52 protein-coding genes and 1 pseudogene (2 of these 53 cut by a window edge) are annotated in these 55,355 nt (G+C 70.0%); 24 read left to right on the top strand and 29 right to left on the bottom strand.

Annotated features, from left to right (window positions below; all coding sequences use genetic code 11):
• A protein-coding gene (locus CAL24_RS03670; RefSeq protein WP_094805751.1) for a hydantoinase B/oxoprolinase family protein crosses the window boundary here: on the bottom strand, positions 1-1,393 show its 5' portion. The gene continues 626 nt to the left of window position 1, outside the view; only the first 1,393 of its 2,019 coding nucleotides appear in the window; it begins with the start codon at positions 1,391-1,393; the stop codon falls past the left edge of the window.
• A complete protein-coding gene (locus CAL24_RS03675) occupies positions 1,390-3,441 on the bottom strand; it encodes a hydantoinase/oxoprolinase family protein (RefSeq protein WP_094805752.1) in 2,052 nt (683 codons plus the stop codon). The genes CAL24_RS03670 and CAL24_RS03675 overlap by 4 nt, the downstream gene beginning before the upstream one ends.
• A 105-nt stretch (positions 3,442-3,546) precedes the next feature.
• On the opposite strand from CAL24_RS03675, the gene CAL24_RS03680 reads away from it, so the two are divergent.
• Positions 3,547-4,194, top strand: a complete 648-nt coding sequence (locus CAL24_RS03680; RefSeq protein ID WP_028356774.1) for an IclR family transcriptional regulator — start codon at positions 3,547-3,549, stop codon at positions 4,192-4,194.
• An 80-nt stretch (positions 4,195-4,274) separates the two neighbouring features.
• Here CAL24_RS03680 and CAL24_RS03685 read toward each other — a convergent pair whose 3' ends face one another.
• Positions 4,275-5,495, bottom strand: coding sequence for an MFS transporter (locus tag CAL24_RS03685; protein WP_028356773.1), 1,221 nt, complete (start codon positions 5,493-5,495; stop codon positions 4,275-4,277).
• A gap of 97 nt (positions 5,496-5,592) precedes the next feature.
• Here CAL24_RS03685 and CAL24_RS03690 point away from each other — a divergent pair, with 97 nt between their 5' ends.
• Entirely contained in the window at positions 5,593-6,513 is a 921-nt protein-coding gene (locus CAL24_RS03690) for a LysR family transcriptional regulator (protein WP_094805753.1), read from the top strand.
• Here the strand turns inward: CAL24_RS03690 and CAL24_RS03695 are convergent.
• Both CAL24_RS03695 and CAL24_RS03700 read right to left on the bottom strand, forming a co-directional pair.
• Positions 6,505-6,972, bottom strand: a complete 468-nt coding sequence (locus CAL24_RS03695) for an MEKHLA domain-containing protein (protein ID WP_094805754.1) — start codon at positions 6,970-6,972, stop codon at positions 6,505-6,507. The two genes, CAL24_RS03690 and CAL24_RS03695, sit on opposite strands and share 9 nt — an antisense overlap.
• Positions 6,973-7,013: 41 nt before the next feature.
• Complete coding sequence (locus CAL24_RS03700; RefSeq protein ID WP_028356770.1) at positions 7,014-7,196, bottom strand: hypothetical protein; 183 nt, start codon at positions 7,194-7,196, stop codon at positions 7,014-7,016.
• A gap of 278 nt (positions 7,197-7,474) precedes the next feature.
• On the opposite strand from CAL24_RS03700, the gene CAL24_RS03705 reads away from it, so the two are divergent.
• Genes CAL24_RS03705 through CAL24_RS03715 form a run of 3 tightly spaced genes read left to right on the top strand, consistent with a single transcriptional unit; the run spans position 7,475 to position 10,436 of the window.
• Positions 7,475-8,434 carry a tripartite tricarboxylate transporter substrate binding protein gene (locus CAL24_RS03705; RefSeq protein WP_094805755.1) on the top strand — a complete coding sequence of 320 codons (960 nt, stop codon included), beginning with the start codon at positions 7,475-7,477 and terminating at the stop codon, positions 8,432-8,434.
• 24 nt (positions 8,435-8,458) lie between these two features.
• Positions 8,459-8,947 carry a tripartite tricarboxylate transporter TctB family protein gene (locus CAL24_RS03710; protein ID WP_028356768.1) on the top strand — a complete coding sequence of 163 codons (489 nt, stop codon included), beginning with the start codon at positions 8,459-8,461 and terminating at the stop codon, positions 8,945-8,947.
• Position 8,948: 1 nt separating this feature from the next.
• Positions 8,949-10,436: a tripartite tricarboxylate transporter permease gene (locus CAL24_RS03715; RefSeq protein ID WP_028356767.1), complete on the top strand. Its 1,488-nt coding sequence runs from the start codon at positions 8,949-8,951 to the stop codon at positions 10,434-10,436.
• A gap of 9 nt (positions 10,437-10,445) precedes the next feature.
• Here CAL24_RS03715 and CAL24_RS03720 read toward each other — a convergent pair whose 3' ends face one another.
• Positions 10,446-11,048, bottom strand: a complete 603-nt coding sequence (locus tag CAL24_RS03720) for a helix-turn-helix domain-containing protein (RefSeq protein ID WP_028356766.1) — start codon at positions 11,046-11,048, stop codon at positions 10,446-10,448.
• Between the two features lie 198 nt (positions 11,049-11,246).
• Between CAL24_RS03720 and CAL24_RS03725 the strand changes: the two genes are divergently transcribed.
• From CAL24_RS03725 to CAL24_RS03745, 5 genes are all read left to right on the top strand, one after another.
• Positions 11,247-12,506 carry an ABC transporter substrate-binding protein gene (locus CAL24_RS03725; RefSeq protein WP_249278471.1) on the top strand — a complete coding sequence of 420 codons (1,260 nt, stop codon included), beginning with the start codon at positions 11,247-11,249 and terminating at the stop codon, positions 12,504-12,506.
• Between the two features lie 22 nt (positions 12,507-12,528).
• Entirely contained in the window at positions 12,529-12,966 is a 438-nt protein-coding gene (locus CAL24_RS03730; RefSeq protein WP_028356764.1) for a cupin domain-containing protein, read from the top strand.
• Between the two features lie 4 nt (positions 12,967-12,970).
• Positions 12,971-14,110, top strand: a complete 1,140-nt coding sequence (locus CAL24_RS03735) for an iron-containing alcohol dehydrogenase (RefSeq protein WP_028356763.1) — start codon at positions 12,971-12,973, stop codon at positions 14,108-14,110.
• Positions 14,111-14,207: 97 nt separating this feature from the next.
• Positions 14,208-14,855: an OmpA family protein gene (locus tag CAL24_RS03740; RefSeq protein WP_028356762.1), complete on the top strand. Its 648-nt coding sequence runs from the start codon at positions 14,208-14,210 to the stop codon at positions 14,853-14,855.
• 59 nt (positions 14,856-14,914) lie between these two features.
• The gene (locus CAL24_RS03745; RefSeq protein ID WP_038854109.1) at positions 14,915-15,229 is read left to right on the top strand and encodes a 4a-hydroxytetrahydrobiopterin dehydratase; all 315 of its coding nucleotides are present in this window, start codon (positions 14,915-14,917) and stop codon (positions 15,227-15,229) included.
• A gap of 7 nt (positions 15,230-15,236) precedes the next feature.
• On the opposite strand, the gene CAL24_RS03750 is transcribed toward CAL24_RS03745, so the two are convergent.
• From CAL24_RS03750 to CAL24_RS03760, 3 genes are all read right to left on the bottom strand, one after another.
• A complete protein-coding gene (locus tag CAL24_RS03750) occupies positions 15,237-15,935 on the bottom strand; it encodes a DUF6776 family protein (protein WP_170947046.1) in 699 nt (232 codons plus the stop codon).
• A 141-nt stretch (positions 15,936-16,076) separates the two neighbouring features.
• Positions 16,077-16,775 (bottom strand): N-acetylmuramate alpha-1-phosphate uridylyltransferase MurU, encoded by a 699-nt coding sequence (gene murU, locus CAL24_RS03755; protein ID WP_094805758.1) that lies wholly within the window; start codon positions 16,773-16,775, stop codon positions 16,077-16,079.
• On the bottom strand, positions 16,775-17,815 hold the full coding sequence (locus tag CAL24_RS03760; RefSeq protein WP_094805759.1) for an aminoglycoside phosphotransferase family protein: 1,041 nt from the start codon (positions 17,813-17,815) through the stop codon (positions 16,775-16,777). Before CAL24_RS03760 ends, murU begins: the two co-directional genes overlap by 1 nt.
• Before the next feature lie 187 nt (positions 17,816-18,002).
• Here CAL24_RS03760 and CAL24_RS03765 point away from each other — a divergent pair, with 187 nt between their 5' ends.
• Genes CAL24_RS03765 through rsmA form a run of 3 tightly spaced genes read left to right on the top strand, consistent with a single transcriptional unit; the run spans position 18,003 to position 22,705 of the window.
• Positions 18,003-20,348 (top strand): LPS-assembly protein LptD, encoded by a 2,346-nt coding sequence (locus tag CAL24_RS03765; protein ID WP_028356757.1) that lies wholly within the window; start codon positions 18,003-18,005, stop codon positions 20,346-20,348.
• A complete protein-coding gene (locus CAL24_RS03770; protein WP_094805760.1) occupies positions 20,345-21,901 on the top strand; it encodes a peptidylprolyl isomerase in 1,557 nt (518 codons plus the stop codon). The genes CAL24_RS03765 and CAL24_RS03770 overlap by 4 nt, the downstream gene beginning before the upstream one ends.
• A 15-nt stretch (positions 21,902-21,916) precedes the next feature.
• Positions 21,917-22,705, top strand: a complete 789-nt coding sequence (rsmA, locus tag CAL24_RS03775; protein WP_094805761.1) for a 16S rRNA (adenine(1518)-N(6)/adenine(1519)-N(6))-dimethyltransferase RsmA — start codon at positions 21,917-21,919, stop codon at positions 22,703-22,705.
• A gap of 24 nt (positions 22,706-22,729) precedes the next feature.
• On the opposite strand, the gene CAL24_RS03780 is transcribed toward rsmA, so the two are convergent.
• On the bottom strand, positions 22,730-23,872 hold the full coding sequence (locus tag CAL24_RS03780) for a glycerate kinase (RefSeq protein WP_094805762.1): 1,143 nt from the start codon (positions 23,870-23,872) through the stop codon (positions 22,730-22,732).
• 111 nt (positions 23,873-23,983) lie between these two features.
• On the opposite strand from CAL24_RS03780, the gene pyk reads away from it, so the two are divergent.
• Complete coding sequence (gene pyk / locus CAL24_RS03785) at positions 23,984-25,426, top strand: pyruvate kinase (RefSeq protein ID WP_028356753.1); 1,443 nt, start codon at positions 23,984-23,986, stop codon at positions 25,424-25,426.
• 160 nt (positions 25,427-25,586) lie between these two features.
• Here the strand turns inward: pyk and CAL24_RS03790 are convergent, their stop codons facing one another.
• Positions 25,587-26,816, bottom strand: a complete 1,230-nt coding sequence (locus CAL24_RS03790; RefSeq protein WP_028356752.1) for a nucleoside recognition domain-containing protein — start codon at positions 26,814-26,816, stop codon at positions 25,587-25,589.
• A gap of 135 nt (positions 26,817-26,951) precedes the next feature.
• On the opposite strand from CAL24_RS03790, the pseudogene CAL24_RS03795 reads away from it, so the two are divergent.
• A pseudogene (locus CAL24_RS03795) lies at positions 26,952-29,172 on the top strand (acyl-CoA dehydrogenase).
• 199 nt (positions 29,173-29,371) lie between these two features.
• Here the strand turns inward: CAL24_RS03795 and def are convergent.
• The 15 genes from def to hisD form a co-directional block, all read right to left on the bottom strand.
• Positions 29,372-29,905, bottom strand: a complete 534-nt coding sequence (gene def, locus CAL24_RS03800) for a peptide deformylase (protein WP_094805763.1) — start codon at positions 29,903-29,905, stop codon at positions 29,372-29,374.
• A gap of 10 nt (positions 29,906-29,915) precedes the next feature.
• Positions 29,916-30,311, bottom strand: a complete 396-nt coding sequence (gloA, locus tag CAL24_RS03805; RefSeq protein WP_028356749.1) for a lactoylglutathione lyase — start codon at positions 30,309-30,311, stop codon at positions 29,916-29,918.
• An 83-nt stretch (positions 30,312-30,394) separates the two neighbouring features.
• The gene (locus tag CAL24_RS03810) at positions 30,395-31,372 is read right to left on the bottom strand and encodes a Bug family tripartite tricarboxylate transporter substrate binding protein (RefSeq protein ID WP_094805764.1); all 978 of its coding nucleotides are present in this window, start codon (positions 31,370-31,372) and stop codon (positions 30,395-30,397) included.
• A 62-nt stretch (positions 31,373-31,434) separates the two neighbouring features.
• Entirely contained in the window at positions 31,435-32,637 is a 1,203-nt protein-coding gene (gene tcuB / locus CAL24_RS03815; RefSeq protein WP_094805765.1) for a tricarballylate utilization 4Fe-4S protein TcuB, read from the bottom strand.
• A complete protein-coding gene (gene tcuA / locus CAL24_RS03820) occupies positions 32,624-34,039 on the bottom strand; it encodes an FAD-dependent tricarballylate dehydrogenase TcuA (protein ID WP_094805766.1) in 1,416 nt (471 codons plus the stop codon). Before tcuA ends, tcuB begins: the two co-directional genes overlap by 14 nt.
• An 84-nt stretch (positions 34,040-34,123) precedes the next feature.
• Positions 34,124-35,050, bottom strand: a complete 927-nt coding sequence (locus tag CAL24_RS03825) for a LysR family transcriptional regulator (protein WP_028356745.1) — start codon at positions 35,048-35,050, stop codon at positions 34,124-34,126.
• A 12-nt stretch (positions 35,051-35,062) separates the two neighbouring features.
• Entirely contained in the window at positions 35,063-35,953 is an 891-nt protein-coding gene (locus CAL24_RS03830) for a M48 family metallopeptidase (RefSeq protein WP_028356744.1), read from the bottom strand.
• The gene (locus CAL24_RS03835; RefSeq protein ID WP_028356743.1) at positions 35,931-36,668 is read right to left on the bottom strand and encodes a lysophospholipid acyltransferase family protein; all 738 of its coding nucleotides are present in this window, start codon (positions 36,666-36,668) and stop codon (positions 35,931-35,933) included. The genes CAL24_RS03830 and CAL24_RS03835 overlap by 23 nt, the downstream gene beginning before the upstream one ends.
• A 3-nt stretch (positions 36,669-36,671) precedes the next feature.
• On the bottom strand, positions 36,672-37,211 hold the full coding sequence (gene gmhB, locus CAL24_RS03840) for a D-glycero-beta-D-manno-heptose 1,7-bisphosphate 7-phosphatase (protein ID WP_094805767.1): 540 nt from the start codon (positions 37,209-37,211) through the stop codon (positions 36,672-36,674).
• Positions 37,208-39,346: a glycine--tRNA ligase subunit beta gene (gene glyS, locus CAL24_RS03845; RefSeq protein ID WP_094805768.1), complete on the bottom strand. Its 2,139-nt coding sequence runs from the start codon at positions 39,344-39,346 to the stop codon at positions 37,208-37,210. The genes gmhB and glyS overlap by 4 nt, the downstream gene beginning before the upstream one ends.
• Positions 39,347-40,255, bottom strand: a complete 909-nt coding sequence (gene glyQ, locus CAL24_RS03850; protein ID WP_028356740.1) for a glycine--tRNA ligase subunit alpha — start codon at positions 40,253-40,255, stop codon at positions 39,347-39,349.
• A gap of 150 nt (positions 40,256-40,405) precedes the next feature.
• Positions 40,406-40,954: a cupin domain-containing protein gene (locus CAL24_RS03855; RefSeq protein ID WP_028356739.1), complete on the bottom strand. Its 549-nt coding sequence runs from the start codon at positions 40,952-40,954 to the stop codon at positions 40,406-40,408.
• Between the two features lie 59 nt (positions 40,955-41,013).
• Entirely contained in the window at positions 41,014-42,516 is a 1,503-nt protein-coding gene (locus CAL24_RS03860) for a M81 family metallopeptidase (protein WP_094805769.1), read from the bottom strand.
• A 26-nt stretch (positions 42,517-42,542) separates the two neighbouring features.
• Complete coding sequence (locus CAL24_RS03865) at positions 42,543-43,517, bottom strand: Bug family tripartite tricarboxylate transporter substrate binding protein (protein ID WP_094805770.1); 975 nt, start codon at positions 43,515-43,517, stop codon at positions 42,543-42,545.
• A gap of 68 nt (positions 43,518-43,585) precedes the next feature.
• On the bottom strand, positions 43,586-44,851 hold the full coding sequence (hisD, locus tag CAL24_RS03870) for a histidinol dehydrogenase (protein ID WP_094805771.1): 1,266 nt from the start codon (positions 44,849-44,851) through the stop codon (positions 43,586-43,588).
• A gap of 131 nt (positions 44,852-44,982) precedes the next feature.
• Between hisD and gcvA the strand changes: the two genes are divergently transcribed.
• From gcvA to CAL24_RS03900, 6 genes are all read left to right on the top strand, one after another.
• Positions 44,983-45,891 carry a transcriptional regulator GcvA gene (gene gcvA / locus CAL24_RS03875; RefSeq protein WP_094806486.1) on the top strand — a complete coding sequence of 303 codons (909 nt, stop codon included), beginning with the start codon at positions 44,983-44,985 and terminating at the stop codon, positions 45,889-45,891.
• Positions 45,892-46,002: 111 nt separating this feature from the next.
• Positions 46,003-46,473, top strand: a complete 471-nt coding sequence (locus CAL24_RS03880) for a RidA family protein (protein ID WP_028356736.1) — start codon at positions 46,003-46,005, stop codon at positions 46,471-46,473.
• A gap of 17 nt (positions 46,474-46,490) precedes the next feature.
• The gene (locus tag CAL24_RS03885) at positions 46,491-47,690 is read left to right on the top strand and encodes an aminotransferase class V-fold PLP-dependent enzyme (RefSeq protein ID WP_028356735.1); all 1,200 of its coding nucleotides are present in this window, start codon (positions 46,491-46,493) and stop codon (positions 47,688-47,690) included.
• A gap of 151 nt (positions 47,691-47,841) precedes the next feature.
• Positions 47,842-48,609: a crotonase/enoyl-CoA hydratase family protein gene (locus CAL24_RS03890; protein ID WP_028356734.1), complete on the top strand. Its 768-nt coding sequence runs from the start codon at positions 47,842-47,844 to the stop codon at positions 48,607-48,609.
• Between the two features lie 142 nt (positions 48,610-48,751).
• A complete protein-coding gene (locus CAL24_RS03895; RefSeq protein ID WP_028356733.1) occupies positions 48,752-50,275 on the top strand; it encodes a fumarate hydratase in 1,524 nt (507 codons plus the stop codon).
• Between the two features lie 112 nt (positions 50,276-50,387).
• Positions 50,388-51,098 carry a class I SAM-dependent methyltransferase gene (locus tag CAL24_RS03900; protein WP_249278472.1) on the top strand — a complete coding sequence of 237 codons (711 nt, stop codon included), beginning with the start codon at positions 50,388-50,390 and terminating at the stop codon, positions 51,096-51,098.
• Positions 51,099-51,101: 3 nt separating this feature from the next.
• On the opposite strand, the gene CAL24_RS03905 is transcribed toward CAL24_RS03900, so the two are convergent.
• Complete coding sequence (locus tag CAL24_RS03905) at positions 51,102-51,608, bottom strand: GNAT family N-acetyltransferase (RefSeq protein WP_094806488.1); 507 nt, start codon at positions 51,606-51,608, stop codon at positions 51,102-51,104.
• A 58-nt stretch (positions 51,609-51,666) separates the two neighbouring features.
• Between CAL24_RS03905 and CAL24_RS03910 the strand changes: the two genes are divergently transcribed.
• The 3 genes from CAL24_RS03910 to mnmH all read left to right on the top strand — a co-directional run bounded on the left by CAL24_RS03910 (position 51,667) and on the right by mnmH (position 54,683).
• Positions 51,667-52,464 (top strand): AadA family aminoglycoside 3''-O-nucleotidyltransferase, encoded by a 798-nt coding sequence (locus CAL24_RS03910; protein WP_094805772.1) that lies wholly within the window; start codon positions 51,667-51,669, stop codon positions 52,462-52,464.
• Between the two features lie 72 nt (positions 52,465-52,536).
• Complete coding sequence (selD, locus tag CAL24_RS03915; RefSeq protein WP_028356729.1) at positions 52,537-53,571, top strand: selenide, water dikinase SelD; 1,035 nt, start codon at positions 52,537-52,539, stop codon at positions 53,569-53,571.
• A gap of 14 nt (positions 53,572-53,585) precedes the next feature.
• The gene (gene mnmH, locus CAL24_RS03920; RefSeq protein WP_028356728.1) at positions 53,586-54,683 is read left to right on the top strand and encodes a tRNA 2-selenouridine(34) synthase MnmH; all 1,098 of its coding nucleotides are present in this window, start codon (positions 53,586-53,588) and stop codon (positions 54,681-54,683) included.
• A gap of 24 nt (positions 54,684-54,707) precedes the next feature.
• On the opposite strand, the gene dksA is transcribed toward mnmH, so the two are convergent.
• Entirely contained in the window at positions 54,708-55,175 is a 468-nt protein-coding gene (gene dksA / locus CAL24_RS03925; protein ID WP_170947021.1) for an RNA polymerase-binding protein DksA, read from the bottom strand.
• Between the two features lie 52 nt (positions 55,176-55,227).
• On the bottom strand, positions 55,228-55,355 hold the 3' end of the coding sequence (locus tag CAL24_RS03930) for a hypothetical protein (protein WP_141218044.1). 355 nt of this gene lie beyond the right edge of the window; only the last 128 of its 483 coding nucleotides appear in the window; its start codon lies off the right edge, out of view; the stop codon is at positions 55,228-55,230.

The raw sequence follows: 55,355 nt of genomic DNA on the forward strand, positions 1-55,355 counted from the left end.
CGCCGTTGGGCGCCAGCAGCCTGAACTCCATGGTGGCGGCATTGCCGCCGCGCAGCCGGCCGGCGCCGCCCGTATCCGGGACCAGGCCGTAGCGGATGATCTCGATGGGGACTTCGGCTTCGTTGATTTCCACCGGGGTGTTCTTCAGGAACGCGTTGTTGGCGCCGCAACCTTCCACTCCGTCATGCTCCGGCCCGCCGCCGGCGCCCCCGCCGCACGGTCCGATGGACGACAGCACCTGGCGGCCTTCGCGGGTGGCCGTCTTGACGTTCAGCAGGGTCGATCCGCCTGCGGGGCAGGCCGGCAGGCGGTCGGGCAAGGCCCGGCTGAAGACGCCGAAGGTGCAGGCCTGGATGACGGCCGCCATCAGGCTGCGCATGCCTACCGCGGCGGGGGCGTGCGGGTTCACCACCGAACCTTCGGGCAGGATTGCGTGCATGGGGCGCACCGATCCGGCGTTCAGGACATTGCGCGGCGCCAGGGTATGCATGACATAGATCAGCCCCACCGTGATGACCGAATGGTGGCCATCCCCGCCGGTCGGCACGTTCAGGGACGAGGCCACCTGGGGATCGCTGCCGGTGAAGTCCAGCTCCAGTTCGTCGCCGCGCACCCGCAGGGTGATATGTATGCGGCAGGGATAGCCGCCCACCGAATCTTCGTCGGCATACTCCGAGAACTCGTACTCGCCGTCGGGGATGCCGCGAACCAGGGCGCGCGTCTGCTGTTCGGCGTAATCCAGGATCGCTTCCGCGCCCTGCATGAATTCTTCGACGCCGAAGCGGTCGATGATCTCGTGCACTTTGCGCTCGCCCACGTTCAGCGCGGCGATCTGCGCATTGAGGTCGCCCTGGTTCTGTTCGGGCATGCGCACATTCACCTGCATGATGCGCAGCAGTTTTTCGTCGATGACGCCGTCGCGCATCAGCAGCATGGGCGGTATACGCAGTCCTTCCTGGTGTACTTCGGTCAGGGTGCGCGACAGCGAGGCCGGCACGGCGCCGCCCATGTCGGTATTGTGGATGTGGGTGCCCACGAAGCAGACCAGCGTGCCGCCGCGGAAAACCGGCTTCCATACGTGCATGTCCGGCGTGTGCGTCGACACATAGCCGCTGTAGGGGTCGTTGGTCAGGTAGATGTCGCCTTCGCGGTAGTCGTCGAACATCGCGATGACGCGGCCGTAGTCCAGCCCGGTGTACCAGGTGGCGCCGAAGGTCTTGGGCGAGGCGAAAGTCTTGCCCGCCGGCGTCATCAGTTGCGCCGAGAAGTCCTCGGTTTCCTTGACGAAGGTGGAGTAGGCCGTGCGCATCAGCGTATAGCCCATGGCCTCGGCGGCGGCCGTGCAGTGGTTGGCCAGGACTTGCAGGCGGAAATTGTCCAGGGTCGTGCTCACGACGCGGCTCCTTCGGAAGTGATGCGCAGGTTGGCGAACTCGTCGACATGGCAGGCGTGGTCGCACGGGATCACCGTGGTGCAGTCGTCTTGCGTAACGATGGCCGGCCCGCTGAAGCGTTGCCCGGCGTGCAGGGCGGTGCGGGCATACAGGTCGACCTCGCGGAAGCCGCCGTCCAGCCAGACACGCAGCGAGCGTTCCGGACGCGGGGCGCCCGGGCGCGACGGGTGGCGCGGGAAACGCGGCTTGTCGTTGTTGCCGGCAATGACGACGCGCAGGCTGACGATCTGCACCGGAGCGCGCTCGTCGGCATGTCCGTACAGCTGGCGGTGCATGGCGTGGAAGGCCTGCCCTATGGCCTGCAGATTGCCGGCTTGCAGGTCGGCCGGGTCCAGTACGGTGTCGATTTCGTACGATTGGCCGCGGTAGCGCATTTCCGCGGAATAAACCAGTTCGGCCTGGTCGACATGGCCCTGTTCTTGCATCAGCCACTGCTCCGCGCGTTGGCGCAGCGTGGCGAACTCGTCGCGCACGGTGGGCAGGTTGGCCGGCGTCAGGTCTGTGTACACCGTCTTCAGGAAGTCGCTTTTCAGGTCGGCGATCAGGCCGCCCAGGGCGCTCAGCGTGCCGGGCGAGGGCGGCACGACGACTTCCTTGACCTTGATCTCGCGCGCCAGGAAGCAGCCCAGCATGGGGCCGGCGCCGCCGAAGGCCAGCACGGCGTATTCGCGCGGGTCGATGCCGTAGCGCGACACCAGCCCGCTGACTTCCGCGCACATGCCCGACACCGCGATCTGGATAATGGCTTCGGCGGTCTCTTCGATACCGCGGCCCAGCTGGCCGGCCAGTTCGCCCACGGCTTCGCGCGCCGCCTCGACGTCCACTTCCACCGCCTGGTAACCCAGGTCGGAATGCCCCACCAGGCCGCAGCACACGAAGGCATCGGTAATGGTGGCGCGGGTGCCGCCGCGCCGGTAGCAGGCCGGCCCGGGGCGCGAGCCGGCGCTTTCCGGGCCGACCTTCAGCACGCCCAGCGGGTCGACCCAGGCGATGGAGCCGCCGCCTTCGCCGACCGACGACACCGACACTGACGGGATGTGGATCTGGAAGTCGCCGATCAGTTCGCCGACCCCGTACATCGGCTTGCCATCCATGATGACCGCGATGTCGGCGCTGGTGCCGCCGATGTCGAGGCTCAGGCAGCGGGGAATGCCGGCGGTGGCCGCCACATGGCTGGCCCCGATGACGCCGGCCGCGGTGCCCGAGAGAATCATCTGCACGCAGTCGCGCTTGCCTTGTTCGGCGGTCATGACGCCGCCGTTGGACTTGGTCAGCCGGGGTTCCGGCCGCACGCCGGCGTTCTTCAAGGCGCTTTGCAGCGACCCCAGGTAATGCGCGACGCGCGGTTGCACGTAGCCGCCGATGACCGCGGTGATGGTGCGCTCGTATTCGCGGATGATGGGCCAGGTCTCGCTGGAGCACGACACGGGCAGGTCGGGCGCGAGCGACTCGATGATCTGCTTGGCGCGCAGTTCGTGGGCCGGGTTGCGGTAGGAGTGCAGCAGCGAAATGACGATGCCTTCGGCGCCGGCCGCCCGCGCCGCCTGGACGGCGCGCTGCACGCTGGCTTCGTCCAGCGGCTTGCGCACCGAGCCGTCCGGCGCCATGCGTTCGGCGATGCCGAACACCATGCTGCGCTTGACCAGCGGCTCGGGGCGCCGCGACAGCAGGTGGTACATGTCGGGCGTCTTCAGGCGCGCGAGTTCCAGCACGTCGCAGAAGTTCTCTGTGGTGAAGAGCGCCAGCTTCAGGCCCTTGCGCTGGATGACGGTGTTGATGCCCACCGTCGTGCCGTGGGTGAAGTAGCTGATCTGCCCGGGCTGGATGCCGTAGCGCTCGCCCAGCATGCGCACCCCGGCGATGACTTCCTGCCCCGGCTCGTCCGGGCGGGAAAACACTTTCAGGCTCTTGATCTCGCCGCTGTCTTCGTCAAACACCGCGAAATCCGTGAACGACCCGCCGATGTCGACGCCTACTCTGTACCCCATGAATGCCCCCAAAACGATGTCGCGGAGTGAGCGAACCGCTTGCAGGCGCCCCTGAAGCGGGTTATGATGTTCACTAGATGAACAATAATTTCATACAGTGGTCAAATGAATGATAATAGGTCGGTCCAGAGGTGTCTAGCCATCCTGCGCGCTTTCCGTAGCGGGCCGGGGCAATCCCTGACGGCTCTGTCCAAGGCGGTGGAACTGCCGCATTCCACGGTGCTGCGCCTGCTCAACACGCTGCAAAGCGAGGGCTATGTGCGCAAGGAAGGCACGCTGTGGTCGCTGACGCCGCAGTTGCTGGAAATCGGCTTTGCCGCCCTGGCCAATACGGGCGTCAACGATGTCATCCAGGCGGCGCTGCAGGCGCTGGCCGAACGCTGTTCGGGCACCGTGAACATCGGCGAAAAAAGCAAGGACGAAGTCATCATCATTGCGCGCGCCAGTTCCGAGTCCGAACGCCGCAAGATCCTGGTCGTCAATCTGCGGGTGGGCAATTCCCTGCCGCCGGGCAGCGCCCTGTGCGCCGCGCTGGACCTCCCCGAAGACCAGTGGTCAATCGCCGTCTACCCCGATCGCAAGGTCACCACGGTGGGCATATCGCTGTTCAGCGGGCCCGCGCGCAGCCTGTCGCTCGGGCTGTCCGTGAATGACGAGGACTATTCCCGGCAGCGCATAGAAAGCGAACTGCTGCCGATGTTGCGGGCGGCGCGCGACGAGATTCGGCGGTTGATGCGGTTGGGCGAGGTATGAAGGCGCCCGTCCGCCGCCTGGCCGGATAGACTCCGGCCAGGCAGGAAGCGGACAGGGCGCTGCGCGGTTCTTTGCGTGTGTCAGCGCCGCGCGTCCCCCAGCCTGCGACGCAGGCCGGCGGCCGCGGCCACGGCCAGCAGCGCGGCCAAGCCGACGATCAGCGCGGCCGCGCGCCAGCCATAGGCGTCGATGGCGCGGCCCACCGCGACCGGCCCGACGATCTGGCCGAGGTTGTTGCCCTGCATGATCAGGCCGATGACCATCGGCGTCAGCGCGGCCGCCGGCGCCGCGAGCGGCGCGCTGGACAACAGGGTGGCGGGGATCAGGCCGCCCACCGCGGAGAACAGCATGCAGAGCAGGAAGGTCGGCGTCGCGGGCAGCACTGCCAGGAAGACCAGCAGGCCGGTCGCGCCCATCGCCAGGCTGGCTCCCGCCAGCAGCAGGGGCCGTGGCACGCCGCGCGACAGCAAGTAGCCGGCGGCCAGGTTGCCAAGAATGTTCACCGCCGAGGCCAGCGCGCTCAATGCGCCGGCCGCGCCGTGGGCGACGGCCATGCGCTCCATGAGCAGGACCGGCAGGAAGCTGAACAGCGCGAAGAACATCAGGCTGTACAGCCCGAAGGCGCCGGCCAGTATGGCGGGGCTGCCGGCGCGCCATACGCCGGCGGCGTCGCGCGGCAGGTCGCGCCACGCCACTGCGCGCCGCGCGCGCGCCGCCGGCACGCACATCATGACGCCGAGCGCGGCCAGCAGGGCCAGGCCCGCGCCGGCCCACCACAGCGCTTGCCAGCTGCTTGCCAGCGGTCCCAGCAGCATGGCCGCCGCCATGCCGGCGGGCATGAAGCAGCTCCACAGCGCGAAGGCCTGGTCGCGGTGACGGGCCGCGACTACGTCGGGACGTCCCAGTATGGCGGGCGCCGCCACGGTGACGAACAGAAAGCCCGCGCCTTCGAGGACGCGCGAGCCGAGCAGCACGGCGTAGGAACTGGTGGCGGCGCCCAGCGCCGCTCCGGCGGCGATGCCCAGCAGCCCGGCCGCCAGCACGCGCTTGTCGCCCGCGCTGCTGACCACCGCGCCGGCCGGAATGCCGCCGACCACGCCGAGAATGGCGAAGATGCCCGTCAGCCAGCCGATCGCGCCGAGGTTCAGGCCGAGGTCGGCCTGCAGCATGGGCACGGCGATGGCGGCCTTGCCGACCTGCACGGCGGCGACCACGCCGCTGGCCACCACCATTGCCACGGTGGCCCATTGTGTCGCGCCGGCCGGCGCGCGGAGTGGCGCATCTTGGGTGAGGGTGGACATGGATGATCTCTTCAATGCAAAACAGGCAAATGCTAGCGAGCCAGGTCGAACAGCAGAAGTGACATAATTACGATAGTTTTGATCAGAAAAACAGATCATGCTGGACGCCCTGACCCTGGACCAGATCCGCACTTTCGTGGCCGTGGCCGACTGCGGCAGTTTTCGCGCCGGCGCCGGCAAATTGCGGCGTGTGCAGTCGGGCGTCAGCGCCAGCATCGCCAACCTCGAGACCCAGCTCGGCATCCAGCTGTTCGACCGGTCCGGCCATCGTCCGGTACTCACGCCCCAGGGCCAGGCGCTGCTGGCCAATGCGCGCGACATCCTGCTGCGCGTCGACGCCATGCGGGCCCGCGCGCGCGGTTTCGGCGACGGGGTGGAAGCGGAGCTGGCACTGGTGGTCGACACGCTGTTCCCCTTGCACCAGATCGGGCAGGCCATCGCCGCCCTGCGGCCGGCTTATCCGTGGGTGTCGGTGCGGCTCGCCATCGAGCCGCTGGGCGGCCCGCTGCAGGCCCTGCTGGACCAGCGCTGCACCCTGGCCGTCACGGTCGGCGAGAACTTCCGCGATCCGCGCATCGCGCTGGAGGCGCTGTCGTCCGTTGAGCAAGTGGCGGTGGTGGCGGCCGCGCATCCGCTGGCCGCCACCGACACGCGCGCGCTGGATGCCGCGGACCTGGCCGACCATGTGCAGATCGTGCTGGCCGACCCGACTCCGCTGTCCAGGGGGCGCGATTTCGGCGTCATGTCGCCGCAGACCTGCCGGGTCAGCACCCAGGACGCCAAGCACGCGCTGATCCTGGCGGGAGCAGGGTGGGGGCGCCTGCCCTTGTGGCTGGTGCAGCGCGACCTGGACGAAGGCCGGCTGGCCCGGGTGCGCACCAGGGCGCTGGGCCGCAATGGCGCGGTGGCCTCGGAAGTCTACCTGGCGCATCGCGTCGACGCGCCGCTGGGGCCGGCGGCGCGCCATCTGGCCGACGCGCTCAGGCGCTGCGCCCGCCAGGGCTTTCGGTCAGCGTGAGCAGCCGCCAGGCTCCACGGCGGGGATCATGGCCGCCTGGCCGTGCAGGGCGCCATCGGCATCGCGCAATTGCCAGACCGTGGCGCCGGCGATCCAGAAGTGGCGCTGGTGCTTGGTGATGCGTTCGCCGCGGTAGTCGTCCACATAGCCGTCGCGCCGCACCCGCTGCAGGAAGCGTTCGCGCTCGTCGCGCTGCGGCGCGGCGGCCGACAGGCGCGACGGCAGGGCGGTGAGCTCGTGCCAGTCGTATTCGAACAGCGCCTGTGCGCGTCGATTGCCATAAACGAATACCGGGTCGGCGGCGGTGTTGTGCGCCAGCAGCCCGAATGGGGCCTCTTCATACAGCCAGCGGGCGGCCGCGTGGGCGGGCAGGTCCGCCGGCAGCAGCGGCCGGCCGGTCAGGCGGCGGTAGCTGCCGGCCAGCAGTTCGGCGAAAGCGAGGTCGGTGCGCAGGTCCATGCGGGCATTGTAATGAGGCGGCTTCGACCTGCCGCGCCCGGTCAGCGCGGCTTCACGTTTTGCGCGCGCGGCTTGTCGTGGGGCAGGGCGCTTGCTTCGTCGGCGAAGATCTCCCGCTTGAGCTTGCGCAGCAGCCGCGCGGCGTCCCGGTTCGAGTCGCCGATGGCTTCGGCCAGCTTGGCGAGGGTGTAGGCGATCTGCTCGCGGCGGTAGGGATCGATCATGATGGAGCGCCCGGATGGGGCAGGGTCTTCGAGGGGGGGCGAACATGCGCAATGCGGCGACCGTCAATGTTTCACCAAACAGCCGGCGCCCATGCGTGCGAATAAGCCAGGGAAAATGGCCTTGAACGCGGCTTTGGCCTGCCGCCCAGTAAGCCGGCCCGGCCGGCATGGCGTCAAGCAACAAAATTGTCTAGTATCAAGGGCAGTTGCAATATTTGAATAACCAGGCAACGGCCCCGCATGCGCTCCCGCGCCGGACGGCCGAGGAGACATCGTTCATGCAACGCATCATGAAAGTACTGGCTGTTTCCATTGTGACCGCCATCACCATGCCGCTGGCCGCGCTGGCGGCGCCGGCCAAAGTGATGGCGCCGGGCGGCCCGGGCGGCGGCTATGATGCCGCGGCGCGGGTCCCGCTGCAGGTCATGCAGGAGGCCGGCATTTTCACCGACGGCTTTCAGGTCACCAACAAGGGCGGGGCCGGCGGCACCATCGGCCTGGCCGAGTTCATCAACACCAGCAAGAACGACGACAACGCCATCATGTCGATGGGCGCGATCCTGGTGGGCGGCATCATCCTCAACAAGTCGCCCGTATCGCTGGACGGCACCACGCCGCTGGTGCGCCTGACCGACGACGCCGACGTGCTGGCCGTGCCGGTCGATTCCCCCCTCAAGACGGTCGACGATGTGATCGCCGCGCTGCGCAAGAACCCCGGCGCGCTGGCCATCGGCGGCGGCTCGGTGGGCGGCGTGGATCACGTGGCGGCGGGCCTGATCGCCAAGGCCGCCGGCGTTGCGCCCGGCAAGCTGAACTACATCCCCTATCCGAGCGGTGCCGAACTGGTGCCGCTGCTGGTCAGCGGCCAGCTCAAGCTGGCGCTGTCGGGCCTGTCGGAATTCAAGCCCTATGCGGACCAGAAGCGCCTGCGCATCATCGCGGTCACGTCCGAACAGCGCCTTCCCGGCGTCGACGCCCCCACGTTGAAGGAATCGGGCGTGGACGTGGTCATCGGCAACTGGCGCGGCATCATCGGCGCGCCGGGCATGAGCGACAAGGGCCGCGCCATGTGGCTGGAGCGCTTCGAGAAAATGCACGCCTCGCCGCAATGGAAGAAGACGCTGGCCGATCACGGCTGGGCCGATGCCTACCTGGCCGGCGACGAGTTCGCCAAGTTCCTGGAAGCGGAGAAGGTCCGCCAGGAGCAAGTGCTGAAGGACCTGGGCCTGATCAAGTAACACGCCGGGCCACGGGAGGCCGCGATGTCAGCAACGCCGCAACGCCGCCGGCCATGGTGGCTCGGGCTGGCCGTGATCGCCATCGGGGCGGTCTGGGTGCAGCAGGGATACGGGTTGCCCAAGATGGGCGGCTACGCCGGGGTCGGCCCGGGCGATTTCGTCATGATCGTCGGCCTGGCGCTGATCGCGCTGGGCCTGGCCCTGCTGGCGCAGATCGCGCGCGGCGCCTCGTTCGAGCCGCAGGAAGCCGAGAGCGCCGAGGCGGGCGCGCCGCCGTCGCGCAAGGCGCTGGCCTGCGCCGCCGCCGGCGCCGCCATTCCGTTGCTGACCATGCGGCCGCTGGGCTTCCCGCTGACCGCCATGCTGGCGTTCGTCCTGGTCACGCATGCCTTCGGCTCGCGCCGTCTGCTGCTGGACTGCGTCATCGGGCTGGCGCTGGGGCTGCTCTGCTGGTTCGGCTTTTCCAGGCTGGGCGTGACCCTGGGCGGCGCGCTGCCGCTGGCGGGGTGGTGACATGGACGCTTTCGATTCCCTGATGGCCGGCTTCGGCGTGGCCTTGCAGCCGGCCCACCTGATGTGGGCGTTTTTCGGGTCGCTGCTGGGCACGGCGGTCGGCGTGCTGCCTGGCATCGGCCCGGCGCTGACCATCGCGCTGCTGCTGCCGGTGACGGTGAAAGTGGCGCCCACGGCCGCCTTCATCATGTTCGCCGGCGTGCTGTATGGCGCCATGTATGGCGGCTCGACCACCTCCATCCTGCTCAACACGCCGGGCGAGAGCGGCTCGATGATGACCGCGCTCGAAGGCAACAAGATGGCCCGCGCGGGGCGCGGCGCCGCGGCGCTGGCGACCGCCGCGATCGGCTCGTTCGTGGCCGGCACGCTGGCCACGCTGGCGCTGACGTTCCTGGCGCCGGCGATTGCCGAGCTGGCCTTCGTGTTCGGCCCGGCCGACTATTTCGCCCTGATGCTGCTGGCCTTCACGTCGGTGTCGGTGGTGCTGGGCGCCTCGCGCGTGCGCGGCTTTATTGCCCTGTTCCTGGGGTTGGCCATGGGCGTGGTCGGCATCGACGGCCCGACCGGGCAGGCGCGGCTGGCGTTCGGCTCGCCCGACCTGCTCGACGGCATCGACGTCACGGTGGTGCTGGTGTCGCTGTTCGCGGTCGGCGAGATTCTCTACGTGGCCAGCCGCTATCGCAACGCGCCGCCGGCGGTCAACCCGCTGGCCGGCGGCCGCTGGATGACGCGGCAGGACTGGCAGCGGTCCTGGAAGCCGTGGCTGCGCGGCACGGTCATCGGTTTTCCCATCGGCGCCCTGCCGGCTGGCGGCACCGAAGTGCCTACCTTCCTGTCCTACACGCTGGAGCGGCGCCTCAGCCGCCACAAGGACGAATTCGGGCGCGGCGCCATCGAGGGCGTGGCCGGGCCGGAGGCCGCCAATAACTCGGCCGCGGCGGGCATCCTGGTGCCGCTGTTGACGCTGGGCCTGCCGACTTCCGCCACGGCCGCGGTGCTGCTGGCCGCTTTCCAGAGCTACGGCCTGCAGCCGGGGCCGTTCCTGTTCGTCAACAGCGCCGACCTGGTGTGGGGGCTGATCGCCTCCCTGTATGTCGGCAACCTGATGCTGCTGGTGCTGAACCTGCCGCTGGTCGGCCTGTGGGTGCGCCTGCTGCTGATCCCGCGCCCCTACCTGTACGCCGGCATCCTGGTGTTCGCGCTGGTCGGCATCTGGGGCGTGGGGACGTCCTGGATGGACCTGCTGCTGATGTTCGTCATCGGCCTGCTGGGCTATGTGATGCGCGTGTACGACTTCCCGATCGCGCCGGTGCTGATCGGGCTGATTCTCGGGCCGCTGGCGGAAACGCAGCTGCGCCGCGCCCTGTCCATCGGCGAAGGCAACCCGCTGGTGCTGGTGTCGTCGCCGCTGTCGATCACCTTCTTCGTGCTGGCGCTGGCGGTGCTGTTCCTGCCGGGCCTGTTGCGCAAGCTGCGGGCCGGCGCGTAGCGGCGCGGCTCAGCCGCGCTTGGAGTGCGCCGGCGTCACCACCATCAGCATGCGGGCCGGCGTCTTGCCGATGTTGCGGCCCATGTGCGGCTTGCTGCAATTGAAGTGCACGCAGTCGCCGGCCTTCATGGTGAAGGTGTGGTCGGCGATCTGGAATTCGATCGCGCCTTCCAGCAAGTACAGGACTTCCTCGCCTTCGTGCGTCAACAGCTTGGGCTTCATTTTCCCGTCGGGGGGAAAGCTCAGCTCGAAGGCGCTCATCTGCTGGTCCGGCAGGTCGCCGCTGGACAGCCGATAGGTGTAGCCGTGGGCCGTCAGCGCGGGCGTCTCGGCGCGCTCGTCGGCGCGGTATAGCACGTAGTCGGGGCTGGCCGCTTCCGGTTCTTCGAAGAACTCGCGCAGCGGAATATCCAGATGCGTGGCGATGGCGATCAGGTTCGAGATGGAGGCGCTGGCCTCGCCGCGTTCCAGCCGCGACAGGAAACCGGCCGACAGCCCGGTCTGCTCGCTCAACCCCTCAAGCGTGATGCGATGCGCCTGGCGGGCATGGCGGATGCGCGCGCCCAGCTGGCGCGCCACCCATTCGATGCGCTCGGTGACTTTCTGGTTCATGGGTCCTGGACATTCATGGGCCGGCCGACGAAAACCGGCCGCCCATTGTAGTGGCGGGACGCCGTCGGCCGGGCATGCGCGCACCGCCATTGCGCGCCGGCGCAAACTGGCTATAATTTGCTTTGTATGCAAAAAAATTTGCATACAAAGCAAATATGACGCCGTCCGACCCAGGCCGGCGCGGGAGAGAGACAAATCATGAACACCCAACAAAGCAGCCGGCCGCCAGCGCGGCGAGCGCGCCAATGCCGGCTTCGCGCCGCCCTGCGGGCGGTGCTGCTGGCGCCCGCGGCCGTCATGATGTCCGCCGCCACAGCTTCGGGCATTTCCGGCGACGTCGTCAAGATCGGCATTCTCAACGACCAGTCCGGCACGTATGCCGACCTGGCCGGGCCCGGCTCGGTGGAGGCGGCCAGGATGGCAATCGAGGAGATGGGCGGCACGGCGGCCGGCAAGAAAATCGAGCTGATCGCCGGCAATCACCAGAACAAGGCCGATGTAGGCGCCGGCATCGCGCGCACCTGGTTCGACCGCGAGGGGGTGGACGCCATCGCGGATTTCTCCAATTCCGCCGTCGGCTTCGCGGTGCAGGCGCTGGCCGGCGAGCGCGGCAAGGTCACCCTGATCGCGGCCGCCTCGCCGGATTTCACCGGCAAGGCCTGCACCGCGACTTCGGCCCAGTGGGTCTACACCAGCTACACCAACGGCCACGGGCTGGCCCAGGTGCTGACCGCCCAGGGCTACAAGAGCTGGTTCCTGCTGACGGTCGACTACGCCTTCGGCCATGCCTTCGCCGCCGACATCCGCCGCGCCGTCGAGGCCGGCGGCGGCAAAGTGGCCGGCGAGGTGCGCCATCCGCTGAATACGGCCGACATGAGCTCCTTCCTGTTGCAGGCGCAGGCTTCCGGGGCGTCGATCATCGCGCTGGCCAATGCCGGCAGCGACATGACTACCGCCATCAAGCAGGCCGCCGAGTTCGGCATCACGCCGAAGCAGGCGCTGGCCGCGCCGGCGGTGTTCCTGACCGATATCCATGGCATGGGCCTGAAGGCGGCGCAGGGCCTGCAGTTCGTGACCGCCTTCTACTGGAACCGCACGCCCGAGACGCGCGCCTGGTCGATGAAATTCTTCGAGCGGCACGGCGCCATGCCGACCATGACGCAGGCCGGCGTGTACTCGGCGGTGCTGCATTACCTGCGCGCCGTGGATGCGGCCGGCACCGATGACGGCAAGGCCGTCATGGCCAAGATGCGCGAGCTGCCGGTGCGCGACGTCTTTGCCGGGGAAGGGCGGCTGCGCGCCGACGGGCAGATGGTGCACGACATGTACCTGGTGCGCGCCAAGGCGCCGCAGGACTCGAAAGAGCCGTGGGATTACTACGAGATCCTCGAGACCATCCCCGGCGACAAGATATTCAAGCCCTTGTCGGCCAGCGAGTGCCCGCTCGTCCGGCAGTGATACACGACCCAAGGAGACCGCCATGAATGCCCCGCAACACGCTACGCAAGATCCGCCGCCCCGCATCCGCCATGTCGACGAGATGGACTGGGAGACGATCCGCTGGCCGGGCGAGACCGGCAAGATGCTGTTCCATCCCACGCCCGAAGAGCCGACCTTGCCGAACGCCGGCCTGCTGCGGCTGGAACCCGGCGCCTATCACCCCTGGCATCGCCACGACTTCGCCCAGGTCTGGTACATCCTGGAAGGCGAGTTCACCATCGGCGGCCGCCGCTGCGGCCCCGGCACCATGCTGTGCCATGGCGATCCCCATTGCGAGGAGGAACTCAAGACCGAAACCGGCGGCCTGATGGTGATCGTGCAGTATCCCGGCCCGACCACCGGCGGCCGGCCCATCTACGACAAGCGCTTCAACATGTACCAGCGCATCGAGGTGGCGCGCGAACGGACCGACGTGTGACGCCATGGCGCTGATCAACTACCTGACCCAGATCCAGTTCGGCTATGGCGCGCTGGCCACGCTGGCCGGCGAATGCGCCCGGCTCGGCATGCGCGCGCCGCTGGTGGTCACCGATGCCGGCGTACGCGCGGCCGGGTTGCTCGACCGCGTGCTGGATGCGCTCGGCGACGCGCCCGGCGTCGCGGTGTACGACGCCACGCCGCCCAACCCCAACGAGGCCGCGCTGCGCGACGCCGTCGCGCTGTTCCGCGGCGGCCGCCATGACGGCGTCATCGCGGTCGGCGGCGGATCGGCCATCGACCTGGCCAAGGGCGTGACCCTGTGCGGCACCCATGACGGGCCGCTGAAGACCTATGCGGCGATCGAGGGCGGCGCGCCGCGCATCACCGCGCGCGTGGCGCCGTTGATCGCCATTCCCACCACGGCCGGCACCGGCAGCGAAGTCGGGCGCGGCGCGATCCTCATCCTGGATGACGGGCGCAAGGTCGGCGTGCTGTCGCCGCACTTGATCCCGAAGGCGGCGATCTGCGACCCCGAGTTGACGCTGGGGCTGCCGGCGCGCCTGACGGCGGCCACCGGCATGGACGCCATCGCGCATTGCATCGAGACCTTCCTCGCGCCGGCCTTCAACCCGCCCGCCGACGGCATCGCGCTGGATGGGCTGCGCCGCGCCTGGCGGCACATCGAGCGGGCCACGCGCGAGCCGGGCGACCGCGAGGCGCGGCTGAACATGATGAGCGCATCCATGCAGGGGGCGCTGGCCTTCCAGAAGGGCCTGGGATGCGTGCACAGCCTCAGCCACGCGCTGGGCGGGATCGACCCGGCGCTGCACCATGGCACGCTGAACGCGATCTTCCTGCCGGCCGTCATTGCCTTCAACGGGCAGGCCGATTCGGTGCGCGCCGAAGCGAAGCTGGATCGGCTGGCCCAGGCCATGGCGCTGCCCGGCGGCGACGCGGTCGGCCCGGCGATCCGCGAGATGAGCGCCCGTCTGGGCCTGCCCGGCGGGCTGGCGCAACTGGGCGTGACCGAGGATCAATATCCGCGCATCGTCGCCGGCGCGCTGGCCGACCACAGCCACAAGACCAACCCGCGCGAGGCATCGGCGCAGGATTACGTCGAACTATTGCGAAATTCCATGTAAGGGTGGCGGTACAAAAAGTTGCAGCGCCGCATGGCCGCCTTGCTAGCATAGGTGTGCCGGTTCGCCGGTACCGTCAACAAGAGCCATGGAGGCTGCCATGCAAGCAAGAAGAACATTCAACCGTGTTGCCGTCATTGCGGCCGTCGCCGTGCTGGCGGCGGGCTGCGCCACTCAGCAGCAGACCAACACCGCGGTCGGCGCGGGCGCCGGCGCCGCCGCGGGCGCGGGTATCGGCGCCCTGATCGGGCATGGCAAGGGCGCGGCCATCGGCGCCGGCATCGGCGCCGTGGCGGGCGGCCTGATCGGCTACAACTGGTCGGGAGTCAAGAAAGACGTGCAGCAATCGGGCGCGACGTCGCTGGGTATCGACGTGGTCGAAATGCCCGACGGCAGCCTGAAGGTCAACATTCCCAGCAACGTGTCGTTCGACACCGACAAGGCCGTCCTCAAGCCGGCCCTGTTGCCGGTGCTGGACAGCGTGGCGCGCGCCCTCAGCCAGCATCCCGAGCTGCGCACCAAGGTGGTGGGGCATACCGACAGCACCGGCTCGGCCGCGCACAACCAGACCTTGTCCGAGAACCGCGCCAAGAGCGTGACCGCCTATCTGGCCCAACAGGGCGTGGCGCCGGCGCGCATGTCGATCGAAGGGCGCGCCGCGCGCGACCCGATCGCCGACAACGGCACCGCCGAAGGGCGCGCCGCCAACCGGCGGGTGGAAGTCTACCTGTACGCGGTCAAGCAATAAGCAGCCGCCGGGCGGCCGCGGGCAGGCGTCCGCGGCCGCCTTTTTTATGGAGCGTCACCATGAGCGAATCATCATTGCCGCGCCTGGGCGCCCAGGCCGTCCTGGGCGGATTGCCCGGCTGGCGCGCCCAGGAAGGGCGCGACGCCATCGCGAAGAGCTTCCGTTTCGACGATTTCAACGCCGCGTTCGGCTTCATGGCGCGCGTCGCCCTGCATGCCGAGAAACTCGACCATCACCCGGAATGGTCCAACGTCTATAACCGCGTCGACGTGGTGCTGGCGACCCATTCGGCCGGCGGCGTCACCGACCTGGACGCGCGCATGGCGCGCTTCATGGACGAGGCCGCCGCCCGCCTGGGCGGCGCCGCGACCTGAGGCGGCTTCAGCCGCGCACGTAGTAGATGCGCATGGCCTGCTGGCGCTGCGAGGGGTCCAGCACCTGGATGCGCACCGAGCGCGGGGTGAAGCCTTCCGGCATTTCGGCCGTGCCCTGGGCCACCTGGTAGCGGCCCAGCGAGACGTCGATGGGATCGAGCTCGATGGTGCCGGACCGGCCATTGCGGTAGACGCCCTGCACGGCCAGGTGCAGCGTGCCCTTGAAGGCCGGCGCGTCGGCCTTGTCGCGCATCAGCAGCACTTGGTAGTCGAGCTTGCCCGGATCGCGCGAGAACGAACCCGAACGCACGCCGATGTCGGTGCCGCGCGGGTCGGGCGGGACGGCGTCCTGGAACACCTGGAATTCTTGCGTCAGTTCCTGGATGCGGGTGCGCGCTTGCGCCAGGTCGGCCGTGAGCTGCGCATTGGAAGCCTGGTTGGTGTCGCGCTGCTTGGTGGCTTCCTCGAGCTGGGTGCGCAGGCGCTGGCGGTCGAGGTTGGCGGCGTTGAGCTCGGACTGCAGTTGTTCGGACTGTTCGGCGGTCAGGCGCGGCGGGCCGTAGTTGGCCTGTAGGAACAATACGCCGCCGGCTCCCAGGCCGATGCCGATGAGCAGCAGCACCAGCCAGCGCGGCATGCGCCGCGTGCGCTTGCCGGGCTGGTAGACCGACGGTTTGAAAGCGGGCCGTTGCGAGCGTCCGAACATCCCCATGTGAGAAAAATCCTGTATCGAGTGTGTACGCGGCCGGCCCCGGGGAGCCGGCCAAAGCCGTAAAGGATAACGTGTCGTGGCCTGCCAAGGTTACGTCAGACAAGTCTAGTTGCCTACGTACGGCTTGGAAACACTTTATTGGGCGCCGCGCGCGCGCTCCAGGGCGGCGTCCAGCCGGGCCAGGCGCTCCGGCGTGCCGACGTCGGTCCAGGCGCCGCCGTGGCGGGCGCCCAGCACGGCGTCGCGGGCCATGGCCTCGCGCAGCAGGGGCGCCAGCGGCGCCGGCGCATCCGGGTCCAGGCCGGCGAACAGGGTGGGGCGGTACAGGCCGATGCCGGCAAAGGTCAGGCGCCGCGGGCCCTCGGCCAGTACGCGGCCGCCGGCCGACAGGGCGAAGTCGCCGCGCGCATGGTGTTCCGGGTTGTCCACCAGCAGCAGCCAGGCGTCGGCGCGTTCCGTGTCCAGGCGGCCCGCCCAGCCGGCCGCCTCGCGCGGGTCCCAGTCGCACCAGATGTCGCCGTTGACGACCAGGAACGGTTCCGTGCCGAGCAGGGGCAGGGCGTGCGCGATGCCGCCGGCCGTCTCCAGGGCGGGGGATTCGGCGGAATAGCGGATGCGCACGCCATGGCGGGCGCCGTCGCCCAGCTGCCCGGGCAACTGCGCGCCCAGCCAGGCGTGGTTGATGACGATATCGCGGATGCCGGCCGCCGCCAGGCGCTCCAGGTGCCAGACGATCAGGGGCTTGCCGCCGACCGGCAGCAGCGGCTTGGGCGTGCGGTCGGTCAGGGGCCGCATGCGCTCGCCGCGTCCCGCGGCCAGGATCATGGCGCGCATCAGAACGTGTATCCCACGCGCACTTCGCGCTCGTCGAGCCGGTCCAGCAGGCGCAGCAGCGGCGTGAACACGCCGTAGCGCTGCGCCACCTGGCGCACGTAGGCGTTCATGCGCGGCATGTGCGCCAGGTAGTGCGATTTGCCGTCGCGATGGTGCAGCCGCGCGAACACGCCCATGATGCGCAGGTTGCGCTGCAGGCTCATCCATTCGTAGGCCTGGTGGAAGGCCGCGAAATCGCTGTCCACCGGCAGGCCGGCGGCGCGCGCCATTTCCCAGTAGCGCACCGCCCAATCCAGTTGCTGGGGTTCTTCCACGGTGGTGCGGGCGTCGGTCACCAGCGAGGCCAGGTCGTACGTGATGGGGCCGGCCAGGGCGTCCTGGAAGTCCAGGATGCCGGGATTCGGCCCGTAGGCGGGCTGGTCGCACACCATCAGGTTGGGCGAATGGTAGTCGCGGTGCACCAGCACGGTGGCCTGCGCCGCGTTGGCGTCGGAGAGCAGGTCGAAAATCTGCCGCAGGGCGGCGGCCGTCTTGTCGTCGAGTTGCACGCCGTGATGCCGGCCCACATACCATTCCGGGAACAATTCGAGCTCGGCGGCGAGGCGGTCGCGGTCGTAGGTCGCCAGGCCGTCGGCGCGCGCCTGTTGCAGGCGCACCAGGGCGGCCAAGGCGTCGCGGTACAGGCCCTGCAGCTGGGCGTCGCTCAGGCCGGACTGGATGCGCTGGTAGTACGTGTCCTGGCCCAGGTCGGACAGCAGCAGCAGGCCCTGGTCGAGGTCGCGCGCCAGCACGGCGGGGACGTTCAGGCCGGCGTCGCGCAGCAGCTCGCCGACGTGCAGGAAGGGGCGCACGTCTTCATGGGGCGGCGGGGCGTCCATGACGATGGCGGTGCGGTCGCCGGCGTCCAGGCGGAAGTAGCGGCGGAAGCTGGCGTCGCTGGACGCCGGGCGCAGGGTGTCGGGCGCCAGCGCCAGCTCGGCGGGCAGGGTGCGCAGCCAGGCGTGGATCAGGGCCAGGCGCGGGTCGTGGTTGGTGCTCAAGGGGGCCGTCTCGTGGTGCGGTAGAGTTTGGTTGCGAACCGCGCGTGCCTGTTGACGGTCATAACGCGCGGCTTCTCTATAATACCGGGTCGTTCCCGCTCGTAGCGCCTTTGGCGCCCGCCGATCGGGCCGCCACCGTCGCCGCGCCGCGGGGCGGGAGTCTCTGTCGATAAGGTTTGCATTCACGGTGCGTATGGTCCGGTGGTTGATCCTCTCTGCTGTCAGCATGGCCGGGGCCGTTCACGCCCAAGGCAGCGGAACGGTCCCGCCCGCCGATAACGGCCTGCGGCTGACGCCCCAGCTGCGTACTTCGCCGGGCCTGCGCGTGCACCGGCTGCCCGACGACGACATCCCCGCCTACCTGCAGGCCGACCACATGCAGGGCGACCCCGATTCCAACGTCACCCTGACCGGCACCGCCGAAGTGCGCCGCATCGACGGCGTGGCCAAGGGCGACCGCATCGATTACCGCAGCGACACCGGCGCCGTCGACATCAAGGGCAATGCGCGGCTGATGCGCGACGGCACCTTGGTCACCGGCCCCTCGGCGCAGTTCAATATCGATACCGACAGCGGCGAGATCGAATCGCCCAATTTCTGGATCGGCGCCAGCGGCGGCTCGGCCCGCGCCGAGCGCGCCGAGATCTTCAGCCGCTCGCAGATGCGCCTGACCACCGTGCAATACAGCGGCTGCGCGTGCGTCGAGCCATCCTGGTACATCAAGGCCGACAGCGTCGACCTGGATTTCGACGAGAACGAGGGCGTGGCGCGCAACGGCGTGCTCTATTTCAAGGACGTGCCGCTGCTGGCGTCGCCCTACCTGACTTTCCCGGTCAAGAAAGAACGCAAGTCCGGCTTCCTGGTGCCCACCTATGGCTACACCAGCAACAGCGGCCTCGATCTGTCGCTGCCGTACTACTTCAACCTGGCGCCCAACTACGACCTGACCCTGCAGCCGCGCTTCCTGAGCAAGCGCGGCCCGCAACTGGGCGCCGAGTTCCGCTACCTGGGCCAGTCGTACTCCGGCAACATGGTGGGCACGTACCTGTCCAGCGACCGCGAGACCGGCGATTCGCGCTGGATGTTCCGCTCGCGCCACCAGCAGCTGCTGGGCGCCGGCTTCTATGCCGACTGGGACTTCGCCAAGGTCTCGGACGACGACTACTTTCGCGACTTCTCCTCGCTGGGCCTGAACGAGGCCTCGACCACCTACCTGCCGCAGCGCGGCCGGGTGGGCTGGGGCAGCCGCTACTGGCAATCGTACGTGCAGGTGTTCAAGTACCAGACCCTGCAGGATCCGGACGCGCCGCTCGCCCCGCCCTACGACAAGGTGCCCGAGTTCTACCTGAAGGGCGCGCGCTACGACTTCGGCGGCTTCGACCTCGAATGGACCAACTCCGCGGTGCGCTTCGAGCAGCCGCTGTTGGACGGCGTGCGCCTGGGGCCGGACGGCGACCGCCTGCAGAGCTACGCCACGGCTTCGTATCCCATCGTGCGGCCCGGCTGGTTCCTCATTCCCAAGGCGGGCATCAACTACACCCAGTACGACACCGACTGGTACAGCCTGTCCAACAACCCGCGCTCGATGTCGCGCACGGTGCCGATCTTCTCGCTCGACGCCGGCCTGGTGTTCGAGCGCGACACCACGCTGTTCGGCAACGCATCCATCCAGACGCTGGAGCCGCGCCTGTACTACCTGCGGGTGCCGTACCGCGACCAGTCCAAGCTGCCGGTCTACGACACGACGCTGGCCGATTTCAGCTTCGACCAGGCCTTCCAGGAAAACATCTACACCGGCGGCTGGGACCGCATCGCCAACGCCAACCAGCTCACGGCCGCGCTGACCACGCGCTGGCTGGACGCCGACACCGGCTTCGAGCGCCTGGCGCTGTCGGCGGCGCAGCGGCTGTATTTCGAAGACCAGAAAGTCACCCTGCCGGGCGAGACGCCGCGCGACAACGTGCGTTCCGACTTCCTCGTGTCGGCCAGCGCCGCCCTGACCGACACGCTCAGCACCGAGGTCGCGGCGCAATACGACCCGTACCGCAACAACTGGTCGCGCGGCCTGATCAGCGCGCGCTGGCGGCCGCAGCGCCTGACCTCCGTGGCGGTGGCGTACCGCTACCAGCGCGATCCGCTGCCGGGCGTGGCCTACCAGCCGCGCGGGCAGGACCAGATCAGCGTGGCTTTCCAGTGGCCGTTCAGCGAACGCTGGTACGGCGTGGGCCGCGTCGATTATTCGCTGCGCACCGAGGCCGCCACCGACACCGCCGCGCGGGAATCGCCGCGCGTCACCCAGGCCATTGCCGGCCTCGAGTACAAGGGCGATTGCTGCTGGACCGGCCGCGTGGTGTTCCAGCGCTATGCCGTCTCTTCGGCCGACACCAACAGCGCGGTGTTCTTCCAGCTGGAACTGAACGGGCTGGGCTCGCTGGGCACCGATCCCATGAGCCTGCTGAACAAGAGTATTCCGGGGTACCAGTCGGTCACTCCCGCGCCGCCTCCCGGCACGACGTTTGAAAGGTATGAATGATGCGTAGCTTGCACACTTTGCGCCGGCTGCCCGGCAACCTGCTGGTCCTGGCCGCGTGCACGGCCGCGCCCGCCGTGCTGGCCGCCCAGCAGCCCGCGCCCGCCCGTTCCGGCGCGGCCGCGACGCCAGCGCCGGCGGCGGCCCCGGCGCCGCGCGAGCAGTTCGTCGACGGCATCGCCGCCGTCGTCAACAAGGACGTGATCACCCTGCGCGAAGTCGATGTCGCGGCGGGGCGGGCCACGGCGGAGCTCAAGCAGCGCGGCATCCAGGTGCCCCCGCAGGACATCCTGCGCCGGCAAGTGCTGCAGAACCTCATCATGGATCGCCTGCAGCGGCAGGAGGCCGACCGCCTGGGGATCCGCGTCAACGACCAGCAGGTCGACCGGGCCATCGAAAGCATCGCCGCGCGCAACAACATCCCGGTGGCGCAGATGCGCGCCGAGATCGAGAAAAGCGGCGTGCCCTGGGATCAGTACCGCCAGTCGCTCAGCAACGAAATCCGCATGAACCGCCTGCGCCAGCGCACGGTCGATTCCACCATCGTCATCACCGACGCCGAGGTAGATGCCTTCCTGAAGGACCAGGAACGCAACCCCGCCGCCGCAGCAGCAGCGCGCGCGCCGGCGCCCGGCCAGGCGGCGCAGCCGGCTCCCGCGCCGGCGCAGTCCGGGCCGGTGCAGATCGCCCTGGCGCAGATCCTGGTGCGCGTGCCTGAAGGCTCCACCCCCGACCAGGTGGCGGCGCTGCGCAAGAAGGCCGAGGACCTGCTGGCGCGGATCAAGCAGGGCGGCGATTTCGCCAGCCTGGCCGCCGCCGAGTCCGACGGTCCCGAGGCGCTCCAGGGGGGTGTCATGGGCGCGCGGCCGCTGGAGGGCTGGCCGGACCTCTTCATCAAGGCGGTCGGCTCGCTGCAGCAGGGGCAGGTCAGCGGCCTGGTCCAGAGCGGCAATGGTTTCCATATCCTGAAGGTCCTCGACCGCTCCGGCGGCGCGCCGGCCCGGCCGGCGGCGCCGCCGCAGCAGCAGGCCCCGGTGGCGCCGCAGCCCGGCGCCGGCATGCCGGCCCGGCAGGGGCCCGTGCAGGTCACCCAGACGCACGCGCGGCACATCCTGATCAAGACCTCGACGGTCATGAGCGACGACCAGGCGCGCCAGCGGCTCGAGCAGATCCGCCAGCGCATCGTCAACGGCGGCGCGTCGTTCGCCGACATGGCGCGCCAGTATTCGCAGGACGCCAACGCGCCGCAGGGCGGCGACCTGGGCTGGGTCAACCCCGGCGAAATGGTGCCGCCTTTCGAGCAGGCCATGAACGCGCTGCCGGTCGGCGGCATCAGCCAGCCGGTGATGTCGCCGTTCGGCTGGCACCTGATCCAGGTCGAGGAACGCCGCGAGCATGACGTCAGCGACGAGCTGCAGCGCATGCAGGCGCGCCAGATCCTGTTCGAGCGTCGCGCCGAGCCGGCCTTCGAAGACTGGCTGGCGCAGCTGCGCAACGAGGCGTATATCGACAACCGCCTCGAGAAGCAGAGCCGCATGGAAGAGAACGCCCGTTAGGCGCGCGCACCCGCCATGTCCAGACATCAGGCGCGCAAGCGCTTCGGGCAGCACTTCCTGACCGACGAGAGCGTGGTCGAGGCGATCGTGCGCGCCATCGCGCCGGCGCGCGACGATTGCATGGTCGAGATCGGTCCGGGGTTGTCGGCCCTGACCCAGCCCTTGCTGCGCAGCCTGGCGCGCCTGACCGTGGTCGAGATCGACCGCGACCTGGCGGCGCGCCTGCGCGGGCAGTATCCGGCCGACCGCCTGACGGTGGTCGAGGCCGATGCGCTGACAGTCGATTTCGCCAGCCTGGGCGCACGGCTGCGCGTGGTCGGCAACCTGCCCTACAACATTTCCAGCCCCTTGCTGTTCCACCTGATGGCCGCGGCCCACCAGGTGCAGGACCAGCACTTCATGCTGCAGCGGGAGGTCATCGACCGCATGGTGGCCGCGCCCGGCAGCGCCGACTACGGCCGCTTATCGGTGATGCTGCAATCGCGCTATCACATGGACAAGCTGTTCGACGTGCCGCCCGAGGCCTTCGACCCGCCGCCGCGGGTGGTGTCGGCGGTGGTGCGCATGGTGCCGCTGCCGCCCGACCGCCTGCGTCCGGCCAGCGAAGCGGCGCTGCAGGCCGTGGTGGCGCGCGCCTTCGCGCAGCGGCGCAAGATGCTGCGCCGCGCGCTGGGCGACTGGGCCGCGCTGGTGCCCTGGGATGCGCTGGATATCCCGCCCACCGCGCGCGCCGAGGAGGTGCCGGTGGAGAAATTCATCCGGCTGGCCGATGCGCTGCTGCAGGCCGGCGCCGTGCAGCCCTGAGCCCGGCCGTTTCCGGTATTCCGCCTACAACATCCGCTTGCCGGCCGCGAGCCACAGCTGCATCACGTCGCGCGCGCGGTCGGCCAGGTATTGGGCCGCGTTGTCGCAGGCCTGTTGCAGCGTGAGCGGCCCGGGCGCCAGGCTGAACGCGGCGGTGATGCCGCCCGCATGCAGTTCCTGGTAGCCGTCGCCCAGGGAACCCGCCAGCGCCACTACCGGCACGCCCGCCTGCTGCGCGATGCGCGCCACGCCCGCCGGCGTCTTGCCGCGCAAGGTCTGGGCGTCCATGCGGCCTTCGCCGGTGAAGGCCAGCGCGGCGCCCTGCATGGCTTGCGCCAGGCCGCCCAGTTCAGCCACCAGTTCGACCCCCGGCCGGAAATGCGCGTCCAGGAAGGCGTGCGCGGCGAACCCCAGGCCGCCAGCCGCGCCGGCGCCCGGCGCGTCGCGCAGGTCGCGTCCCAGGTGGCGCGCGCAGACGTCCGCCAGCCGCGCCAGGCTGGCGTCCAGTTCGGCCACCTGCTGCGGCGACGCGCCTTTCTGCGGGCCGAAGGTATGCGATGCGCCGTGCGGGCCGCACAAGGGGTTGTCGACATCGGAAGCGATCTCGATGCGGGTATCGGCCAGACGCGCATCCAGGCCGCTGGTGTCGATGCTGTCGAGCGCCGCCAGCGCCGCGCCGCCCGGCGGCAATTCACGTCGGCCGGCATCCAGGAAGCGCACGCCCAGCGCGCGCAGCAGGCCGGTGCCGCCGTCGTTGGTGGCCGACCCGCCCAGCCCCAGGATGATGCGGCGCGCGCCGGCATCGAGGGCGGCGCGCACCAGCTGGCCCACGCCGTGGCTGTCGGCGCGCAGCGGGTCGCGCTGCTCGGGCGGCGTTTGCTCCAGCCCGGCCGCGGCGGCCATCTCGATGACGGCGGTGGCGTCCGGCAGCCAGCCCCAGTCCGCGTCGAGCGCTTCGCCCAGCGCGCCGCGCACCGGCGTGCTGCGCCATTGGCCGCCGGTGGCCGCCAGCACCGCCGCCACCGTGCCTTCACCGCCGTCGGCCATGGGGATGCACACGGTGTGCGCGCCCGGGTAGGCCTGCTTGATGCCGCGCGCGATGGCGGCGGCGGCGTCCGGGGCGGACAGGCTTTCCTTGAAGGAGTCGGGGGCGATGACGATTTTCACGGCGGTCGGTGGCGGGGGCGCAACGGAGTGGAATCAGGTATCCGCATAATACCCGTGCGACAGGCGGGCGGCGTACCATAGCGATTTCGTCGTTTTGCGAGAGGGGTATCCATGTCCGTATTGCGCCGCACCAAAATCGTCGCCACGCTGGGCCCGGCAAGTTCCACGCCCGAGCAGCTCGAGGCCCTGGTGCGCGCCGGCATCGACGTGGCCCGCTTGAATTTCTCGCACGGCACCGCCGACGACCACCGCGAGCGCGCGCGCCTGGTCCGCGAGATCGCGGCGCGCCAGGGCCGCTTCGTGGCGCTGATGGGCGACCTGCAAGGCCCCAAGATCCGCATCGCGCGCTTTGCCGACAAGCAGGTGGTGCTGCGCGCGGGCCAGCCCTTCACGCTGTCGAACAGCCATCCCAAGGACGCCGGCGACGCCACCATCGTCGGCATCGACTATCCCGAACTGGTGCAGGACTGCAAGCCCGGCGACGAGCTGCTGCTCGACGACGGCCGCGTGGTGCTGGTGGTCGACCGCATCGCCGCCGACGCGGTGCACACCACGGTGGCGGTGGGCGGCCCGCTGTCCAACAACAAGGGCATCAACCGGCGCGGCGGCGGCCTGTCGGCGCCCAGCCTCACCGACAAGGACCGCGCCGACATCCTGGTGGCGGCCGAGCTCAAGCTGGACTATGTCGCGGTGTCGTTTCCGCGCTATGGCCGCGATATCGACGAGGCGCGCCAGCTGGTGCGCGCGGCCGGCAGCGAGGCCTGGATCATCGCCAAGATCGAGCGCGCCGAAGCGGTGGTCGACGACGAAGCGCTCGATTCGCTCATCCGCGCCAGCGACGGCGTCATGGTGGCGCGCGGCGACCTCGGCGTGGAAGTGGGCGATGCCGAGCTGGTGGGCATCCAGAAGCGCATCATCCAGCATGCCCGCACGCTGAACAAGGTGGTCATCACGGCCACCCAGATGATGGAGTCGATGATCTCCAGCCCGCTGCCGACGCGGGCCGAAGTCTCCGACGTGGCCAACGCGGTGCTCGACTACACCGACGCCGTGATGCTCTCGGCCGAGAGCGCCTCCGGTCAGTATCCCGTCGAGGCCGTGCAGGCCATGGCGCGGGTCTGCCTGGGCGCGGAAAAGCATCCCACCACCACGCATTCGCATCATCGCCTGGGCGAGACGTTCTCCCGCTGCGACGAAACCATCGCGCTGGCCGCCATGTACGCGGCCAACCATTTCCCGGGCGTGAAGGCCATCATTGCTTTGACCGAGAGCGGCCACACGCCGCTGATCATGTCGCGCATCCGCTCCGGCGTGCCCATCTACTGCTACAGCCCGCACAGCCAGACGCAGAACCGGGTGGCCATGTTCCGCGGCGTGTACACCGTGCCGTTCGATCCGGCCGCCTACGATCCGGCCGACCTCAGCAACGCGGCCATCGACGAACTGAAAAAGCGCGGCCGCGTGCAGCCCGGCGACTGGGTCATCCTGACCAAGGGCGACTTCTATCGCGACAGCGGCGGCACCAACGGCATGAAGATCCTGATGGTGGAATGAGTCCCCCGGGCGCGCCGGCCGCCGGCTTGCCGGGTGTCAGACACCCAGAAGGTGTCTGACACCTTTCCGTGCAAAGGGTGTCCCGGCCTGCCAGGCGTCGAGCGTCCGTTGGCTGCACCAGGTGTCAGACACCCAGAGGGTGTCTGACACCTTTCATCCTTCACCCGAAGAACCAGTAGCACACGCCGATGGCGGCCAGCACCCCGGCCAGGTCGGCCAGCAGCGCGCACCCCACGGCATGGCGGGCGCGCAGGATGCCCACCGAGCCGAAGTACACCGCCAGCACGTAGAAGGTGGTCTCGGTGCTGCCCTGCATGACGGCCGCCAGCAGCGCCGGGAAGCTGTCCACCCCGAAATGGGTCATGGTCTCCAGCATCATGGCGCGCGCCGCGCTGCCCGAGAACGGCTTGACCAGGGCGGTGGGCAGGGCGTCGACGAAGCGGGTGTCCCAGCCGGCGGCGTGCGCCAGCCAGCGTATGCCGTCCAGCACCACATCCAGCGCGCCGGAGGCGCGCAGCACCCCGACCGCGCACAGCATGGCCACCAGGTAGGGCAGCAGGCTCTTGGCCACATCGAAGCCTTCCTTGGCGCCGGCGATGAAGGTCTCATACACCGGCACGCGCTTCCAGGCGCCCACGGCCAGGAACGCCAGCAGCACGCCGAACAGCATCAGGTTGCCCAGCAGCGACGACAGGCTCGCGATGGCGGCGGCCGACATGCTCGCCAGCAGGGCCATGAAGCCGCCCAGCAGCAGGGCGATGCCGCCCAGCCAGGCGAGTGCCACCGGGTCGTACAGCTTCAGGCGCTGGCACGCGGCCACCGCCAGCAGTCCGGCCAGCGTCGACGCGCTGGTGGCCAGCAGGATCGGCAGGAACACCAGCGTGGGGTCGGCCGCGCCCTGTTGCGCGCGGAACATGAAGAGCGTCACCGGCAGCAGGGTCAGCGAGGACGCGTTCAGCACCAGGAACAGGATCTGCGCGTTGCTGGCGGTGTCCGGGCGCGGGTTGAGGCTTTGCAGTTCCCGCATGGCGCGCAAACCGATGGGCGTCGCGGCGTTGTCCAGGCCCAGCCCGTTGGCGGCGAAGTTCAGCGTGATCAGGCCGATGGCGGGATGGCCGCGCGGCACCTCGGGCATCAGGCGGGCGAACAGCGGGCCAAGCAGGGCGGCCAGCTTCTCCACCAGGCCGGCCGATTCGGCGATGCGCAGGAAGCCCAGCCACAGCGTCAGCGTGCCGAACAGCAGCACCATGACTTCGACCGAGACGCGCGCCATGTCGAACAGGCTGGCGACGATCTGGCGGAACACGTCCGCATCGCCGATGGCCAGCCAGCGGTACAGGCCCGCCACGGCGGCGGCTGCGAAGAAACCCAACCAGAGCTTATTGAGCATGACAGAGGACAAGGCTGCGGGGAAAAAGGCCGCTCGCGGCGCCGTCATTGTCGCAGACTTGCCGCCCCGGGGATGTCGGCCGGCCGGCAATTCTGTTAACTTGGGCCGGTACGTGCACCGCATAAAAGGTTGAACATGGACTTCAATGCCTGGCGCCGCCGCCGCATTTCCGACCCCGCCTACCGTTGGGCCCGCGGCGCCATGCCGGGCCTGTCCGACACCGAACGCGCAGCCATCGAGGCCGGCGACGTCTGGTGGGACGCCGACCTGTTCACCGGCGACCCGGACTGGCACAAGCTGCTGGCCGTGCCGCAGGCCACCCTCACGCCGGCCGAACAACAGTTCCTCGACGGCCCCGTCGCGCAGCTGTGCGCCATGCTCGACGAATGGGACATCACCTGGAACCTCGGCGACCTGCCCGAGCCCGTGTGGCGCTTCATGCGCGAACAGCGCTTCTTCGGCATGATCATCCCGCAGCAGTACGGCGGGCTGGGGTTCTCGCCCTATGCGCATTCCGAAGTGGTGCGCCGCATTTCGGCCCGTTCCATCACCGCGGGCGTCACCGTGATGGTGCCCAATTCGCTGGGGCCCGGCGAGCTGCTGCTGCAGTTCGGCACGCCCGAGCAGCGCGACTACTGGCTACCGCGGCTGGCCGACGGCACCGAGGTGCCTTGCTTCGGCCTGACCAGCCCCGAGGCCGGCTCCGACGCCGCCTCCATGACCGACACCGGCGTGGTGTGCCGCCAGGTGGTCGACGGCCGCGAGATCCTCGGCATCCGCCTGAACTGGCACAAGCGCTACATCACCCTGGGGCCCATCGCCACCGTGCTGGGGCTGGCCTTCAAGCTGCAGGACCCGGACGGCCTGCTGGGCGGCCCCGCCGACGTGGGCATCTCGGTGGCGCTGGTGCCCACCGATGCGCCGGGCGTCAGCATCGGGCGCCGCCACCTGCCGTCCATGCAGGTCTTCCAGAACGGCCCCAACCAGGGCCAGGACGTCTTCGTGCCGCTGGAGGCGCTCATCGGCGGGCCGGCCAAGGCCGGCCAGGGCTGGCAGATGCTCATGAGCGCGCTCGCCGCCGGGCGCGGCATCTCGCTGCCGTCGCTGTCGGCCGCGGCGGCCGTCTACAGCGCCCACACCACCGGCATGTACGCGCGCGTGCGCCAGCAGTTCGGCATCCCGGTGGGCCGCTTCGAGGGCGTGCAGGAAAAGCTTGGCCGGCTGGCCGCCAACGCCTACCTGGTCGAGGCCGCGCGCCGGCTCACCTGCGCCGCGCTCAACCAGGGCCACAAGCCGGCGGTGGTGTCCGCCATCATGAAATACCACGCCACCGAACGCATGCGCGAGTCGGTCAACGACGCCATGGACGTGCACGGCGGCAAGGCGGTCATCGACGGCCCGGCCAACTACCTGAGCCCGCTGTACCGCGCGCTGCCCATCGCCATCACCGTCGAGGGCGCCAACATCCTCACCCGCTGCCTGATCATCTTCGGCCAGGGCGCCATCCGCGCCCACCCATACCTGATGCGCGAAGTGCTGGCGGTCGGCGACGCCGACGAAGCCCGCGGCGCGCAGGCTTTCCACGAGGTCTTCTGGAAGCACCTGGGGCACGCCCTGAAGAACGGCTTGCGCGCCTGGGGGCGCGCCTGGACGGGCGGCCTGCTGGCGCGGGCGCCGGCCACCCCCCACCGCGCGCCACTACCGGCGCCTGGGCCGCTACGCGTCGGCCTTCGCGCTGCTGGCCGACGCCGCCATGGGCACGCTGGGCGGGGCGCTCAAGCGCCGCGAGATGCTGTCGGCGCGGCTGGGCGACATCCTGGCCGAACTGTACCTGCTGTCGGCCGTGCTCAAGCGCTGGGAAGACGAAGGCCGCTGCCACGCCGACCTGCCGCTGGTGCAGTGGTGCATGGACGATGGCTGCGCGCGCATCGAAACCCGCATGGACCAGGTGCTGGCCAACCTGCCGGCCCGGCCGCTGGCCTGGGCGCTGCGGGCCCTGGTGCTGCCGGTGCGGCTGAACCGCGGTCCCGGCGATGCGCTGACCCGCGATTGCGCCGACCTGCTGCTGGCCCCGTCTCCCACCCGCGACCGCCTGACCGCCGACCTGCAGCGCGGCGCCGGCGACGATACCCTGGCCGAGCTCGAACGCGCCTTCGGCCTGGTCGATACCGTGCAACCCCTGCACGACCGGCTGCGCCGCGAAGGGGTGCGCGACTGGCGCGAGGCCCATCGCGGCGGCGCCATCACCGACGAGCAGGCCCGCCAGATCGAAGCCGCCGAAGCGGCGGTGGCCAAAGTGGTGGCGGTGGACGACTTCGCGCCGGGCGAATTCGCGCGCAAGCCTGCGCAGACCTGAAGGGCGTCATTGCGGGGGCCGCAAGGTGTCTGACACCCGGGCCAGGCCTCGGCAAAAGCTGGACTGTCTCGACGGGTGTCAGACACCTGACTTCGAAAAACTGGACTGTCTCGACGGGTGTCAGACACCCGACTTCGGCAGGACGGGTGCGGACACCTGTCTTCGGCGCCGCCCCGGCCGCGCCGCATGGGTTGGGCCGTCAGTCGTCCTGGTTCGGGTCCATGCCGGGAAACAGCACTTCGGTGAAGCCGAACTTGGAGAAGTCCTCCATCCGCGACGGGTACAGGCGGCCGATGAGGTGGTCGCATTCGTGCTGCACCACGCGCGCATGGAAGCCTTCCGCCTCGCGCTCGATGCGCTGGCCGTCGGGGTCCAGGCCGCTGTAGCGGATGTGCCGGTAGCGCGGCACCAGGCCGCGCAGGCCGGGCACCGACAGGCAGCCTTCCCAGCCGTCCTCGCGCTCGTCGGACAGCGGCGTGATGACCGGGTTGCACAACACCGTCTGCGGCACCGGCGGCGCGTCGGGGTAGCGTTCGTTGTGCTGGAAACCGAAGATCACCAGTTGCAGATCCACGCCGATCTGCGGCGCGGCCAGGCCGACGCCCCGGGCATGGACCATGGTCTCGAACATGTCGGCCACCAGCGCGTGCAGGTCGGGGGTATCGAAGCGCTCGACTGGCTGCGCCACGCGCAGCAGGCGCGGGTCGCCCATCTTGAGAATGGCGTGGATCATGGCGGGGCGGTCAGTCGTCGCGGCCCTTGCGCTGGATGAACTCGATCTTGTAGCCGTCCGGGTCCTCGACGAAGGCGATGACCGTGGTGCCGTGCTTCATGGGGCCGGCCTCGCGCGTGACCTTGCCGCCTTTCTGCTTGACCTTTTCACAGGCGTCGTAGGCGTCTTCCACTTCCAGGGCGATATGGCCGTAGCCGTTGCCCAGGTCGTAGCTGGCGGTGTCCCAGTTGTGGGTCAGCTCGATGACGGCGCCTTCGCTTTCATCCTGGTAGCCGACGAAGGCCAGGGTGAACTTGCCGTCGGGGTAGTCTTTGCGGCGCAGCACGCGCATGCCCAGGACATTGGTGTAGAAATCGATGGACTTGTCCAGGTTGCCGACGCGCAGCATGGTGTGCAGGAGACGCATGGGGAATTCCTTGTGCTTGTAATGCCAGTCTGACATCGTAGCAAACCGCAAGGCCCGGCGCTCCCGCCACTGTGTCTCCCTGGCTAGTTCGCCGACGCGCCGGAGGCCTTGACCGCCTCCGCCCAGGCCGCGATCTCGCTCTGGATGAACGCACCGAACTCGCCGGTATTGATGGCGGCCGCCTCGGCACCTTCCTCCATCAGCCGCTGGCGCACCTCGGGGGCGGCCAGCGCCTTCGAAAAGGCCTGGTTCAGCGTGTCCACCACCGCCGGCGGCGTGCCCGCCGGCGCGACGATGCCGTGCCAGGAAATCGCCTGGAACCCGGGCAGGCCCGACTCGGCCATGGTGGGCAGGTCGGGCAGGGCCGGCGAGCGCCGCGGCGAGGTCACGGCCAGCGCGCGCAGGGTGCCGGCCTTGATGTGGGGCAGGGCGCCCGGGATGGTGGTGAACAGGAACTGCACCTGGCCGCCGATCAGGTCGGCCAGCGCCGGGCTGCCGCCCTTGTACGGGACGTGCACGAACTCCAGGCCGGCGCGCTGCTTGAACATCTCGCCGGCCAGGTGGCCGGGCGTGCCGGCGCCGGCCGACGCCATGTTGAAGGCATTGCCGTCGGCCTTGATCTCGGCGATCAGCTGCTGCACGTCGGTGGCCTGGACCTGCTTGTTGACCACCAGCACGTTCGGCACGGTGGCCAGCAGCGTCACCGGCGTGAAGTCCTTCACGGCGTCGTACTGCAGCTTCTTGTACAGCGCCGGGTTGATGCCGTGCGTGCTGGCGGTGGCCAGCAGCAGCGTGTAGCCGTCGGGGGCGGCGGTGGCCACCGCCTTGGCGGCGATCGAGCCGTTGGCGCCGCCCTTGTTGTCGACCACGATGGTCTGGCCCAGCGTCTTGCCGACTTCGGCGGCGACCGTGCGCGCCAGGATGTCCGATGTGCCGCCGGCCGAGTGCGGCACGATCAGCGTGATGGCGCGCCGCGGGAAGTCCTGGGCGGCCGCGGGAAAGGTACAGGCATATGCCGCCAGCGCCGCCCCGCAGGCGGCCCGGGTGAGGATTGTCTTCATCGGAATGTCTCCGTGGTTCCGCAATGTAGAGATGGAACGCCCGCCCCGCGCGGACGCGGGCGTCAGTCGGCTCCGAGCTTGAGCGGGTCCGGTTGGCGTTTTTCAATGGCCCATTTCAGCAGGGCCGCGCAGCGGAAGATGCCGTGCGCGAACTTGCCGTAGGGCAGGGTCAGGAACAGCGCCATCACCACCCCCAGGTGGATCGCCAGCAGCAGGCCCATGAGCGCGGTGTCGCGCAAGGCCAGCAGCAGCAGGCCGGTCAGGCTGGTCAGGAACAGCAGCGCGATGAAGCCGCGGTCCATGGGGCGCTGGTCCGGGTCGCCCTGCAGCGGGTGGCGGCGCAGGTTCAGCCACAGCAAGCCGGCCGGGCCGATCAGCAGGCCGATGCCGCCCGTCGTGCCCAGCAGCACCGGCAGGCTCAGGAACGGATAGGGAGCCTGCCAGCCGAAGGCGTAGTGGTACAGCGTGGCGACGCTGGTGGCGGCGAAGCACAGCATGAAACCGTAGAAAGTGAAGTGGTGGAAGCGCCGGCGCCACAGCGTGAAAGCGTCGTCGGCATTGTTGCAGCCCTTGCCGTGCCCGCCGTCCAGGTACTTGAGGCGCAGCGCGTCGTGGGTGGCCTCGGCCACCGCGGGGCCCGAAGCCGCGCCCGGCGCGACATCGCGCCAGAAGCGCGCCACGCCGATGCCCAGCGCCAGCATGGCGAACACGAACACCAGGCCGAACATCAGCGCCAGCGTGTTGTGCGGGAAGATGGCGTAGAAATTGCCGGCCAGGGGCTCGTGCAGCAGGCCGCCGGTGATGGCCACCGTCAGGACCAGGAACAGCGCCAGCGCGCCGGCGGCGGCCAGCGACAGCGTCAGGCCGTTGCGCTTGTACAGCTTGCCCAGCGCCGCCGGCCAGGCGTAGTCGCTGTAGGTCTGGACCCGCACCTTGGCCATGGCCTGCGGCACGTTCACGCCGAACTCGTGCGGCGGGGCGTACTGGCAGGCGTGCAGGCAGGCGCCGCAGTTGTGGCACAGGTTGGCCAGGTAGTTGACGTCGGCCTTGCCGAATTCCAGCCGCCGCGTCATGGCCGGGAATACCGCGCAGAAGCCTTCGCAATAGCGACAGGCATTGCAGATCTGCATGACGCGCGCCACCTCGGTTTCGTCGGCGGTCAGGCTGGCCGGCGCCTTGCCGTGCCAGCGCACGGGTTGTTCGGCCATCATGGCCGGCGCCGCGTCGCCGCGCGCCTGGCGGGTCAATTCTTCAAGCTGCTTCACGTTGTGCTCCGTTTGCCTCCTGGGCGCGCGCGGCGGCGGCCGCGCGGGTGCCGGCGATGCGGCCGAAGGCCGTGCCGATCGACATGCCGACGCCGGCGGTATAGCCTTTGCCGAGCACGTTGCCGGCCATCATTTCGCCGGCCACGAAGAGGTTCTGGCTGGGGCGGTCGTTGAACCGCACGGCCGCGGTGTCGTCCACCTTGAGGCCCAGGTAGGTGAAGGTGATGCCCGGCCGCAGCGCGTAGCCGTAGAACGGCGGCGTGTCGATGGGGCGCGCCCAGTGTGTCTTGGCGGGTTCCACGCCTTCGGTGTGGCAGTCGTCGAGCCTGGTGTGGTCGAACGTGCCGACGCGGCATGCCGCGTTGTATTCCGCCAGCGTGCGCGTGAACTGCGCCTCGTCCAGCCCCAGCTTGCGCGCCAGCTCGGGCAGGGTGTCGGCCTGCACGCCCGGGAACACGGGCGGCATGAAGCGGCCGACCGCCTTGGAATCGATGATGGAGTAGGCGATCTGGCCCGGCTGCATGGCCGTCAGCCGGCCCCAGATGGCGTAGCGCTTGGGCCAGAAGTCCTCGCCTTCGTCGTAGAAGCGGCGCGCCTCGCGGTTGACCACCACCCCCAGCGATACGCAGTCGATGCGGGTACAGATGCCGCCGTCGTAGAGCGGCGCGCGCGCATCGATGGCCACGCAATGCGACTGAGACGGATCGCCGATGGTGTCGGCGCCGGCGTCGATCATGAATTTCAGCAGCACGCCCATGTTGAAGCGCGTGCCGCGGATCAGGAAATTGTCGGCCGGCCATTCGCCGCGCTCGTTCTGGCCCCACGCCTCGCGCAGCCATTCGCGGTTCGATTCGAAGCCGCCCGCCGCCAGCACGCAGGCGCGCGCCTCGATGCGCTCGGCGCCGATGCGGGCGGCCACGAAGCGGCCGTTGTCCAGTTCCAGCGCGTCCACCGGCGCTTCGTAGCGGATCCGCACGCCGAGGGCTTCGGCGCTGCGGTAGTAGGCGTTGACCAGGGCCTTGCCGCCGCCCATGAAGAAGGCGTTGGTGCGCGCCACGTGCAGCGCGCCCGACAGCGGCGGCTGGAAGTTCACGCCGTGCTTGCGCATCCAGTCGCGACAGGTGGACGATTCGCGGATGACCAGCCGGGCGAGGTGTTCATTGGTGAGGCCGCCGGTGACCTTGAGCAGGTCCTGCCAGTATTCCTCTTCCGGGTACGCCTCGACCAGCACGTCCTGCGGCGCATCGTGCATGCAGCGCAGGTTGCGGGTGTGTTGCGAATTGCCGCCGCGCCATTCGCGCGGGGCCGCTTCCAGCAGCAGCACGCTGGCGCCCGCTTCGCGCGCCATCAAGGCCGCGCACAGGGCCGCGTTGCCGCCGCCGATTACCAATACGTCGATCATGATCAGGGCCTGGCCTAGAGAATCAGGCCCGGACTATAGGATGACCCGGCGCGGCGGCGCCATCCCCATATCGTCAATAGCTGTTCACGATTTGTGAAGAGTCGCCCCGGGCCAGGCGCCCGCCCGGACCAGTGTTTCGGCCGTTTGGGCCAGCAGGACACGGGCGGCCAGGGCGGCCGGCGACAGTTCGTCGTCGGACACGCTGGCCAGCAGATTGGCGCGCCGCACCTGGCGGTCGGCGATCTGTCGCAGCGCCAGCGGCTCGCCGCGCAGGCGCACGGTCGCGGCGCCGGGCTGGATGGTGGCGCCGAAGCCGGCGCGCACCAGGTCCATGAGCACGTCCAGGCCGTCGATCTCGGCGGCGATGTTGGGTTCGATGCGCAGGCGCGCGCAGGAGGCGTCGACCAGCGCGCGCAGCCCGTGGCTGCCGCTGGGCAGCAACAAGGGCAGGCCGGCGACGTCGCGCAGGCGCGTAGGCCCTTCGGGCGGCAGCCCGGGCAGGTCGGGCGGGGCGATCAGGAACAGCCGCTCGTCGATCAGCGGCAGCGTGCTCCAGCGGCGCGCCGCCTCGGTGCGAAACACCACGGCCAGGTCGAGCTGGCGGGCATTGAGCATGGCGCTCAGGTAGCCCGACAGGCTTTCCACCAGGTGCACGCGCACGTCCGGATAGCGCTCGCGCATGGCGCGCAGGAAGGGCACGGCCAGCACCGAGGCCGTGGTGGCCGGCAGCCCGACGCTGACCGCGCCGGTCAGGCGCGAGGCCTTGGCGGCGCGCGCCGCGCCGTCGACATGGCGCAGGGCCAGCTGGGCCTGGCGCAGGAACGCCAGGCCGGCGTCGGTGGGCACCACCCCGCTGGAGGTGCGGGTCAGCAGCCGTGTCGAGAGCTCGCTTTCCAGGCGGCTGATCTGCTGGCTGAGGGCGGAGGTGACCATGCCGAGGTCGGCGGCGGCGCGCCCCATGCTGCCGAATTCGGCCACTTTGACGAAATAGCGGAGCTGGCGCAGTTCCATTGCGACGGGCCGCTAGAACTGCGGCAGGCTGGCCGGGTCATGCCGGCGCAGCACGTTCTTGGCTTCTTCGAAGCCCGGCAGGATATTGCCGACTTCGGCCCAGAAGTCGCGGCTGTGGTTCATTTCGCGCAGGTGGGCGAGCTCGTGCGCGATGACGTAGTCGATGATGGACGGCGCGAAGTGGATCAGGCGCCAGTTCAGCATGATGTTGCCGTCGCTGGTGCACGAGCCCCAGCGGGTGGCCGCCGACGACAGGCGCCAGCGGCGGATCTTCAGGCCGCTGACCTGCAGGAAATGCGCCAGGCGCGCGCCGAACCAGGCGCCGGCGCGCTGTTGCAGCCAGGCCTGCGCGGCGTCGCGGATGCGCGCCTGGTCCGCGTCGGCCGGCAGGGCCAGCCAGAGGGTGTCGCCGTCGTTGGGCGCGTCGGCATCGCCCGACAGGAACGCCTGGCGCCGGTCGGCGCCCATGCCCAGCACGATGCGCCGGCCCAGGTAGGGAAGCTCGCCGCCGGCCTGCCAGCGGGTCTGGGACATGGCCAGTTGTTCCTTGCGGGCCTGCCAGTCGCGCAGCTTGGCGAGGATCCAGCGCGCTTTCTCGCGCACCGCGTCGTCGATCTGGGTCAGCGTGACCCAGTTGGGCGCGGTGACGCGCAGGCCGTCGTCGGCCACCACGAAGCCGATGCTGCGCCGGCGCGAGCGCAGCAGGACGAAGCCGATGGTTTGTTGCTCGGTGGCGACTTCGCGCCAGCGGGCGCCGGGCGGCAGGGGATCGGGGCGCGGCGTGGCCACCGTGGACACGGCGGCCGGCGCCGGCGGAGTCAGCAGCGGGGCCGCTTGCGGCGCGCCGGGCGCCGCAGGCTCGGGTTCGGTGAACAGCAGTTCAAGCTGACCGTTGCTGGGCATACCTTTCGGGATTGAGTTGGCGCATTTCCCCTTCGATCCAGGCCTGCACCTTGGCGTTCAGGTCCTCGGGGGAGATTCCCTGCGATTCTATCGCGGGCCCGATGGACACGGTGATCAGCCCCGGCTGCTTGACGAAGGCGTTGCGGCGCCAGCATTCGCCCGCGTTGTGCGCGACCGGGATCACCACCGCGCCGGTGCGCGAGGCCAGCAGGGCGCCGCCCATCTTGAAGCGCCCGGTCTGCCCGGGCGCCACGCGCGTGCCCTCGGGGAACAGCAGCGGCCAGCGGCCTTCGTCGAGCCGTTTCTGGCCCTGGCGGATGACCTGCTCGAAGGCGTCGCGGCCCTTGGCGCGGTCGATGGGGATCATGCGCAACAGCGCCAGGCCCCAGCCGAAGAACGGCAGCATGTGCAGTTCTTTCTTGTACACGTAGCAGACTTCGCGCGGCATGTGGGCCGGAAAGAACAGCGTTTCCCAGGCGGACTGGTGCTTGGACAGCAGGATCGCGGGCCCGTCGGGCAGGTTCTCGGCGCCCTTGACCTGCCAGCGGATGCCGCAGAAGGCGCGTGCGCCCCAGATCGCCAGGCGCGGCCAGCCCACCGTGAGCTTGTAGCGCCAGTGCAGCGGCAGGGGGGCCCACAGAATGCAGGCGATGGCGTACGGGATGACGGTGACGACCAGGAACACCATGTAGAGCAGCGAGCGCAGCCAGGCCATCGGTCAGGCTTCCTGTAGCAGGGTGTCGGCGACGGCCGACAGGTCGGCGGCGATGCGGGTGCCGGCCGGCAGGCCGCCCTTGTCGCGGGTCTTGATGCCGTTGCCGGTGAGCACCAGCCAGGGCGCGCAGCCGGCCGCGGCGGCGGCCTGCAGGTCGCGCAGCGAGTCGCCCACCGCCGGCACGCCGGCCAAGTCGGCGTCGTAGCGGCCGGCGATGTCGTGGTACATGCCGGGCAGCGGCTTGCGGCAGCCGCAGCCGTCGGCCGGACCGTGCGGGCACAGGAAGATGGCGTCGATGACGCCGCCGGCCTGCATCAGCTCGCGGTGCAGCTTGGCATGAATGGCGTTGAGCGTGGCCATGTCGAACAGGCCGCGCGCCAGGCCGGACTGGTTGCTGGCCACCACCACGGTGTAGCCGGCCTGCGACAGGCGCGCGATGGCCGCCAGGCTGCCGGGCAGGGCGATCCATTCGTCGGGGCTTTTGACGAAGGCGTCGCTGTCCTGGTTGATGACGCCGTCGCGGTCGAGGATGATGAGCTTCACTGTGCCAGCCTGGAGATGTCGGCCACCTGGTTCATCAGGCCGTGCAGTTGGGCCAGCAATGCCAGCCGGTTGGCGCGCACGGCGGGGTCGTCGGCCATCACCATGACGTCGGCGAAGAAGGCGTCGACCGGTTCGCGCGCCTGGGCCAGCGTGCTGAGGCTGCCGGCGAAATCGCCGGCCTGCAGCTGCGCCTCGGCCTGCGGGCGCAGCCGGGCGACCGCGGCGGCCAGGGCCTGTTCGGCCGGCTCGGCCAGGCGGGTGGGGTCGACCGCGCCGATCTCGCCTTCGGCCTTCTTGAGCAGGTTGCCGATGCGCTTGTTGGCGGCCGCCAGGCTGGCGGCCTCGGGCAATTGGCCGAAGGCGGTGACGGCGCGCACGCGCGCGGCCGCCTGGTGCAGCGGCGGCGCCAGCGCGATCACGGCGTCGACCGCGTTGCGGTCGAAATCGGCGGCCAGCTGGTTGCGGTAGCGCTCGTAGACAAAGGCGCGCACTTCGTCCGCCGTGGCGGGCGCGATCTTGCCGGCCGGGAAGGTGCCGGCAGCCAGCGCCAGCAGGCCGTCGAGCGACAGGGGGCCGTCGGCGCTGGCGGCCAGCAGGCCGCCCGCCGCCAGTTGTTCGAACGCGCTGATCAGGCCCAGCGCGGCGCGGCGCAGGCCGAACGGGTCGCGTTCGCCGGTGGGCGCCAGGCCGATGCCCCAGATGCCGACCAGGGTTTCGGCGCGCTCGGCGATGAACAGGATGGCGGCGGTCAGCGTGTCGGCGGCGACCGGCGTGTCCAGGCGGATGCGGTATTGGTCGCGCAGCGCCCGCACCACGTCGGCGGGCTCGCCGTCGCCGGCGGCGTAGTAGGCGCCCATGATGCCTTGCAGCTCGGGGAATTCGCCCACCATGTTGGTGCCCAGGTCGGCCTTGGCCAGCAGGGCGGCGCGGTCGGCCGCGGCGGCGTCGCCGCCCAGCAGCGCCGCCACGCCGCGCGCGATGGCGCGCACGCGCTCGACGCGCTCGAGCTGGGTGCCGAGCTTGTTGTGGTAGACGATGTTGCCCAGCTGTTCCACGCGCGCGGCCAGCGGGGTCTTGCGGTCGGTGTCGAAGAAGAACTGCGCGTCGGCCAGGCGCGGGCGCACCACGCGCTGGTTGCCCTCGACGATGTTGGCCGGATCGTCGACCCGCATGTTGCTGACGATCAGGAAACGGTGCGTCAGCTTGCCGGTGGCCGGGTCGAACAGCGGGAAGTACTTCTGGTTCAGCCGCATGGTGAGGATCAGGCATTCCTGCGGGACCTGCAGGAATTGCTCGTCGAACTGGCCCACGTACACGGTGGGGTGTTCGACCAGCGCCGTGACTTCATCCAGCAGGGCGGCCACCTCGGGATCGTCGCCCAGCGTGGCGCCCAGGCGGGCGGCGTGGTCCTGCAGCTGGCGGTCGATCTCGGCGCGGCGCGTCTCGAACGAGGCGACCACGCGGCCCTGTTCGGCCAGCGCGGTCTCGTAGGCATCGGCGTCGGGGAAGTCGATGGGGGCGTCGGCCATGAAGCGGTGCCCCAGGGTGCGGCGGCCGGCCTGCAGGCCGAGCGCCGCGACCGGCACCACGTCGGCGCCGTGCAGCGCCACCAGGCCGTGCGCGGGGCGCACGAATTTCACGGTGGTGACGCCGTCGGCCAGCTGGTAGCGCATGACCTTGGGAATCGGCAGGCCGTCGATGGCGGCCTGCAGGCCTTCCTGCAGGCCGTCGGCCAGCCTGGCGCCGGCGGCCGTGCCGCGCGCCACCAGGTAGTCCTGCTTGCCGTCGGATTCGCGCGCCAGGGCGGCCGGGTCGGCGCCTTCCAGGCCCTTGGCGGCCAGTTTCTTCAAGAGGGCGGGCGTGGGCTTGCCGTCGGCGTCCAGGCCCACTTTCACGGGCATGAGCTTTTCGGCGTAGGCCTGGTCGGGGGCCTGGCCCAGCACGGCCGACAGGCGCACCGCCAGGCGGCGCGGCGTGGCGTAGGGCACCGCCTGGCAGCCGTCGGCCAGCAGGCCGTGGCGGCCGAGCGTGGCGCGCACGCCTTCGGCGAAGGCCTGGCCCAGTTTCTGCAGGGCCTTGGGCGGGAGTTCTTCGGTCAGCAGTTCGACCAGCAGGGGGCGGGTGTTCGTCGTCATTCAGGCAGCCTCCCCGGCGCGGTTGGTGGCCAGCATGGGGAAGCCCAGTCGTTCACGGGAGTCGTAATAGGCCTGCGCCACCGCGCGCGACAGGTTGCGGATGCGGCCGATGTAGGCGGCGCGCTCGGTCACGCTGATGGCGCCGCGCGCGTCGAGCAGGTTGAAGGTATGGGCGGCCTTCAGGGTGGCTTCGTAGGCGGGCAGCGCCAGCGGCACGTCCATCAGGCGCCTGGCCTCGGCCTCGTAGTCGTTGAAGTGCGCGAACAGCATGTCGGCCGAGGCGTGCTCGAAGTTGTAGGTCGACTGCTCGACCTCGTTCTGGTGGAACACGTCGCGGTACAGCACGCGGTTGCCGTGCGCGCCTTCGGTCCAGACCAGGTCGTAGACGCTTTCCACGCCCTGCAGGTACATGGCCAGGCGTTCCAGGCCGTAGGTGATCTCGCCGGTGGTGGGGGTGCAGTCCAGTCCGCCCACTTGCTGGAAGTAGGTGAACTGGGTGACCTCCATGCCGTTGAGCCAGACTTCCCAGCCCAGGCCCCAGGCGCCCAGCGTGGGGTTTTCCCAGTCGTCCTCGACGAAGCGGATGTCGTGCCGGGCCGGATCGATGCCCAGCGCCTTCAGCGAGCCGATGTACAGGTCCAGGATTTCCGGCGGCGCGGGCTTGAGCACCACCTGGTATTGGTAGTAGTGCTGCAGGCGGTTGGGGTTCTCGCCGTAGCGGCCGTCCTTGGGGCGGCGCGAGGGCTGCACATAGGCGGCGCGCCAGGGTTCCGGGCCGATGGCGCGCAGGAACGTGGCGGTGTGCGAGGTGCCGGCGCCGACTTCCATGTCGTAGGGCTGCAGCAGGGCGCAGCCCTGCTTGTCCCAGTATTCCTGGAGCGTGAGGATGATTTGCTGAAAAGTGAGCATAGGGTTCTTGGAATTCGGAGCGCACCGGCCTGCCTGGGCCGGCCGGCGCGGGGCGGCCCGGGAGTTCCTGGCGCGGGAAACCGGCCATTTTAACTGGCCCGGCCGCGGGCGGGGGCGGCCGGCCGCGCGGTGGGGACGGATCCGAGCCGCTCAGTAGGTGGGCGGCGTCACCGCGCTGACGATTTCGCCCACGCCTTCGCCCACGTTGCGGAAGCGGTGCGGCGTGCGGCTGTCGAAATAGTAGGCGTCGCCGGCCTGCAGCACGCGGGTCTTGTCGCCCACCGTGACCTCGATGGCGCCGGCGGTCACCAGGCCGGCCTCCTGGGCGTTGTGGCTGAACAACTCGCCGGTGTCGGTGCCTGGCGCATAGCGTTCCTGCATCATCAGCATCGCGCGGTTGGGAAAGCGGCTGCCGATCATCCGGTACGAGATCGTGCTGGTCTTGCCGATTTCGAGCAGGTCTTCCGGGCCGTAGAACGGCGATTCGGCCACCAGCAGCCGGCTGCTGGAAAAAAAACCCACGATGGTGGTGCCCAGGGCGTCCAGCACCGCGGCCAGCGTATCGAGCGACGGGCTGATCTTGTCGCGCTCGATCAGCGAGATCGAGGCGTGCGATACGCCCGAGCGCTGCGCGACCTCGCGGATGCCGAGCCCGCGCCGGCGCCGCAATTCCCTGATATCTGCCCCGATTCTCGGCATGGCGTGGTCCTCCCCGGATAGCCTCGACCGCCAGGATACACGCCCGCGCGCGCCGCGCATCAGCCGCGCGGCAAAGTGTCCAGGTCGACCGCCGGCGGCTGGAAATCGAGGGTGTCCAGCGGGTAGAGCGGACGGGCCCGCGCGAACGGCAGGCGCGCCGGGTGGTAGCCGGTCAGCCCGGGAGTCTCGGCGCAGGCGCAGGCGCCCAGCGTGTCGAAGGCCAGCTTGAAGTGATAGCCGGACTTCACCACGATGATATCGGCCGCGTCCAGGTCGATGCCGGCATCCAGGTAGCAGCCGGGGTCCTGCGACATGACCGCGTCCTGGGTGATCAGCAGGTCGTAGCGCGCCTGGCGCAGCACGGCGTGCGGCCCCAGGCGCAGGGTGGCGCCGCGCATGAAGACGCCGCGGTTGCGGAATACGCCATCGCCCAGCGCCGCGACGCGCCCCTGCACCGGCATGGCCGGGCAGCCGGGGCTGTAGGCGCCGCCCACCTCCAACGCGACTTCGGCGCCCACGCCGGCGCGCTGGCAGCGAGCCAGGGCGGCGGGATCGGTGACGATCGCGGCGATGCGTCTGTCGGTCAGGGCCAGGCAGCGCTCCAGCACGTGCATGCTGTCGCCCGGGCCGCCGGCCAGCACGCGGTCGCCGAAATCGCCGATCACCAGCTTGCAGCCATGGCGCGGGTGGGCGCGCAGCAGTGTCGCCACGTCCGGCAGCGCATGCACGTAGCGGTCGCGGTCGTCCCACAGCGTCCGCGCCAGGTCGAGCGCCAGGCGGCGCGCCGGTGCGCGCGCGCCCGCGCGGGCGTAGACGGCCACCGTCTGGCCCACTCCCGCGCCGTCGATGAACGGATTGACGTTGAACACGGATACGTCCAGCAGGCCCTCGCCGGCCGCCACGGCGGCGGCCGCCCGCGCATGCAGCGCGGCCAGCGGGCCGTGGGCCGTCTCGTCATTGCCGCGCGTCAGCATGGGCACGTGCACGCTGACGCCGATGGGGCGTGCGCCGCCATCGAGCATATGCAGCAGTTGCGCGGCCACGCGCTCGCCCGTGGCCGCGGCGTCGCCGTGCGGGTTGGTCTTGTAGGCCGAGGCGAAATCCAGCTGGCCCAGCATCGCGGGGATGGCGTGCCCGTGCAGGTCGAAACCGGCCACGATGGGCATCGCCGGCCCGACGATGCGGCGCAGCCGCGCCAGCAGGTCGGCCTCGGCGCTGTCCAGGCTGGCGGTCTGCATGCAACCGTGCAGGCACAGGGCGATGGCGTCGTAGCCGCCGCGCGCGGCGACTGCCAGGATGCCGTCGCGCAGCCTGGCATAGGCCGCGTCCTCGACCCGGCCGCCGGGCCGGGCGCGCGCCGCCAGCGTCGGCACGGGCTGGCAGCCGCGCGCCCGCAGGGTGCGCAGAATGCCGCCCAGCACCGAATCGGCCGCCGCATTGGCGGCCAGCATGGCCGCGCCTTCCTCGATCTCGAAGGCCGCCAGCGGCGTGGCGACTGGCGTGAAACCGTGCGTTTCCTGGAACAGCTGCGCCACCAGGACGCGGTAGGGCGAACTCGGCATGACCGGTCTCCGTGCGGGCCGCGGGCCTATTTCAGGTTGATGTGGGCGCGTTGGGCGGTCTGGCGCTGCTTGTCGATCTCGGCCGCGAGCTCGGCGGCGAATTCCCGCGGCGGATTGCCGACCGGCACCGCCGAGAAGCCGGCCAGCCGTTCCTTGACGTCCGGCATGGCGAGCACCTGGCGGACCGCTTCGTAGATGCGCTGCACGATCTCGTCGGGGGTTCCCTTGGGCGCCACCAGGCCGAACCAGGACGCGTCATTCACCTCGGGGACGCCCGCCTCGGCAAAGGTCGGCACGTCGGGCAGCGCTGCCAGGCGCTGCGGATAGGCGACCGCCAGCGCCTTCAGGTCGCCGTTGCGGATGAACGGCAGCGACGAGGGCAGGTTGTCGAACACGGCGGCAATTTGCCCGCCCAGGGCATCCTGCAGCGCCGGGCTGGAGCCGCGGTAGGGCACGTGCATCATTTCCGTGCCGGTGCTCAGCTTGAACAGCTCGCCCATCATGTTGGCCTCCGAGCCCGCGCCCGCCGAGCCATAGGCGTAGTGGCCGGGCTGGCTCTTGAGCAGCGCGATGAACGACTGCATGTCGGTGGCGGGCACCTTGGGGCTGATGGTCAGCACATTGGGCACCGAGGCCAGCCGCGTAATGGCCACCAGGTCGCGGGTGACGTCGTACGAGATGTTGTCGTAGACCACCGGCGTGACCGCGTGCGAGCTGACCGTGGCGATACCCAGCGTGTAGCCGTCGGGCTCGGCGCGGATCACGAATTCGCTGCCGATGCGGCCGGCCGCGCCGCTGCGGTTCTCGACCACCACCGATTGCCGCAGCAGCTTGCCCAGCGGATCGGCGATGGTGCGGGCCAGCACGTCGGTGGTGCCGCCGGGCGGGAACGGCACCACCAGCTTGATGGGGCGCGACGGATAGGACTGCTGGGCCTGGGCGGGCGCAGCGAGGGCGGCGGCGGCCACGAACAGGCCGGCCAGGAGGTGGTGCAGTTTCATTGTGTTCCCCTTGTGTGCGGATGATGGGTAGAGGGACGCCGGCCCCGCCGGCCGGCGCCCGGCGGCCGTCAGCCGAGCCGCAGCGCGGCGGCGCGGCGGTGGCCTTCCATGCCTTCGGTCCGGCTCTGGCGCACCGCCGGCGGCGCGACCGCCGCCACGCCGCGCTGGTCCAGCCATTGGTGGGTGCAGACCTTCAGGAACGATCCCACCCACAGGCCGCCGGTGTAGCGGCCGGCGCCCATGGTCGGCAGCGTATGGTTGGTGCCGCAGCATTTGTCCGAATACACCACGCTGGCCAGCGTGCCGATGAACAGCGAACCGTAGTTGCGCAGCTTCAGGCTGGTGGCGTGCGGGTCGCGGGTGTGCACTTGCAGGTGCTCCGCCGCCACCTGGTCGGAATAGGCCAGCATGGCCGCCTCGTCGGCGCACAGCGCGATCTCGCCGTAGTCATGCCAGGCGCGGCCCGCCACGTCGGCGGTGGGCAGGTCCTGCAACTGGCGCTGCACCGCGGCCAGCGTGGCGCGCGCCAGCGGCTCGCTGGTGGTGATCAGGCCCACGCGGGTGCGCACGTCGTGCTCGGCCTGGGCCAGCAGGTCGGTGGCGATCATCTCGGCGTCGCCCGTCTCGTCGGCCACCACGAAGATCTCGCTCGGCCCGGCCAGCTGGTCGATGCCGACTTCGCCGAAGACCTGGCGCTTGGCTTCGTTCACATAGGCGTTGCCGGGCCCGACGATCTTGTCCACGGCCGGGATCGATTCCGTGCCGCAGGCCATGGCGGCGATGGCCTGGGCGCCGCCCACCAGGAAGATGCGGTCGGCGCCGGACAGGTGGCAGCCGGCGACCATGGCCGGATGGGCGCCCGGCGGCAGGCAGGCGATCACTTCTTCGCAGCCCGCCACCTTGGCCGGCACGATGGTCATCACCGGCGCCGACAGGATCGGATAGCGTCCGCCCGGCACATAGGCGCCGATGCGCTGCACCGGAATGACGCGATGGCCCAGGTGCAGGCCCGGCAGCGGCTCGACCTCGAGCGGCAGCACGGTCGCCAACTGCGCCTCGGCGAAGGCGCGCACCCGCTCGATGGCGAATTCGGTGTCCTGGCGGGTTTGCGCGTCCAGGTCGGCCACGGCCCGCAGGCGCGCGTCCATGCCGACTTCCAGCACGGGCGTGTCCTGGCGGTCGAATTTGAGGGAATACTCGCGCACGGCGGCGTCGCCGCGGGCGCGCACCTGGGCGATGATCTCGCGCACGGTGTCCTCGATGGCGCCGACGCTGTCCTGGGCGCGGGCGGCGGGCGACTTGATGTAGGTGGGAGTGGCGGGGGCAGTGGGCATGAATACTCTCGATGACGGAATGACTGGCGACAGCGGCCACTATACGAGCGCCACGCCCCGCAAATTCATGCCCGCGCAGAGGTGGTCAAGATATTGAACGCGCTACCATGGCCTTTTTGCGCCGCCAGTCCATGGACCCATTGCGCCACTTGCCCCCGCTGACGACGTTGCGCGCCTTCGAGGCGGTCGGCCGCCACCTGAGTTTCAGCCGCGCCGCCGACGAATTGTTCGTCACCCAGAGCGCGGTCAGCCACCAGATCAACAAGCTCGAGCGCGAGCTGGGCGGGCCGCTGTTCGTGCGCCGGACCCGCGCCATCGCTTTCACCCCGCGCGGCCAGGCCTATTACGACCAGGTGCGCGCCGCCCTCGAACTGCTGGCGCGCGCCACGCGGCAGGCGCGCGCGCCGCAGCGCGCCGAGGCGCAGTTGAAGGTCGGCCTGCTGGCCTCGTTCGCGGCGCGCTGGCTGGTGCCGCGCCTGCCGGCGTTCACGCGCGCACATCCCGGCATCAGCCTGCAGCTGGTGCCGGACATCGGCCTGGCCGATGTGGCCGCGGGCGACGTGAACCTGGCCATCCGCTACGGGCGGGGACACTGGCCCGATGCGCACCTGGTCAAGCTGATGCCCGAGCGGCTGGCGCCGGTCTGCGCGCCGGCCCTGCTGGGACGCCGGCGCCAAGTCAAGTCGCTGGACGACCTGCTGCGCCATCCGCTGCTGGTCTCGCATTCGCGCCATCCGTTCGAATGGGAAATCTGGTCGCAGGCCCACGGCGTGGACCTGTCCGGCGCCCGCACCCTGCACCTGCATGACTACAACATCGTGATCGAGGCCGCGCTGGGCGGGCAGGGCGTCGCCATGGGCCGGCAGCGGCTGGTCCAGCCGCTGCTCGCCGCCGGCGCGCTGGTGCTGCCCGCGCCGCACGCCGTGTATGAGGATCCGGACATCGGCTGGTGGCTGGTGTTGCCGCGCACGGCGCTGCCGGAGCCGGCCGCGGCCTTTTGCCAGTGGGTGCAGGCCGAGGCGGCGCGCCGGCCCGGTTGAGCGGCATGTATGAATGGCATTGATGCGTGGGCGACCATTTTTCATTCGCCAAAGCCGCCGCGGGACGGCTAGGATGAGGCCTGTATTGTTCTCATCGCAGAGGTATCCAGCATGTCTTCGACCCTTTCCGCCCGCGTCCAGTCCCTCGGCCTGACCCTCGAGCCGGCCGCCGGCCCGGCCGCCAATTACGTTTCCAAGGTGCAAGTGGGCGATCTCCTGTTCATTTCCGGGCAGGTGCCGCGCCGCAACGGCGAGGCGGTGTTCCTGGGCCGGGTCGGCGACACCCTCAGCGAGGAAGAAGGCCGCCAGGCCGCGCGCCAGGCGGCGCTGTGCGTGCTGGCGCAGCTGGCCGACGCGGTCGGCGACGACCTGGCGCGGGTGGCGCGCGTGGTGCGGCTGGGCGTGTTCGTGGCCTGCCCGCCGGACTTCCAGCGCCAGAGCACGGTGGCCGACGGCGCCTCCGACCTGATGGTCGACGTGCTGGGCGACGCGGGCCGCCATGCGCGCACCGCGGTGGGCGTCGCGTCGCTGCCGCGCGGCGTGGCCGTCGAGGTCGAGGCCATCGTGCAGATCAAGCCCTAGCCGCGCGGGAGCCGCCCATGCCGCAAGCCACATTGACCGACGCCGACGTGGCGCGGCTGCGCCGCGCCACGCCCGGGATCGACCAGGTCCTGCACTTCAACCATGCCGGCGCGTCGCTGCCGTCCGCCGCCACGGTGCGGGCGGTGGTCGAGCATCTGCAGCGCGAAGCCGCCAGGGGGCCGATGGAAGCCGCCCAGGCGGCCCAGGACAGCGTGGCCGCGGCGCGGCAGCGGGCCGCCCGCCTGCTCGGCGCGCAGCCGGACGAAGTGGCGTTCGCCTCGGGCTGTTCCGATGCCTGGGGCCGCGCCTTCGCCGCCCTGGGGCCGTGGCGGCCGGGCGACCGCATCCTGGTGGGCCGCTCGGAATGGGGCGGCAACCTGGCCACCCTGCAGCAGGTCGCCGGACGGGCCGGCGCCAGTATCGAGGCGATTCCCTGCGACGCCGCCGGCCGCGCCGCGCCGGATGCGCTGCAAGCCATGCTGGACGAGCGGGTGCGGCTTATTTCCCTGACCTGGCTGCCGGCCAATGGCGGCCTGATCAACCCGGCCGCCGCCATCGGCGCGGTGGCGCGCCGTCACGGCATTCCCTATATCGTGGATGCGGCGCAGGCCCTGGGGCAGCTACCCATCGACGTGCGCGCCGTCGGCTGCGACATGCTGGTGGCGCCGGTGCGCAAGCACCTGCGCGGTCCGCGCGGCCTGAGCCTGCTGTACGTGCGCGACGAATTCGCCGCACGGCTGGCCCCGGCGTTCGTGGACACCTCGTCCGCGCCGGTGGATGCCGACGGCGTATCGGCGCTGCGCGATGGCGCGCGCCGCCTGGAAACCAGCGAACAGCCGGTGGCGCTGGTCTGCGGGCTGGCCAATGCCTTGCAGGAGGCGCTCGACCTGGACGTGGCGGCGATCCGCGCGCGCATCGACGCCAGCGCGGGCGCGCTGCGCGAGCGGCTGGCGCGCCTGCCCGGCGTGACGCTGCACGACCTGGGCGAGGAGCGTTCCGCGCTGGTGTCGTTCAATGTGGACGGCATGACCGGGCCCGAGGTGCGCGCGGCGCTGGCGGCGCAGGGCATCAACATTTCCGCCAACGGCATCCCCTACACGCCGCTCGACATGCGGGCGCGCGGGCTTGTCGCGGTGGCGCGGGCGGCGGTCAGCTACCTGACGACCGGAGATGAAATCGACCGGCTGGTGGCCGCGGTGCGCGCGCTGGCGAAATAGGGGCCGCCCTGGGGCCGCGGCTTCCGCGCCCGGTCAATATTGTGACCACCCGCCCTCGCGGGGCGGGCCGGCGCCGATGGTCGTATGATTCGGTTATCCCTCAAGTCTTATAGATAACCCAGGCCCAGAGACAGGCCAGAAGGAGTCCCGCATGTCCGAGCTGATCAAGGTAGACGTCGTCGATGGCATCCAGGTCATCACCATCAACCGCCCCGAAGCCAAGAACGCCATCAACCTGGAGACCGCGCAGGCCATGGCCGCCGCGCTCGAGCAGCTCGACAGCCGCGATGACGTGCGCATCGGCATCCTGACCGGCGCCGGCGGCACGTTTTCGTCGGGCATGGACCTGAAAGCCTTCGCACAGAGCGGCCAGCGTCCGCTCATCCCCGGCCGCGGCTTCGCCGGCCTGAACGAACGGCCGCCGCGCAAGCCGCTGATCGCCGCCGTGGAAGGCTACGCCCTGGCCGGCGGTTGCGAGATGGCCCTGGCGGCCGACCTGATCGTGGCCGCCAGCAACGCCAAGTTCGGCCTGCCGGAAGTCAAGCGCGGCCTGGTGGCCGGCTCCGGCGGCATGCTGCGCCTGCCGCGCCGCCTGCCGTACCACATCGCCATGGAAGTGATCCTGACCGGCGACATGCTCAGCGCCGAGCGGGCCCACGGCTACGGGCTGGTCAACCGCCTGACCGAGCCCGGCAAGGCGCTGGACGGCGCCCTGGAACTGGCGCGCGTCATCGTCGAGAACGGGCCGCTGGCCGTGCAGACCGCCAAGAGCATCGTGGCCCAGGCCACCGACTGGGAACAAGAGGGCATGTTCGACCGCCAGCGGCCCCTGATCGCGCACATTTTCACCTCCGCCGACGCCAAGGAGGGCGCCACCGCCTTCGCCGAAAAGCGCAAGCCTGTGTGGCAGGGCAAATAGCCCTTGCCCCGGCTGGTCATAAAATAACCCGTCGATCGCGCGCGGCCGGCTCGCCCGGCCGCGCGTCTTGCCGCCGCGCCGCGGGCCCCGCGCGGGGCTTTCCCCGGTTTCCGTTTTCCATTCGCTTTCCGTTCATACCGCCATGTCCGTCCTCATCAAAGAAGAAGACTTCATCCAGTCTATCGCCGATGGCATCCAGTTCATCAGCTACTACCATCCCGTCGACTACATCCGCCACCTGGCGCGCGCCTACGAGCGCGAGGAAAGCCCGGCGGCGCGCGACGCCATGGCGCAGATCCTCACCAACTCGCGCATGTGCGCCGAAGGCAAGCGGCCGCTGTGCCAGGACACCGGCATCGTCAACGTGTTCCTGAAGGTCGGCATGGACGTGCGCTTCGACACCCGCCGCACCCTGCAGGAACTGTGCGACGAAGGCGTGCGCCGCGGCTACACCAACCCGGACAACCCGCTGCGCGCCTCGGTGCTGGACGACCCGCTGTTCGCCCGCAAGAACACCCGCGACAACACCCCCTGTATCCTGCACGTCGAACTGGTGCCCGGCGCCAAGGTCGACGTGCAGATCGCCTCCAAGGGCGGCGGCTCGGAAAACAAATCCAAGTTCGTCATGCTCAACCCGAGCGACTCGCTGGTCGACTGGGTGCTCAAGACCGTACCCACCATGGGCGCCGGCTGGTGCCCGCCCGGCATGCTGGGCATCGGCGTCGGCGGCACCGCCGAGAAAGCCATGCTGATGGCCAAGCAGTCGCTCATGGACGACATCGACATGTACGAACTGCTCGAGCGCGGCCCGCGGAACAAGCTCGAAGAACTGCGCATCGAGCTCTACGAAAAGGTCAATGCGCTGGGCATCGGCGCGCAGGGGCTGGGCGGCCTGACCACCGTGCTCGACGTCAAGATCAACACCTTCCCCACCCACGCGGCCTCCAAGCCGGTGGCCATGATCCCCAACTGCGCGGCCACGCGCCACGCCCACTTCGAGCTCGACGGCTCGGGCCCGGCGCGGCTCGATCCGCCGGCCCTGTCCGAGTGGCCCGAAGTGCATTGGGCGCCCGACTACAACAAGTCGAAGCAGGTCGACCTGAACACGCTCACCCGCGAGGAAGTGGCCAGCTGGAAGCCCGGCCAGACCCTGCTGCTGTCGGGCAAGATGCTCACCGGCCGCGACGCCGCGCACAAGCGCATCCAGGACATGCTGGCCAAGGGCGAGAAGCTGCCGGTGGACTTCACCAACCGCGTCATCTACTACGTGGGCCCGGTCGATCCGGTGCGCGACGAAGTGGTCGGCCCGGCCGGCCCGACCACCGCCACCCGCATGGACAAGTTCACCGACATGATGCTGGCGCAGACCGGCCTGATCGCCATGATCGGCAAGTCCGAGCGCGGCCCGGTCGCCATCGAGGCCATCCGCAAGCACCAGTCGGCCTACCTGATGGCCGTGGGGGGCGCCGCCTACCTGGTGTCCAAGGCCATTCGCGAAGCCCGCGTGCTGGCCTTCGAAGACCTGGGCATGGAGGCCATCTACGAATTCGACGTGAAGGACATGCCGGTCACCGTCGCGGTCGACGCGCAGGGCACCTCGGTGCATACCACCGGCCCGCGCGAATGGCAGGCCCGCATCGGCAAGATCCCGGTCGCGGTCGCCTGATATCCCTGCTGGATCCACCGGGCGGCCGCCGCCCGGTGGCCTTGCGCGCTTGGTGATGTAACCTGGGTTGGGTACATTCAGGGTTCTGTAAGCAACCCTGGTCCCGCCCGGCATGCGCACCAAGCCTTATCATCCCGTCGTGCTGTCCATCCTGCGCCAGCACGGCGCCCGCGTCGTGCTGGACATGCCGTGCGGCAGCGGCTGGCTGGGGCAGGCAGTGGCCGCCGGCAAGCTCCAGCTCGACGCGCTCGACGGCCTGGGCCTGTGGGAGTTCCCCGCCGCCGATCTGCCATACCGGCACGTGCGCGAGCACGATCTCGACACACCGCTGGCCGGTGCCGCCGGCTACGACGCCATCGTCTGCGCCGAGGCCATCCATCTGCTGCGCAACCCCGGCCTGATGCTGGACGGCGCATTCCGCGCCCTGCGGCCCGGCGGCCGGCTCATCCTGACCACCCCCAACACCTGGCGCGTGGGGTCGCGGCTCGCCTACCTGACCCGCGGCTTCCATTATGGCTTCAGCCCCATGGTGGGCAAGCGCCGCGGCGACTACGTCACGTATGTGCCGTGGTCGTTTCCGCAACTGCATTTGTTCCTGGCGCACCAGGGGTTCGGCGAGATCGTGCTGCACGAGGTGGACGAGCCCAAGCCCAAGTACCTGGTCGAGCACCTGGCCGGCCTGCCGGCGCGCGCGTACTGCCGCTCGCACGAGCGCGCCGCATCGTCCGCGGACGAGCGCGACTACTGGCGCCAGGCCGGCAGCCGGCAGGCGCTGTACGGCCGCTGGCTGATGATGTCGGCGCGGCGGCCGGCGCAGGGCTGAGCCTCACGCCGCCGGCAAGCGCAGCGCCATCAGGATTTCGTCGTAGTAGCGGCCGTCGATCTTCAAGGCGCGCGGCTCGCGCCCGTACCCTTCGAACCCCAGCTTGCGGTACAGCGCGTAGGCCGCCTTGTTGGAGGCCTCGACGGTCAGCAGCAGGGTGTCCAGCCGGCCCGTGGCATAGCCGATCAGTTCGCGGATCAGCGCCTGTCCGAGGCCGGCGCCGCGCGCCTCCGGGTGCACGAAGACGCCCACGATGATGCCCTTGTGGCGAGTCTTGAGGCCCTGTTCCAAGTACAGGCCGGCGATGCCGCACAGGCGTTGGTCCCGCCACCCGCCCAGCATCGGCAGGTCCGCCAGGCGCGCGGCGAACCATTCGAGGGGGCGGACGCTTTCCTCTTCCCAGGAACTGCCGAAGGCCGTGGGGTGGGTTTGCAGCGCTTCCAGCCGCAGCCGCCGGTAGGCGGCCGCGTCCGGTGCGTCCAGGCGGCGAATGGCGAAGGGAGGCGGCATGGCGTGCGCCCGCTGGCGGGCTGTGGTAAAGATGGCGGAATCCGTACCATACCGCACCATGCCATCCATCCCCAGCGAGATCATTGCCCAACTGGCGCGCGCCCGCGCGATCCTCGATCGCCACCTGGGCGGCACGCTGCAGGCCCTCTATCTGTTCGGTTCGGCCGTCGATGGCGGCCTGCGGCCCCAAAGCGACATCGACTTGCTGGCGGTGGTCGGCGCCGCCCCCGGCGAGCCGGTCCGGCGCGCGCTGATGGTGGATCTGCTGAAGGTGTCCGCCTGGCCCGGCACCGATCCGGCATGCTGCGCGCTCGAAGTCACGGTGCTGGCCCGCGATGCGGTGCTGCCCTGGCGCCACCCCGCGCGGCGCGAGCTGCAATTCGGCGAGTGGCTGCGCGACGATCTGCGCGCCGGCAAGTTCGAACCGCCCATGCAGGACCACGACCTGGCGATCCTGCTGACCAAGGCCAGGCAGCACAGCGTCAGCTTGCTGGGGCCCCCGGCGCATGAGCTGTTCGCCCCGGTCCCGCCGGCGGATTTCGCCCGGGCGCTGGCCGATACCATCGCCCAGTGGAACGAGCCGGCCGACTGGCGGGACGAGGAGCGCCATATCGTGCTGGCGCTGGCGCGCATCTGGTACAGCGTGGTGACCGGCAAGATCGCGGCCAAGGACACGGCCGCCGCCTGGGCGCTGGACCGCCTGCCCGCGGCGCATCGGCCGGTGCTGGCCCAGGCGCGCGACGCCTACCTGGGTCGCGCGGCCGACGCGCTGGCGCAGTGCCCGGAGCAGGTCGCGGCATTCATCCACCACGCCAAGGCCGAGATCCGGCGCGCGGCAGGGGCGCCGGCCGGCTGATCCCATGCCGCGGCCGGCGGCTCCCGGGGGCCTGGACTAGAATCCCCTCCATCAGCTTGTGATCGAACCCTCATGAATTCCCCCATCCGCCTTACTCAATATAGCCACGGCGCCGGCTGCGGCTGCAAGATCTCGCCCAAGGTGCTGGACGTGATCCTGGCCGGCAGCGGCGCCCAGAACCTGGATCCCCGGCTCTGGGTCGGCAACGCCTCGCGCGACGACGCGGCCGTCTACGGCCTGGACGACGAGCGCGGCGTGGTCTCGACCACCGATTTCTTCATGCCCATCGTCGACGACCCGTTCGACTTCGGCCGCATCGCCGCCACCAATGCCATCAGCGATATCTACGCCATGGGCGGCGACCCGCTGCTGGCCATCGCCATCCTGGGCTGGCCGGTCAACCTGCTGCCGCCCGAGGTCGCGCGCGAGGTGGTGCGCGGCGGCCGCGCCGCCTGCGATGACGCTGGCATCCCGCTGGCCGGCGGCCATTCGATCGACGCGCCGGAGCCCATCTTCGGCCTGGCCGTCACCGGCGTGGTCGACAAGGCGCGCCTGAAACGCAATGACACGGCCAGCGCCGGCTGCAGGCTCTACCTGACCAAGCCGCTCGGCATCGGCATCCTGACCACCGCCGAGAAGAAATCCCGGCTGCGCCCGGAGGACGTCAACCTGGCGCGCGACTGGATGTGCACCCTGAACCGGCCCGGCAGCCGTTTCGGCCGCCTGGCCGGCGTGCGGGCCATGACCGACGTCACCGGCTTCGGGCTGCTGGGCCACCTGGTCGAGATGGCCGACGGCAGCGGCCTGACCGCCCGCATCGTCTTCGACGACGTGCCGCGCCTGCCCGGCGTCGAACACTACCTGGCCGCGGGCTGCGTGCCGGGCGGCACCGGCCGCAACTACGAGAGCTACGGCGAGCGCATCGCGCCCATCGGCCAGGACCGCATCAACCTGCTGTGCGACCCGCAGACCAGTGGCGGCCTGCTGGTGGCCGTGGCGCCGGAAGGCGAGGCCGAATTCCTGGCCGTGGCCGCCGAGCTGGGCCTGGACCTGCGGGCCATCGGCGAATTGGTGCCGCAGCAGCGCCACGCTGTCGAAGTGCTGTGACGGCCCGGGCAGCCATGCGCGACGACACCGCCGATTACCGCGCGCTGTTCCTCGGCGACGTCCCGTTGCTGGATACCCGCGCGCCGGTCGAATTCGGCAAGGGCGCTTTCCCCGGCGCGGTCAACCTGCCGCTGATGAACGACAGCGAGCGGCAGCAAGTCGGCCTGTGCTACAAGCAGCGCGGCCAGGACGCGGCGATCGCGCTGGGACACCAGCTGGTCAGCGGCGCCGTCAAGGCCGGGCGCATCGCCGCCTGGGCCGATTTCGCGCGCGCCCATCCCGACGGCTACCTGTACTGCTTCCGCGGCGGGCTGCGTTCGCAGATCACGCAGGCCTGGCTCAAGGACGAGGCCGGCGTCGCCTACCCGCGCATCATCGGCGGCTACAAGGCGATGCGCGGCTTCCTGCTGGAAACGCTGGAGCGCGCCGTGGCCGAGTGCCGCCTGGTGGTGCTGGGCGGCATGACCGGCACCGGCAAGACCGATGTGCTGCGCCGGCTCGACCACGGCCTGGATCTGGAGGCGCATGCGCATCATCGCGGCTCCAGCTTCGGCAAGCATGCCACCGCGCAGCCGGCGCAGATCGATTTCGAGAACCGGCTGGCCATCGAGATCCTCAAGAAGCGCGCCGCCGGGCACGCCTCGTTCGTGGTGGAGGACGAAAGCCATTGCATCGGCAGCTGCAGCGTGCCCGTCGGCCTGTTCCAGGCCATGCAGCGCAGCCCGGTGGTGTGGCTGGAAGACAGCCTGCACAACCGGGTGGAGCGGATCCTGCGCGACTATGTCGTGGAGCTGTGCGCGGAGTTCGTCCGGCTGCATGGCGCCGAACGCGGCTTCGAACTGTTCGCCGGACGGCTGCGGCAGAGCCTGGACAATATCGCCAGGCGGCTGGGCGGCGAGCGCCACGCGCGCTTGCGGGCCGTCATGGACAGCGCGCTGGCCGAGCAGGGGCGGAGCGGGGCGGTGGCGATGCACCGCGAATGGATCGAGAAGCTGCTGGTGGAATACTACGACCCGATGTACGGCTACCAGCGCCAGTCCAAGGCGGACAGGATCGGGTTCGTGGGAGAACTCGAGGACGTCGTTGCCTATTTGCGCGGCGCACAGCAATAGGCGGGAGGCGCCGCGGGGCGGCCGTCAGGTCTGGCGCGACCGCGCCAGGCCGGATTCGGCCTGTTCATGGCGTTCCTGAGCCTCGATGCACAGTTCCGCGGTCGGGCGCGCCAGCAGCCGGCCCAGGCCTATGGGTTCGCCGCTGTCCCGGCACCATCCATAAGAGCCGTCCCGGATGCGTTCGAGCGCGCGGTCGATCTTGCGCAACTGCTTGAATTCCCGGTCGCGCAGCCGCAGTTCCAGGGTCAGTTCTTCTTCGATTGACGCCACATCGGCCGGGTCGGCATGGGCCTCGTCTTCCTTGAGCCGGCTTTGCGTGTCGTAGGCCGACGCCAGCAGTTCGCCCCGGGATTCGACCAGGCGGGCGTGAAAGAACTGCAATTGCCGGTCGGACATGTAATCGCTTTTGGGCGCTTTCAACAGCGCCGCCAGCGTCATCGGGCGGTCGGCGGCCGCCAGGGCGCTGGCAAATTTCGCGGATGGAATCTTCATGGCTGCTCCCGCAATGGGTTGTCGCATGTCCGCCGGCCGATGCGGTTCCCGTTCACGGGCGCAGGAACAGCGATACGTCTAAATACGGGCCGCGGTCCAGGTCGGCGGATACAGCGACCTGTTCGCCTGGTTGCGCCAGGGTGCGTTCGAGCCTGGCCGCGGTCAGCTGTTGCGCGGCGT

It is taken from the genome of Bordetella genomosp. 2, assembly GCF_002261345.1.
Classification (GTDB): Bacteria; Pseudomonadota; Gammaproteobacteria; order Burkholderiales; family Burkholderiaceae_B; genus Bordetella_A.

Coding starts and splice junctions, on each gene's coding strand:
- CAL24_RS03675 (WP_094805752.1), bottom strand. CDS start 3,441: ATGGGGTACAGAGTAGGCGTCGACATCGGCGGGTCGTTCACGGATTTC.
- CAL24_RS03680 (WP_028356774.1), top strand. CDS start 3,547: ATGAATGATAATAGGTCGGTCCAGAGGTGTCTAGCCATCCTGCGCGCT.
- CAL24_RS03685 (WP_028356773.1), bottom strand. CDS start 5,495: ATGTCCACCCTCACCCAAGATGCGCCACTCCGCGCGCCGGCCGGCGCG.
- CAL24_RS03690 (WP_094805753.1), top strand. CDS start 5,593: ATGCTGGACGCCCTGACCCTGGACCAGATCCGCACTTTCGTGGCCGTG.
- CAL24_RS03695 (WP_094805754.1), bottom strand. CDS start 6,972: ATGGACCTGCGCACCGACCTCGCTTTCGCCGAACTGCTGGCCGGCAGC.
- CAL24_RS03700 (WP_028356770.1), bottom strand. CDS start 7,196: ATGATCGATCCCTACCGCCGCGAGCAGATCGCCTACACCCTCGCCAAG.
- CAL24_RS03705 (WP_094805755.1), top strand. CDS start 7,475: ATGCAACGCATCATGAAAGTACTGGCTGTTTCCATTGTGACCGCCATC.
- CAL24_RS03710 (WP_028356768.1), top strand. CDS start 8,459: ATGTCAGCAACGCCGCAACGCCGCCGGCCATGGTGGCTCGGGCTGGCC.
- CAL24_RS03715 (WP_028356767.1), top strand. CDS start 8,949: ATGGACGCTTTCGATTCCCTGATGGCCGGCTTCGGCGTGGCCTTGCAG.
- CAL24_RS03720 (WP_028356766.1), bottom strand. CDS start 11,048: ATGAACCAGAAAGTCACCGAGCGCATCGAATGGGTGGCGCGCCAGCTG.
- CAL24_RS03725 (WP_249278471.1), top strand. CDS start 11,247: ATGAACACCCAACAAAGCAGCCGGCCGCCAGCGCGGCGAGCGCGCCAA.
- CAL24_RS03730 (WP_028356764.1), top strand. CDS start 12,529: ATGAATGCCCCGCAACACGCTACGCAAGATCCGCCGCCCCGCATCCGC.
- CAL24_RS03735 (WP_028356763.1), top strand. CDS start 12,971: ATGGCGCTGATCAACTACCTGACCCAGATCCAGTTCGGCTATGGCGCG.
- CAL24_RS03740 (WP_028356762.1), top strand. CDS start 14,208: ATGCAAGCAAGAAGAACATTCAACCGTGTTGCCGTCATTGCGGCCGTC.
- CAL24_RS03745 (WP_038854109.1), top strand. CDS start 14,915: ATGAGCGAATCATCATTGCCGCGCCTGGGCGCCCAGGCCGTCCTGGGC.
- CAL24_RS03750 (WP_170947046.1), bottom strand. CDS start 15,935: ATGTTCGGACGCTCGCAACGGCCCGCTTTCAAACCGTCGGTCTACCAG.
- murU (WP_094805758.1), bottom strand. CDS start 16,775: ATGCGCGCCATGATCCTGGCCGCGGGACGCGGCGAGCGCATGCGGCCC.
- CAL24_RS03770 (WP_094805760.1), top strand. CDS start 20,345: ATGATGCGTAGCTTGCACACTTTGCGCCGGCTGCCCGGCAACCTGCTG.
- rsmA (WP_094805761.1), top strand. CDS start 21,917: ATGTCCAGACATCAGGCGCGCAAGCGCTTCGGGCAGCACTTCCTGACC.
- pyk (WP_028356753.1), top strand. CDS start 23,984: ATGTCCGTATTGCGCCGCACCAAAATCGTCGCCACGCTGGGCCCGGCA.
- CAL24_RS03790 (WP_028356752.1), bottom strand. CDS start 26,816: ATGCTCAATAAGCTCTGGTTGGGTTTCTTCGCAGCCGCCGCCGTGGCG.
- def (WP_094805763.1), bottom strand. CDS start 29,905: ATGATCCACGCCATTCTCAAGATGGGCGACCCGCGCCTGCTGCGCGTG.
- gloA (WP_028356749.1), bottom strand. CDS start 30,311: ATGCGTCTCCTGCACACCATGCTGCGCGTCGGCAACCTGGACAAGTCC.
- CAL24_RS03810 (WP_094805764.1), bottom strand. CDS start 31,372: ATGAAGACAATCCTCACCCGGGCCGCCTGCGGGGCGGCGCTGGCGGCA.
- tcuA (WP_094805766.1), bottom strand. CDS start 34,039: ATGATCGACGTATTGGTAATCGGCGGCGGCAACGCGGCCCTGTGCGCG.
- CAL24_RS03825 (WP_028356745.1), bottom strand. CDS start 35,050: ATGGAACTGCGCCAGCTCCGCTATTTCGTCAAAGTGGCCGAATTCGGC.
- CAL24_RS03830 (WP_028356744.1), bottom strand. CDS start 35,953: ATGCCCAGCAACGGTCAGCTTGAACTGCTGTTCACCGAACCCGAGCCT.
- CAL24_RS03835 (WP_028356743.1), bottom strand. CDS start 36,668: ATGGCCTGGCTGCGCTCGCTGCTCTACATGGTGTTCCTGGTCGTCACC.
- glyS (WP_094805768.1), bottom strand. CDS start 39,346: ATGACGACGAACACCCGCCCCCTGCTGGTCGAACTGCTGACCGAAGAA.
- glyQ (WP_028356740.1), bottom strand. CDS start 40,255: ATGCTCACTTTTCAGCAAATCATCCTCACGCTCCAGGAATACTGGGAC.
- CAL24_RS03855 (WP_028356739.1), bottom strand. CDS start 40,954: ATGCCGAGAATCGGGGCAGATATCAGGGAATTGCGGCGCCGGCGCGGG.
- CAL24_RS03860 (WP_094805769.1), bottom strand. CDS start 42,516: ATGCCGAGTTCGCCCTACCGCGTCCTGGTGGCGCAGCTGTTCCAGGAA.
- CAL24_RS03865 (WP_094805770.1), bottom strand. CDS start 43,517: ATGAAACTGCACCACCTCCTGGCCGGCCTGTTCGTGGCCGCCGCCGCC.
- hisD (WP_094805771.1), bottom strand. CDS start 44,851: ATGCCCACTGCCCCCGCCACTCCCACCTACATCAAGTCGCCCGCCGCC.
- gcvA (WP_094806486.1), top strand. CDS start 44,983: ATGGACCCATTGCGCCACTTGCCCCCGCTGACGACGTTGCGCGCCTTC.
- CAL24_RS03880 (WP_028356736.1), top strand. CDS start 46,003: ATGTCTTCGACCCTTTCCGCCCGCGTCCAGTCCCTCGGCCTGACCCTC.
- CAL24_RS03885 (WP_028356735.1), top strand. CDS start 46,491: ATGCCGCAAGCCACATTGACCGACGCCGACGTGGCGCGGCTGCGCCGC.
- CAL24_RS03890 (WP_028356734.1), top strand. CDS start 47,842: ATGTCCGAGCTGATCAAGGTAGACGTCGTCGATGGCATCCAGGTCATC.
- CAL24_RS03895 (WP_028356733.1), top strand. CDS start 48,752: ATGTCCGTCCTCATCAAAGAAGAAGACTTCATCCAGTCTATCGCCGAT.
- CAL24_RS03900 (WP_249278472.1), top strand. CDS start 50,388: ATGCGCACCAAGCCTTATCATCCCGTCGTGCTGTCCATCCTGCGCCAG.
- CAL24_RS03905 (WP_094806488.1), bottom strand. CDS start 51,608: ATGCCGCCTCCCTTCGCCATTCGCCGCCTGGACGCACCGGACGCGGCC.
- CAL24_RS03910 (WP_094805772.1), top strand. CDS start 51,667: ATGCCATCCATCCCCAGCGAGATCATTGCCCAACTGGCGCGCGCCCGC.
- selD (WP_028356729.1), top strand. CDS start 52,537: ATGAATTCCCCCATCCGCCTTACTCAATATAGCCACGGCGCCGGCTGC.
- mnmH (WP_028356728.1), top strand. CDS start 53,586: ATGCGCGACGACACCGCCGATTACCGCGCGCTGTTCCTCGGCGACGTC.
- dksA (WP_170947021.1), bottom strand. CDS start 55,175: ATGAAGATTCCATCCGCGAAATTTGCCAGCGCCCTGGCGGCCGCCGAC.